The organism is Nocardia sp. NPDC004278, from assembly GCF_053602975.1.
In genome coordinates this window covers 57672-113332 of record NZ_JBSGEQ010000015.1, presented here as the reverse complement: position 1 = coordinate 113332, position 55661 = coordinate 57672, and the positions used below count along the sequence as shown (strand labels likewise).

Sequence of the window (55661 nt, the reverse complement as noted above, 5' to 3'; positions counted from 1 at the left end):
TACTCGGGCGAAGCAGCCGCTGCCGCACCAAGTCGGCGTACCTGCTCGGCGCCGCCGGTTACGATCCGGAGGCGATCGTCGCGTCCGGGGGGATCGCCTCCCACCTGGGCGAACGCTACGGCACCGAGGCCCGTTTCGTCACCGACATTCTTGCCGAGGACCCCGGCCTCGGCCGCCCGATTGTCGACGGCCTCCCCTATCTGGAGGCCGAGGTCGTCTACGCGGCACGGCATGAGCTGGCCCGCAGCGTCGACGACATCCTCTCGCGTCGGACGCGGGCGCGGATCATGGCCCGCGATGCCTCGGCCGCCTCGGCTGAGCGGGTCGGCGAGCTGCTGATGAAGGAGCTCGACCTCCCACGCTCGGAGGTGGCCGACCAGGTCGCCCATTACCGACTGCAGACCGCACACGAACGCGCAATCCTGATGGGAGACAAGTAGACATGATCAGCAAGGAAGCACTGAAGCGCGGATACAACCGGGGCAATTACACGGTGGGCGCACCTTCCCAGCCGCACTTCGCGCAGCATGTTGGCCCGGTCGACGGGGAACCCTGCTTCGCCGATGACCCGGTGTCGGTTCCACCGACCGTCATCGAGGCCCTTACCGCAGTCGCCGACCGAGTCGATACCGAGCCGGCGGCGGTGCGGGAGGGCACCCGGGACTGGTGGGCCGGCACAATGATCGCCGAGACCGGCGGCCGCCCAGCCACACCGCCGGCGGTAATAGCGCATGTGTCGAGCGCCGAACAGGTGCAGCGGGTGATCCGGATAGCCGCTGCCGCAACGATTCCCGTGACGGTCTCGGCCGGCCGCAGCAATGTCACCGGCGCGGCCCTGCCCGTCCGCGGCGGCATTGTATTGGATGTGTGCGGACTGAACCGGTTCCTCGGCTTCGACGAGCAAAGTCAGATCGTCGAGGTCGAGCCCGGCATGTTCGGCGATCTCTTCGAGGAGAAGATCCAATCCGAATACGGGATGACGATGGGGCACTGGCCCTCCTCGTACGCGATCAGCACCGTCGGCGGATGGGTGGCCTGTCGCGGCGCCGGCCAGCTCTCGACCCGGTACGGGAAGATCGAGGACATGGTCTACGGGCTCGACGTGGTCCTGCCGAACGGGGAGCTCGTCAGCGTCGGCGACAGCGCCCGTGCCGCGGTCGGTCCAGACCTGTTGCAGCTGTTCATCGGCTCTGAGGGAACCCTCGGTGTGATCACCAAGATCCGACTCAAGGTGCACCGGCTGCCGGACTACGCGTTGGCGCACGCCTACGGTTTCCAGAGTTTTGCCGAGGGGCTCGAGGCCTGTCGCCAGATCGTCCAGCAGGGCGCAACCCCGGCCGCGCTGCGCCTTTACGACACCCTCGAGAGCGGGGTGCAGTTCGGCCTGCCCGACACCAATGTGCTGCTGATCGCTGACGAGGGTAGCCGGGAGCTGGTCGACGCCACAATGCAGATCAGCCGTAGGGTATGCGCCGAGACCGGGACCGAACTCGACGGAGACGCGATCTACGAGCGTTGGCTCGACACCAGGTATCTGACCGGCAAGAGCGCCGAGGGCTTCACCCACAGCGCCGGGTTCGTCGCCGACACCCTGGAGATGATCGGCAAGTGGAAGGACCTGCCGGCGATCTACGACGAGGTCGTCGCCGCGATTGCCGCCGTGCCCGGCACGCTGGCCGGCTCGGCGCACCAGTCCCACGCCTACGTCGACGGCGCGTGCCTGTATTTCTCGCTGCGCGGCAGCGTAGAGGTCGCGGATCGAGCTGCCTGGTACCGGTCTGCATGGGATGCGGCCAACGAGGTGATCCTCCGGCATGGAGCCACGCTCAGTCATCACCACGGCGTCGGACTGCTGCGCTCGCCGTACCTGGAGCGGTCGCTGGGCGCCGGGTTCGAGGTGCTCCGGGCGGTCAAGTCCGCGCTCGACCCCGAGAATTTGCTCAACCCGGGCAAACTGGGTCTCTAGGTACCGTCAGTTGAGCCGAATGGTTCGCAGGAAAGGATGTCGAAGCCGATGCCCCCACTACCCGGCGAACTCGACCTGTGGCTGACCCGGAACCCGGTGATCGCCGCGGTGTTCGGCGCCGAGTCGGTCCCGGCGTTCCTGCGGTCCGAATGCCGGGTGAACATCCTCGCGCACGTGGCTCTGCACGAGTTGGCGGGCCTGGTCCGGGCGCTATCGGAGGCTGGTCGGTTCACCTTCGTCAATGCCGATGCCTGCTCCGGGCTCGGGCAGGACCGCGGTGCTGTGGAGTACCTGCAGTCGATCGGTGCGCCCGGCGTCGTCAGTACCAAGGGCGCGCTGATCCAGCGCACGACGGCAGCGGGGATGGTGACCATGCAGAAGGTCTTCGTCACGGATCGGTCCAACCTGCCGCGCGCTATCAACTCCGTGCGGCAGAACCGACCGCACCTGGTGCAGGCGATGCCCTGGCCGGTGCTCTCCCATCTCAGGCCGCCGGAGATCGAAGGACTCAGCCCGTTCGTCGCCGCCGGGTTCGTGCGCAGCACCGCCGATGTGTCGACTGCGCTGCGCGAGGGTGCGCGCGCCGTCTCGACCAGTGCAGAGTCGTTGTGGGATGCGGCGGGCCGCTGATGCTGACGCCGGGCGGCGCGGCCGGCCCGGCACAACCATCACATTTCATCAAGGAGCAGCATGACCGCGAAGTACTTCCAGGTGATCGCGCATTACCGGGCGCGGCCGGAGTCCGTCGACGCCGTGATCCAGCACTTGCACGAGCTGGCCGCAGCCACCCGCAACGAGGCGGCCAACCTCTCCTACGAATTCTTCCAAGAGGTAGACGACCCCGCACACATCGTGATCCTCGAGCGGTACACCGACGCCGCCGGATTCGCGGCGCATCGCGACCAGGAGCATTTCCAGCGCATCGGGCTGGGACAGATCATCCCCCGGCTCGACAGCCGCACCGTCGACACCTTCGTAAGCGCAGAGCCGTAAGCGGGCTGGACCTACGGCCGCCGGGGTGCACGTCGGGCTTCCCTATCTGCCGCAATGGTATTGGGAACAGATCGAGTCCCGGGACCGATCTCGCTGTGGAACTGCGCCGTCGGGGCAAAAGACCAGATCGCCGATCCGGTGGAGGCGGAAGTCCTCGGCTCGATGTTCCTCGGCGCCGTCGGCTTCCTCGCGGAGGTGGCCGACGGCGCGTCCGAGTTTGTCCCAGTCATCGAGGCGGTGGCGACCCACGGGCGGCCGGGATGCTCGCCGCGCTCACCGCAGGCGGGAGGCGGAGGAGTGGAGCTCAGTCGAGCCAACCGTGCTGATCGGCGAAGGCGGTGAGACGGTCGCGGATGGTGAGGATCTCACCGGCGGTGAGGGCGGGGCTCGCATCCAGTAGCAGTTCGGTGATCAGGCGTTTGTGTTCGGTGGCGGTGAGCTGGCTGGATCCGGATCTGTCTTTCTTGTGCCGAGTAGCGGGTGGGATCGGCTGGCCCCCGACCACGGCGAGATTGATCGCCTTGGGCCCACGATCGCCCTCGGTCACATCGAATTCGAACACCCGCCCCTGGCGCAGCTCGTCCTCGTCCAGTCCGATGTCGTTCACGTGTACGAACACATCCGGGCCACCATCATCGGGCCGAATGAACCCGAATCCCCGCGAACTGTCGAACGACACCAATTTCCCGATGGACACCAACACCCGCTCCTCGCGCCGTCTCTACCCGGCCACTTTAACGCGCATTATCCTCGTCGTTGGATGAAAGCGCTTTTTGTAACGAGTTGAATACAGTGAGGCCCTGACCCACCATTCCGTTGACCAATTCGCCGACACCGTCCGGTCCGTTCAGCACCGTCAAGTTGGCGTTTGCCAGCCCGTTGGATGCCTGCTTGACGATTTCGGGCAGCTGCTCGATCAACAACTGGTCCAAGGCAATCCGGTTGTTGGAGGCCGCCGCCTCGGCCTGGATCCGGGTCCGGGCCGCCTCGGCCTCGGCCAGGATGCGCACCCGTTCCGCTTCGGCCAGTGCGGGTTTCACGACTTCGGCCTGCAGTTGCTGCTCGCGCAGTTCGGCTTCCTTGCGGGCCTGTTCGGCCTGTGCGGTGAGCACTTCTTGCAACGCCATGGCCTCGGCGAGCGGCCCGGCCTGCGCCGCTTCGGCATTGGCCTTGTCGATATCCTGCTGGTACTGGGCCCGCAGAATGGCGGTCTCGCGCTGATATTCGGCCTGTCGGCGCAGCGATTCCTGTTCGGCCTCTGCGGCGTGCTGCGCGGCCTGCGATTGCGCGATCTGCGCATCGCGCTGCACCGCCGCGTTGTGCGGTGCGGCGAGTGCGGTGATGTACCCGAGATTGCCGTCATCGATGGACTGGATTTGGAACGAATCAACCCATAGGCCGATATTGCTCATCTCCACCTTGGAGGCGACCAGCACCTCATCGGCCAGCCGTTGGCGCTCGCGGATGATCTCCTCGACCGTCATCGAGCCGACGATCGAGCGCAGATGTCCGGAGAAGATGCGTCCGGTCAACACCGACATCTCCCGCTCCTGTTCGGACAGGAAGCGTTGGGCCGCATTGACAATCGACTGGGTGTCATTGGCCACCTTGAACGCGATCACCGCGCGCACCTCGAGCTGGATGGCCTGTTTGGTGACGCACCGCTCCTTGATCTCGGCCTCGAACATCGCCAGCGACAGATAGCTCACCTTGCGGAAGAACGGCATCACCCATTTGCCGCGCCCGATGACCACGCCGAATGGCGCGTTGTCCTTGCTCGTGCCGCCGCTGACCAGCATTGCCTCGTCAGGATCCGGAACGTGATAACCCAGCACTGCGCCTCCCAGTTTCGTACTTCGTAGATCGCGGTCGCGATGTCACATTTGCTCGGTCTGCACGGGCTCCAGCGGAATCCAGGGCACCACATCGACGATGCGGCCTGGATGTACCGCGATGATCAGGACAGATTCCCCTGCCGAGATGGGCTCGGCCGCCCGCGCGATATATATCTCCGTGCCCCCACGAATCGCAACCAATACTTCGCCGAGCATTCCGGTGTCCCGGATCGGCGAGATGAGCCTACCCGTCAAACCTTGCACGGGGTCGGTCATCGCGGTGAACTCCTCGCACTCGGTGCCAGAGTTGTCAGCGTACGCGCGATCGGGGATTCCTCTGGTTACGAGAGGGACTCGGCGATGATGCGCCCGACCGATTTCTTGGTCAGATAGTGCGCGGCATCGTGCGGACTCGCACCATTGTCGAGTTCGGGATGTGTTGTCGGCACCACGTCGCGACCGGGAGCGGGTGGAAAATACGGTGCGAGGTCCAGATGCGCCGCGACGATATCGTCGCGATCGGCCAAATTCTCCCAGCGGGTGAGCGCGGCGGGGACGGTGGGCGGCTGCGGTCGCAATAGCGGATAGATGATGGACTGCAGCGCTAGTGGCGAACCGAGGGTGATCAGCGCGACGGGCTGCTGGGTGCGATGCAGCGCCTCGTAGGCGACGACCGAACCGAGCGAATGCCCGATGACCAGTCGGGTCTGCGGACCGATCAGATCGAGTACCTGCCGCTGCGCGTGCTCGCGCACCGCCTCTTCGGACAGATATCGGCTGACCTGGGCCAACGACCGATTGACGAATTTGGCCGCCATGCCGAAACCGAAGGGCGCGAACCACTTCAGCTTGGTCAGCGCATTCGCCGCGGGCCTGGCCTTGCGGCCGATGCCCTGCGCACCCTCGGCGCCGAGCGCCGAATTGTCCAGGTAGCGCTGCGCTTCGAGCCGATCACGCTGATCGGCCGCCTGCCCGGCCGCCGTCGCCAACCAGGCCTCGGCGATCCGCTCGGTGAGTTCGCCGTCCGCATCGCCGACCGGCCCGCTACCGCCTTGTGCGCCGGGAGCCAGAAAAGCATTGCCGTAGAACGCCATTCGAACCTCGAGTGCGCCCGGCCGCGATGCCCGCCACAGCTGGTCCGCCAGTTCGCCGTATCCGGCCGTGCGGACACCCGCTGCCAGCGCCGGAAGCCACTGCGCCTCCAAGAGATCCGCGCCATACTGCTCTTGTGCGATCCCGTGCACCAACACTATCGCTGCCATCTTCGCGCCCCCGTGTCGCTCGCCACGATGTGGTGTTCGGGTACTTTCCTACCACGCGCCGCCGAACCTTTCGAGTGACCGGACGCAATGACCCATACCGCCTCCCACCACATCTGACACCGAGTGCACTGCTGCACACACCCGCGCGAGTCCAAAACGAGGGTCGAGGAACATCTTTGAGAAATCCGGCGCTGGCGATCTACCGCACATAGTGGAGCACTATGTGCGGTGCGGCTGCTGCTCGCCGGGCTCGGCAGCATGCTCGACCGCGCCCCACTCGGCAACACCGGACGCACCGCCGTCGGCATCACGACCCGCATGCCGACTCCCGAGGATCTGGCCCGCATCCTGGCAGCGGGGCGAGAGGAGGCCAGCCGTTCGCCGAGTCGCCGTCAATAGATGCTGCGGTAGGCGGCGATGGTCGCCACGCAGTGGTCGATCACCTGTTCCCGTGTGGCGCGCAGCGAGCCGTTCAACCAGGCCGAGAACATGCCCGCATTACCGCTGGCCATGGTGAGGGCGGCCAATCTGCGCCGCACCGGATCCTCGATATGGGCGAAGAGATGATCCTGCATGAGCCGGGTGAAGACCGGCATTACCGCGATGGTGGTCTGGCCGAGGCCGGTGCTCGAGTACAGCTCGACCAGGAACAGCCGCGACTTGCGCGGATCGGCGAGCACCTTGTCGACCAGGATCTCGGACAGTTCTCGGTCGCGGGAGGGATCTGCGGCCGCGAACGCGGTCATCGGCTCCAGGAATTCGTCGGCGACCTGGCGATAGAGCACGTCCAGCAGTTCGTCGCGGCTGGCGAAGCTCTCGTAGAAGTACCGGTCGGTAAGATTGGCGCGCCGACATACCGCGCGCATGGTGACCCCGCTCGCACCGGATTCGCCGATCAGATCGAGCGCGGCCTCGAGCAGTGCGGCGCGGCGGGTCTCCCTGCGCTCGGTGAGCGTGGTTCCACCCCAGATCCGGGGACCGGTATCGTCGTCTGATTCCTGGCCTGTCTGCACCCGCCCACATTAATGCCTGACCGTCATGACCGGGTTCAGCCGCCGCGTTCCAGGGCGAATCCGGCATCGCGCCATGCGACGATGCCGCCGCCGAGACTGCTGGCGTCGAATCCGGCCTGCCGGGCGATCGCCGCGAAGCGCAGCGATAGTTCGCCGACCGGACAGACGAAGACCAGCGGCCGCGAGCGGGGGAACGGTATGCCGTGGGCGAACATATCGTCGAGTTGATCGTCGCGGATATTGATCGCGCCCGGCACATGGCCGATGCGGTAGGCCATCGCGCCACGCGTATCCACGATGGTGGGACGGTCGGTCCGATCCAGTTCGGCCAGCTCGTGTGGGGTCAGGGCCGGGGTGGCGGCGAGGTCGGCGGCGCTGGGTGCGTGGCGGCGGTCGGCGCGGCCGAACAGTTCCGGTCTGCGCTTCTTGAGGTAGGACAGATACGGTTCCAGCCGATCGCAGACGATGAATACCGCGACCACCGGCTCTCGCGCCGAAATGGCTTGCTCAGCAAGGGTTTCCAGGGCGGCTGCATAGCTCGCGCCACTGGTTGGACCGGCGAGGATGCCGTGGCCGGTGGCGAGTGCGAGGGTGGCGTCCACCGCGCGGGCCGAGTCGATGGTGACGATGCGGTCGTAGAAGTCGGGCTGGAACAGCCCGACATCCCACATTTCGCTCTCCGACCGGATGCCGGGTATGAAGTCCGAGCGATCGGAAACGACTGCGATGGTGCGCAGTTCGGGATTGTGCTTGCGTAGGTAGGTGGCCGCGCCACGGGTGGAGCCGGTGGTGCCGAGTCCGCCGATGAGATAATCGACCCGGGTGATGCCATCGGCGGCGAGGTCCTCGTGGATCTCGCGGCCGGTGCCGTGGTGATGTGCCTCGATATTCTTCTCGTTGGTGTACTGCGAGGGGTGATAGTAGGCGTCCGGATCCCTGGCCATGGTCGCCTCGATCGCCGAGTACACGTCATTGGGCGTGGTCGGATCCGGACATTCGGACAGGCCGGGCAGTTCCACGATCTCGGTGCCGAACAGCTGCAGGAGATCGCGCACCTCGGCGACCTTGATCCGGTTGGTCACCGCGCGCAGGCCGATGCCGTGTACCGCGCCGAGTATCCGCAGTGCCTTGGCGGTATTGCCGCTGGACGCCTCGATGAGTGTCTGTCCGCTCGCGCGGATCTCATCGAGATCGTCGCGGATCATCCCCCAGGCCACCCGGTCCTTGACCGAGCCGAAGGGATTGTGCGACTCCAGTTTTGCGTACAGCTCGACATTGTCGAGTCCGTGCACGGCCGGATCCAGGCGCAGCAGCGGCGTATTGCCGATCAAATCGGTGATGTGGTCATAGCGCATTACGGCGCTCCGGAGGGTCGGCGCGGCAGCGGTGGACGGCGCGGACCGCGCGGGGGAGTGCGGCGCGGCGGTGGTAGGCCGACCGGGATGAGCGGTTCGTAGTCGGCATCCCGGTACACCTGGAAACTGCCGGAGCGGTGTACGACAGCGAGTTTCGCGGGCAGCGGATGCATCGAGGCCGATGCCGCGGACAGATCCATGTGGTAGGCGGCGGTATTCGGAAACACCACCAGATCGCCTTGGCGCGGGCACTCGGGCAGCCACACCTTGTGGTTGGTGATCAGATCGCGCTCCAGACAGAGGCGTCCGGCGAAATACACACCGACAGGGCCGGATTCGGGTGCGGGGCGCAGCGCGGGCATGGTATCGGCGGCACTGCGCAATGGTGTCACACCATCGTCCGCCACGGTGCCGTCACGACCGGGTGCGGCCGGACCGGGTGCACTGCTCGGCATATGCGCGATGCTCGGCAGGACCAGCGGATCGATCATGACCTCCTGATCGGCCGGGGTCACCTGATCGCGGCTGAGATCGAGGTTGACCAGCACCGTGCCGTCGGCGAGTTCCTTGACGAACTCCACCCGCGCCACCGTCACCCCGGCATGGTCCACCAGTGCCTTACCCGGCTCCAGCCAGATATCGAGCATATTGTCCCCGGCCACCTGGGCGACGGTGCGGCCGCCGTGCCGCTCCAACGGCGCGCCGAGCAGATCATCGAGCATCCGCGTCGCGGGTACCGTGTTCGCGTACTTGTGGAAGACCGGAATCCCGTGCACCACACCGTCATCGACGTGATAGCCGAAGGTATTGTTCGACCAGCTCATCGGTTCCCCACGGCCGAGCAGCGATTCGCGCAGCGCGCGCACATACTCGTCGAACCGATCCGCGTCGGCGGTGAACACCTGCCGGAAGCCGCCGCCGATATTCAATACCGAGGGGGCGAGCCCATGCTCGTATGCGCGTTCGACCAGGGCCAGGCAGGCGTCGATGGCACGGACACGTTCCGCGGGCTCGCCGGAATCGATATGAAAGGCGAAGCCCAGGAACGCGATTCGTCGGCGGTTGGCCGACAGTAGATCGAATGCGCGATCCATATGCGCCAGCGGCACACCGAATCGGCTCAGCGATGATTCGTCGAAGCCGGAAACCCGCAGCAGCACGGGAACTCGCGCGCGGTCACCGGCCAACTCGGTGATTCGGCGCAGCTCCCATAGGTTGTCGACATTGATGGTGACCCCGCAATCGATCAGATCACGCAGGAACGCTTCACCCTTCGGCCCGGTCACCTCGATGCGCATCGGCCCGAATCCGGCGCCGATGGCGCTGGTGAGTTCGTGCGGGGAGGCGACGTCGATCGCGATGCCAGCGTGTTCGGCGGTGCGCACGAAGGCGCGGGACTGATTCACCTTGTGCGCGTAGCAGATTCGATAGCGTGCACCCCTGCGGTCGAGTACGGCGCGCAACCGTTTCAGGTTCTCCGCATAGACCTGCGGAAATACCAGGTGGATCGGGGATCCGAAGCGAATCAGCGTCTCTTCGACGGCCTCGCGGGTATCGAGAAAGGCGCGCACCAGCGGATGGATCTTCGCGGGTAGCGCCGGTAGCGGTGCCGTCATACCGCGGTTTCCGTGGGCTGTGACCGCGACGAATCCAACGCGGCATGCGCCGGCTTCTCGGCCACCGGGTTGTAGCCGCCGTCGCGGATCGATTCGAACGCGCGGGCGCGATTGCGCGGACTTCGGAATTCGGCGACCACCCGCTTACTGGGCAGATCGATCTCGAGCACCTTGACGCCCATCGTCTCCAGCACACCGGTGATGGTGCGGACGCAGTGCTGGCAGCTCATATCCGGGACATAGAAGATCTGATCCTCGGCGGTCACGGGCGCATCGGCGGTGCGTTCGTCGAGATCGGCGCTCACCTCGGTGATCCGGATCCGATCGACGAGCTGTGTGAAGATCGCGACGAATTGGTCGACCACGACCGGAAGCAGGGTGTAGTGCCCGCCACCGAGATGGTGGGGCATGGCGGCCAGACACGCGGGCCGGGTATTCGGTGGCAGCAGCGCGTACTGCCGGGAAATCAGATCGAGGTCGTCGTGGTACTTGGCGATGGCCGCCGACACGCTCAGTCCCTCCACCCGGGTGGCGCGCCGCATGACGGTGTGCGCATCCTCGATGGTGGCGTCCTTCATCGCGCGCAGCGTGGCCACGGTGTCGGCGGTGTAGCGCACGGTGCCGTCGGGCTGGGCCGCCAGGGTCACCGGAATCATCCCGCGCCGGTAGGTGGAGGCCTGCAACTCCCAATACCAGCGCGTGGCGACCGCTGCAAAAATGCCGGAATCGTGTATGCCCCTGGCGAATTCGCTCGCACTGCGATACGGCGTCTGACGGGCGAGCAGTGCGTGCTGTGCCAGCGCGCGCCCGGCGGCCTCGATGCCCACCCGCAGGATCTCGATCGGATCGTGATCGGTGGTGGTGCCGTCGAGCACCGCGTGTTCGCGCGGGCCGAGGCGGTCGACGCGTTGTGCCAGTGCGGAATTCGCGGCCACGGCATGCCACAGCAGCAGGACCGCTTCGCGCATTGCGATCGGTACCAGCGGGCCGAGGCCGTCGGCACGGAAATGCCCGGTATTGGGGATGCCGTCGCTATCGGTCCAGGCGATGCGGTGTGTCGCACTGGTGACCTGATGCGGCTGACATGGGCGCATGAAGTTCTGCAGGTACAGCCGCTGTGAGTAAGTCAGGTGGCTATTGGGCTCGGGACGCAGTGCGGCGCAGGTGTATTCGATATGTCGATCGGAAGGAATCGAGATGGGGGTAGTGAACAACCCTGGTTCGGTGAGTCCCGCCAGCACCCGGGACGCGGCTCGCCTGTCATAGCGCGGAGTGTCGTCCATTTTCACATGACCTCCTCGGCAATCGTCGTGACGCATGTCGTGAAGCGGTCGATCTCGTCGAGGGTGTTGTAGATGTGCGTGCTGACTCGGACCGAGTCCGTGCTGTCGGCGTCAACCCCGGGCGTGCAGTGTAGGCCGGTGCGAACCAGAAAACCCAACTCGCTCAACACGAATCCGAGATCGGTCGCGGAAATGCCCGCGAGTGTGAAGGACACGATGCCATAGCCGATCGCGCACGGTGCGTGCGCGGGCCCCGGCAGGAATTCCAGCCCCGGCACTGGACGGAGATTGTCGATCAGCCGCAATGTCAGTGCGCGATTGTGCGCGGCGATGACGCCGACATCCAGCGACTCCAGCACCTCCAATGCGCTACCGAGGGCCAGGATACCCGGAATGTTCTGCGTACCGCCCTCGAGCAGTTCCGGCATTCCGGCCGAGGCCAATCCGGTGTCGGTGAGGTCGACCCCGGAATTGCCGCCCGGTAGGAACGGCAATAGCCGATCGTGAACTCTGCGGTGGCAGTACAGGATTCCGGTACCCGGCGCACCGAACATCTTGTGCGCCGCGAAGACCGCGAAGTCCGCGCCGAGCTCGGCGACGTTCACCGGCAGATGCCCGCCGCTCTGACTGCAGTCGAAGCACAGCAGGATTTCGGGGTCGATCAGACCGCGCAGTTCCTCCAGTGTGGTGAGCCCGCCGAAGACATGGTGCAGATGGCTGGTGGTGATCAGCCGAGTGCGCGGGGTGATCTTGGCCAGGATGTCGGCGGTATCGGCTTCGCCCAGTTCGGTCACCCGATAGGGGACCAGTTCGATGCGACGCCCGAAGCGGGCGAGCACCTGCCGCAGATGGTGCCACGGGTGGACGTTCGAGGCGTGATCGCGTGGGTTGTAGAGGATTTCGTCGCCGTCATCGAGTTCGGCCAGGCCCCAGGACAGCGCGACCGCATTGAGTGCGGCGGTCGCGCCGCCGGTGAAAACCACCTCATCGGGCGTCGCCGCACCGAGGAAGGCCGCCGTGTGGTCTCGGACGCGGGCCAGGCGGGTGGTCAGGTTGGTGGCCCACGGGTAGGTACCGCGACCGGCATTGGCCGTGCGAGAGGTGTGGTAGCGGTGGATGGTCTCGATGACCGGCAGCGGCTTCTGTGTGGTGGCCGCGCTGTCGAGATAGACCTCGGTGGATTCGGCCAGTGCCGGAAAGAGTCCGCGCACGGCGGCGGTAGTGGGAGGCAGTGGCGCCGATATCGGTGGGATGGAGACCGCTCGGGCGGTGGATGGTCGGGTTAGGTCCGTCCCGGACGCAGGTGACCGCAACGTGCCACTCCCTTCCGAGAACCGCGCTGGACGCCACCAACGATACGCACTTTCGATGATGACTTCGAACGTTGCTCGTAGCCAACGCCTTTCGGAAGTCGCAGGTACGCACGGCCCTTCAGTATTGTCCCTGCACGTACTCCACCAGATGCTGGCGTTCGGTGGCCAGTTCGGAGATCGCGCTCTTGACGACATCGCCGATGCTGACGATGCCGACGAGACGGCCGTCGTGGACCACCGGCAGATGCCGGACGCGGTGCTCGGTCATGGTGCTGCGCAATCCGTCGACCAGATCGTCGGGCACGCAGGTGCGCACATCGACGGTCATGATTTCCGAAACCGGGGTGTCGAGCAGAGCGGCGCCACGCGCGTGCAAGCTGCGCACCACATCGCGCTCGGAGACAATGCCGGTGATCCGGCTGCCGTCCGGCGATACCACCACCGCCCCGATATTGTGTTCGGCGAGCGTGCCGAGCAGGGTTCGCACGGTGGTCTCGGGCGCGACGGTGGCTACGTCGCTGCCCTTCCTGCGCAAGATCTCCGCTATTTGCATAATCCACCATCCAGATGTCGTGGCACCTATCAGGATGACTCGTTCATGACCTCGTGACCAGCACGAATCCGCATCAGGCGGGGATTACAGCCGCCGGGCCACGCTCCGGTCGAGATCACGGGCCAGCAGGGCGATGGCCGCCTGGGAGATCCCGGCGGAGGTGGCCAGGTCGACGGAGGTCAGCTGGGCGATGCGGCGCAGCCGGTAATCGACGGTATTCGGGTGCACATACAGCTGGCGCGCGGTGAGCTGGCGGTTCATATCGTTACCGAGGTATGCGCGCATAGTGTCGAAGAGTTCGGGATGGGCGTCGAGCGGGTCCAGAATGGTGGCGATGCGCCGAGTGGCGGGGCCGCCACGGGTGAGTTGGTACTCCACGGCCAGGTCGGTCATCTGATACAGGCCCGGATTGCGTCCGCCGACCCGCACCAGATTGAGTAGCTCATGGGCCTGGTCCGCGGCCTCCGGGATCTCATCGGTCTGGCCGGTAACCACGGTGGCGGTGAGCGGAACCTCGGCGGATTCGGCCAGTCGATCCAGTGTTTCGGCGGTCAGGATCGTCGCGTCGGCCTCGACCGGGACGAGGAGCGTGCCGCCCCTGGTGCTCAGCAGGGCGAGTACGCGGGAATCGAAGGCGACGGCCAGTTCCGATTGCAGCCTGCGCAGCTTCCTGCGGGCGGCGACCTGGCTGTCGACCCGTGGATCGCGTTCGTCGGGATGTTCGGGAATCGATAGCGCCACCACTTGATACGCGTCGGCGATCGGGATACCCGCCTGGCGGGCGAGCGCGGAACTGCCGCGCCCACTCAACAGTGCCGAGGCCAGGGTCTGGGTCGCGGTCTGGTGCTCCCTGGCGACCAGATGCTGTTCCTCGACATAGGCATCCGAGACCGCCACGGTGATCGCCTCGAGCAGTTCGAGCATGAGGTCGGTGGCGACGAGCAGTTCCGCGATATCGTCGGCCTTGGCGCGCGCGGTAACCAGCCCGAATGCGATCCGCAGTCCCTCGTGATAGGCGCGCAAAATGGTGCCGAGCGGCACCGCCTCACGGGCCCACTGCGCCGCCGCCTCGCGCACCTCCCCGAGCTGCTCGTTGCCGGGAACCATGCGCTTGTCGAACATTTCGGCGGCCAGCGCCAGACAGCTGCGGGTCAGCTTGGTGACGTCGCCGCGCAACTGCTCGCCGGGCAGCGTGCGACACGGTGCCATGCAGGTCGCGAAGTACCCGACCATCCGCGAGGCAACACGGTCGGTATTCATCAGGGGAATCGAGGCGGGCTGCCCGCCGATCTCTAGGACGGGGTCCGCATCTTCGACGGACAGATCCAGCGCGGAGAAGGTCATAGGCGTCGCTCCAGTGCCACATCGGGCGTGATAGATCTGCGCCCGAATCGTTGCATCACTATACGAAAAGGTTATGAACCCGGGAAGGATATGCGAGATCTCTTGTGGGCCCGCGTAGTTGTGCATTGCTCATAAGCGGAGCATGTGCCGTGGTGGGAAGCTCCAGCACCGCACCGAGTCGCTGAAATCCCGTGACCAGCCGTCTTAACGTTTGCCCATGGCTCGGTGTTTGCGAACGGTTCGCCTGCGCCGCTGTGCCCAGTGTCGGGTAGCCATGGAAGGTGCGAACAATGACACGACGTAACCATCGGAGATTGCGACGTAAGGCGCTGTCGTGCGCGGTGATCGGGAGCGCCGCGCTCCTCGCGGTCGGGTTCGGCCCCGGCCCCGCTGGCGCCGATCCGGATATCGCGCCGACCGAACAGGCCCTCGCCGATTTCATCAGTGCGGCGCCCGGCGCATCGGCGGGTGGGCGTACCCCGGTGGCTTTCGCTGGCACCGGCAGCAGCTCGGGTTCGGCGGGGAGTCGGGCGTCGGTTCCGGTGAGCGCGGGGCCGGAGGTCGCGGTCTATCTCGCTGCATTCGGCTATGGGGTCCTGCATCCGGATGCCTCGCCGCCGGGTGCGAACGACTGGAGCTGCCGTCCCACACAACAACATCCGCGTCCGGTGGTGCTGGCGCACGGCACCTGGCTCAACGCCTATGACAGCTTCGCGTACCTGACGCCACAGCTGGTGCGTGCGGGCTTCTGTGTCTTCGCACTGAACTATGGACAGGCGAATCTGCTCGAGGGCGGCGGGTTCGGTGCGATCCTGCCCGGGCGCAATGGCGTTGGCTACATGGAGGATTCAGCAAAGCAGCTCGGTGAATTCATCGATCGGGTGCGGGCCGCGACCGGGGTCGACCAGGTCGATATCGTCGCGCACTCCCAGGGCGGCCCCGTGGCCGATCAGTATCTGAAATTCGAAGGGGGAGTCGGCAAGGTGGCACGGATGGTCACCTTCGGCTCCACCCACCATGGCACCACCCTGCTCGGAATGGCCACCCTGGGACGGGCGATCAATAATTTGGGTGTCGATATCCTGGGGTTCAACGAGCTGTTCGTCGGCCACGCGAATATCGAGCAGGCGATCGGGTCACCGTTCTACGCCAAGCTGAATCACGCGGGGGATACCGTGCCCGGTGTCGAGTACACGGTTGTCGGCTCGCAGCACGACGAGGTCACCAATCCCTATGAGCTGACCTTCCTGACGGCGGGCCCCGACGCCGCGGTGCACAACATCACGCTGCAGGACGGCTGTGCGCAGGACATGTCGGATCATCTGACGATGATGTACTCGCCGCGCGCGGCATCCATTGCCCTGCGAGCGCTCGATCCGGATGCGCATCCGGATCTGGTGTGCACGTTCAACCCCTGGTTCATCGGCGGGGGCGGCGGATTGTAGGGCGGGCCCGCGAAATCTAAGCGGCGCCTTGGTGGTTGTGCAGAGCCAGCTCGTCTATCACTGCGCCGCTACGGATTTCGCGTTCGATCGCTCTGGCGGCGTAGTGCTTGCCGCTCGCGCGTAGCTCGGCGATGCGCCGTTGCAGCGCTTCGGTGCCATAGGCGGCGGCGACATCGGCGATCCCGAGTCGACCGGCAGCGTGTGGTGGATTCATGCGAACACCCCTGTGCCTCTGACGCCGGGAGGTCCCGGTGGCGACTACGGCACGGGCTCCCGGGTGCGAAACTCCCTTGTCGCGCACGAGTTTAGAGTCATGTGTTGTGCAGATGCAAGTGCATCTGCACGAACATCGCTGTGGGTGAAGCGATTTGGGGCTGGCCGTTTGCGGAGCTGCGGGCGCCGAAGGCTATTCGTCGTCGAGCCCGGCCGAGAGGTAGGCGGCGGCGGCCAGCCACTGGCGGCATTGCGGTCCGTGGACCTCGTGCAGATGCAGGATCTCGCGGGCCTGTCGATAGGTGAGGCCGCGCGGTTCGACCGCACAATCGAGTGGCGCGTAATCGGGCGCCGAGCACTGCCGCAGGGTGTCGATCCCACCGCCGGAGATCGTAGCCCCGCGGGGAGTTCGGAATGGCGTACTCATCTCGACCGCCCCTCGCGTCTGCTGGTGGGGAGGTTGAATGTGGTGACGCTGGCGCGAACTCCCTGCGTACCTCCCCGATGCTGGCTCCGAGTTTAGGCCGTCAGCACTTGCAGATGCAAGTACATTTGTACGAACGACCGACAGAAATGTGAACGGCGGTCGACGGCTGGATGGCCGACGACCGCCGTTGTCCCACTTGTGCTTCAGGGCTTGCGGGCGACCGCGCCATAGGCCGAGATCGGCCGGATCTCGCCGACCTCGGTGGCGTCGGCGCGCCACTGGGTGATGGAGGCGAATCCGGGCTCCACCAGTTCCAAACCGTCGAATACGGCACGGATTTCGGCCTGGGGGCGGGGAACATAGGGAACGCCGCCGGTGCCGGTGTAGTTCTCACACAGCGTGACGTAGTCCTTGCTGTCATCGGTGCCGTCCCACATGACCAGGAAACTGCCCGACGGTACCGCGGCGAGCACGGTGTGCACGATGCGCAGCAGGTCCTCGTAGGTCTTGGCGTGACCGAGCACGCCCATGAACATCACCGCGATCGGCTCATTGAAATTGAGCACGTTCCTGGCGTCGGAGACGATCAGCTCCGGATCGTGGAAGTCGGCGTCGACGTAGGTGGTTACGCCCTCCGGGGTGGTGCTGGTGAGCAGCGCCCGCGCGGTGGCCAGCACCAGCGGATCGTTATCGACGTAAACGACTTTCGATTCCGGCGCGACGCTCTGGGCGACCTCATGAGTGTTCTGCATGGTCGGCAGCCCGGTGCCGATATCGAGGAACTGACGGATGCCCTGTTCGCTCGCCAGGTAGCGGACCGCGCGAATGAGGAACTGGCGCGACTGCACCGCCATGGTGGTGATGTCGGGATCCACCTCGATGCCCGCGTCACCGGCGATCCGATCGATTTCGTAGTAGTCCTTGCCGCCCATCCAGTAGTTCCAGATGCGCGCGGAATGCGGGATGTCGGTTCGGATGAGCGGATTGTGAACTTCGGGCATGGGGTGGACTCCTCGGCGAGCGGATAAGCGTTGACCGGATTGCTCCGGCGGGCGGGTGTCGCGCATGGCTGGCACATCCGATGTGCACTGCGACAGTACAAGATTCGTGTCTGCTCGACCGGGTGGTTCGAGTGGTTCGCCGACGGGGGTCCGCGTCGGTGCCACGCGGAATCCATTACGTACCAAGGAGTCCCTGCCATCCGCGTGGTGTGGCACGGGGGGTAGACGAATGGCGCTCCGCTGAATGGCGCATACGGCACTCGCGTAACCCGCCGAACAGTGGTCACGTAGCGGACCGGCAGGTCTGAATTCTGTGATCCCGCCACCGGGAGGGCCGTGCTATCTTGCAGATGTAGGTGCAAATGCAAGAACGTTTGAGCGCACATCTGTAAGGCCGCTCGAGCGCACATCTCACACTGGAAGTAGCCCGAGGAGTGGGGAAGATGTTGGACACCGGTTCACGCAAGATCACGAGCGCTTGGCGCAAGAGCTCCTTCAGCGGTCCGTCCGGCGGTAATTGCGTCGAGGTAGCGGAGGCATCCGATGGTTCTATCGCCGTTCGCAATTCACGCGACCCGGAAGGTGGCATCCTGTTCTATACCCGACCGGAGATCGACGCATTCGTGCGCGGCGCGAAGGCCGGGGAGTTCGACGACCTGACTAGCTGAGCGGTAACATTGGCGATCGGTGCGGTGTGTTTCTAAACGTGGTGTTTGTGACACACTGTGGTCAAACCCGAGTATCGGAGATGACTTCATGATCGCAGAACCCGATGACGACGGTCGTGTGCAATCGGTTGTAGTGGAACGTGGTCCGACCGTATTGCGGATCGCGCTGGGCGGGCAGTTGCGTGACCTCCGGGTGAAGAAGGGCATCACCCGAGAGGCCGCAGGTGACGCCATCCGCGGATCACACGCCAAAATCAGTCGTCTCGAGTTGGGCCGCACCGGTTTCAAGGAACGCGATATCCGCGACCTGCTGACCCTGTACGGCGTGTCCGACCCCGAGGAACGCGAGCGATTCCTCGATCTGGCCAGGCAGGCGAACGAGCCAGGCTGGTGGCATCGCTACAGCGATCTGCTGCCGTCCTGGTTCGGCACCTACCTGGGCCTGGAGCAGGCGGCCACCAAGATTCGTACCTATGAGGCGCATCTGGTGCCCGGACTCTTGCAGACGCCCGAATATGCCAGGGCGGTAATGTCACTCGGGTACGAGGACGCCGATATGGATCGGCGGGTCCAGGTCCGCATCAAGCGGCAAGAGGTGCTGCGACGCGCCGATCCGCCGACGGTCTGGGCGATCATCGATGAGGCCGCGCTGCATCGGCCGGTCGGTGGTTCGCGGGTGCACCGCGAGCAGATGGAGCACCTCATCGAGCTCGCGCAATTGCCGAATGTCACCGTGCAGGTGTTGCCGTATTCGGCGGGCGAGCATGCCGCTGCGGGAAGTTCGTTCAGTATCTTGCGTTTCGCCGAATCCGAGCTGCCCGATATCGTCTACCTCGAACACCTGACCAGCGCGCTGTACCTGGATCGACGGCAGGATCTCGCGCTGTACCTCTCGGTCATGGACCGCTTGAGCGTCCAGGCCGAGTCGCCCGGTGAGTCGCTGAAAATCCTCGCCGAGTACGCCAAGAAGGCTTGACCGCCCTTGCGGCAGTGGTGATTCGGAACGAACCCTCGCCTACCGACCCGACTGGCTCGGGTCGGTAGCGCGGGTAGGGTTCGCTGCTGCAAACGCGTCCGCGGCCGCGAGATCGAAATCGCCATGATCACTGCCGAGTCCCTGGGCTACCAGTGCGGCGACCGCATTGCCGAGGACCGCGGCATCCCGCAATGAGCGGCTCAAAGCGACGGCCCGGATGAATCCGGCGGAGAAGGCGTCGCCGCAACCGGTGGTGTCGACGACATCGATGGCGAAGGCGGGAATGTCCTGATGCCCGTCGGGATCGACGAGCAGGGTCCCCTCGGCGCCCCGAGTGATCGCGAGAACCGTTGCGCCCGCGTCCTGCAGCGCCGCCGCGCCCGCCCGGAGATCGGTACTGCCGGTGAAGCCGAGTACCTGTTCGTCATTCGGTAGCAGGTAGTCGGTGTAGGGGAGTGCGGCGGCAATGGCTTCGAGGCTGCCGAGTGCACCGGGCGCGATGAGATCGACCGACGTGGTCACGCCGTTCTCCTTGGCGTACTGCAGGATTCGCGCGGCATTGGTCGCGCCGATCAGCTCCGGACCGCCCAGGTGCAGATGGTCGGTGGCGGCCAGGGCGTCCCAGTCGACGTCGTCGAGGGTGAACAACGGGTTGGCGCCGAGCAGATGCAGACTCGGACGTGCGCCGTCAGGCCGGATCGGCAGCACCGACGAGGAGGTGCGCTGACTTTCCTTGCGCACCAACAGTTCCGTGTCGATACCCGCCTTGGCGAGCAGTGCGAGCAGGATATCGCCGGAGGCGTCCGTGCCGATCGCACCCGCGGTCCGCACGCTCGCGCCGAGTTTGGCCAATGTCAGCGCGGTACCTGCGGCCGTGCCCGCCGCAGTGATGCGAATATCCTCGACCAGTGCGGTCTGCTGTCCCTCCGGTATGGCCGCGACGGGGCGCACGAGAATGTCCAAAACCTGTGCGCCCAAGGCGATTACCTTCATTCGTTATCCTTTTTCAGTGGCTTGCGGGTGCCGTATCCGGTGCGAAGTGCTATCTCGACGATCGCGGCCTGCTGCTGCTCGGAGAGCTCGCGCGGCTTGCCGATCGCCATGGCGTCCAGATACAGCGCACAGGCCCACTCCAGCAGCAGCGCGGATTCGACCGCCTGGTCCAGCGATCCGCCGAGGGTGACCGCGCCGTGATTGGCCATCAATGCGGATTGCTTGCCCCGCAACGCCTCTCGCACCGCATCGGCGAGTTCCGGGGTGCCGAAGGGGTGAAATGGCGCGACTCGCGTCGAACCGCCGAGCAGCAGCTGCTGGTAGTGGATGACCGGCAGTTCGTCCAGCACACAGGCGATGGCGGTGGCCTTCGGCGCATGTGTGTGCACGATCGCTTGCGTCGGATAGGTGCGATAAATGTCGAGGTGCAAACCCAATTCGGAGGTCGGCGCATAGCGACCCGCAACCACGGTGCCCGTCAGGTCGACCACAGTCACATCGTCGATGGTTGCCCGGGCGAGTACAGCGCCGGTCGCGGTAATGGCGACCAGATCGTCGAAGCGCAGGCTCACATTGCCCGCGGTGCCGATCAGCAGTCCGTGCTCGGCCAGGCGCAGACAGGCCGCGGTGACCTGGGCGCGTTCGTTTGGCGCAATGGTGGTCATCCGGATACCCTACCGAAACCTGAATTGGATTCACATTATCTCGGAGGTGACAGTGCCGGTCCGGGCACTACCCGAAGCGGGCTTGCGCCGTGTACCGATTCAGGCGCGCAGCCGGGAGCGACTGGCCCGCGTGCTGGAGGTGGCCGATCGACTGATCGCCACCGAGGGCGTCGGGGCGTTGACAATGATCAGAGTGGCTGCGGAGGCACGGATTTCGGTCGGATCGCTGTATCAGTACCTGCCGGATCGCGAGGCCGTGATCGAAACCCTCGCCGCGGTGTATCTCGAGCAGTTGGAGGCCAAGGCGGCGCTGCTGCTCGAGATCGCGCGCCGCGAACGGTGGGACGATCCGATCGGCGTCCTGGTGGACGCGTTCGCACAGGTGTACCGGGACGAGCCCGGCTTCCGTGCGCTGTGGTTCGGCAAGGACTTCAACGAGGCGGCACGGGCCGCAGATCGTGAGCACAAACGCCGAATGGCGGTGACACTGCGCGAGGTTATGCTCGCGCAGGGCGCCGTTGCCGATACCGAGGGACTCGATATCGCGTGCCGCGCCGCACATCTGATGGGCGATGCGGTCATGCAAGAAGCATTCCGATGCGATCCCGATGGTGACCCGAATCTGTTGCGAGAGGCGAAGATTGCGCTGCGGGCCTATGCTTCGCAGTGGGCATCGCCACCCGAACTCTGACGTAATTCGATTGGGCCGCTAGAACTTCGGATGCCGTGGGGTCACTGCTTGATGAAGCTGGAGGCGATGCGCCAGAAGGTGGCGGGCTGCAGGGCCTCGAGATCCCAGTCGTCGGCCATCGCATGCGCGGTGGTGACGATCCGGTCGATATCGAAATCGTGTCGAGTGGCCGCACCGGTGGACTCGACGGCATCAATGACGAAAGCGACTGCGGTTTCGCGCGAGTATGCGGCACTGCGCTGTCCGCTTCGGGTCGACGGTGTGCTCATAGTTGTTATACCGTTCGCTGGCTGGTCGGCCAGTGCGGCTTCGGCGATTCCGAGCCGGCCGCCGGGAAGTAGTTGGTCCATTAGAACGCCCCTGACGTCTGGCGGCAGCAAACCCCTGGCGACATTGGCCCTTGGTTCACCCACGCGGCCTCCCCTGGTTGTCCCCTTGTAATGCCTTGCGGGACTGAGTTTAGGTCGGTGTGCCTTTCAGATGCAAGCACATCTGCACGATCGATTGTGCATTCGCAGTTGGGTTTTCGCATCTGCTAATCATCCGCGAACCGAAGCGGACGGTGGCGAATTTCGCGCGATCATTTCGCATTGATCACCACATCGGTGCTGTAGTGCACCTGAGTGCCAGGCTCCACATATCGCTCCACCGCGCAGCGCCAGGCCAGGAAATGTTCGGTGAAACGGTGCGCTTCGGCCGCCTCCTCATCGATATAGACCTGGTAGAGGAAAAACCGGTGTGGATCGACACGGTCAGCGCATACATCGAATCGCAGGCAACCGGGTTCCTCACGCACGGATGCGGTGGCACTGCGGTTCACTGCGGCGAGGAATTCACCACGAGATCCGGGTCGAAGCTTCAGGGAAGTGATGCGGCTGAACACGGTAATGTTCTCCAATCCAGCGGCGAAAAATGTCAATCGGTAACTGCGGCACCGCCTTCGGCGACCGACTGGCTACCGGTCGCGGAGATCGCTGACGACACCGGTGTGTCGCCCGCGATGAGCTCCAGCGTGGCGTGCGCGGTCCGCGGCGCGTGCAGAATCTCGGCGAGTACGGCGGCGACATCGGCGCGTGCGATGCTGCCGTAGGGCAGCGGCGGCGGGCCCAGCGTGACGCGATCGGTCGCCGCCGTATCGAGCAGGCGGCCCGGCCGCAGAATCGTCCAATCCAGATCGCGGGCGCGCAGATCGTCCTCCGCCTGGGTCTTGGCGTCGATGTAGGCGGCCCAGACCTCATCGGTGCCGGGCGCGGGCGGCTGTCCGGCGCCCATGCTGGAGATCTGCACGAACCGGCGGATACCGGCCGCTTCGGCGGCATCGGCCAACAGGACCGAACCGCCCTTGTCCACCGTGTATTTGCGGGCGACACCGCTGCCGGCGCCCGCACCGGCCGCGAAAACCACAGCGTCGGAATCCTTTACGACGGCGGCAAGTTCGGAGACGGTGCTGTGCTCGAGATCGAAGACGACCGGTCGGGCGCCGGTGGCGGCGACCTCGGCCGCGTGCTCGGGATTGCGGATCAGGCTGTCGACCTCGTCGCCGCGCCCGGTGAGGAGTTCACCGAGCAGCAGTGCGATCTTGCCGTGTCCGCCCGCGATGACAACGCGCATGGCTGGTTCCTTTCTCATCGTTCGGGTCCACCGGGATTACACGAGGCCTGGACGGTGGCCTGATAGCCCACCGCCGGACGCCAGGGTTCCAGATTCCAGCTCTCCTTGTTCGGCTGCACCATGCGGGCCCAGACCCAATGGCAGACGAACTGATCGCGCATGCCGGGAGTATCGGCGTCGGGGGCCAGCGTGAGCACCTCCTGCCATGCCCGTTCCTCGGTATCGGGGAAGGTTTCGTGCCGCCCGGCCTGGGTCGGGAAGACCAGCAGGCGTGGTCCGTCCACGCCCTCGGTCCAGGTGGTGTGGTCGATGAGCGGCATATCGGCGTAGGGATCTACACTCGGCACTGCGGCGAGGGTAGTGGTCGTCGCCGCCGCGGTGGTGACCGTTGTCGGTGTGGCCGCTGCGCTGACCGGCGGTGATTCATCGGAACCACATGCGCCAAGGGTGCTGGCGAGCGTGCCGCAGCACAGCAGCACGGCGACCGATCGCACCGCTGGCATCCGATCGGCCTTGCGCTGGGTCACTGTCGGTCCTTCCGCATGGTGGTATGCCAACCGAGCGTAGTCATAGCGCGGCGGCGCAACAGTCGTACCGGGATCGGGGCCATCGATTGTGGTGTCTTGTCGGCGGTGGCGGGGCTGGCGATAGTCGGTCGATGGTGCGGGCTCGCAGGGTGGTCGGTGCGGCATTGGTCGCGATGACGGTGGCTTCGGCCGGATCCGCGATGGCGCAGGGGCGCGACACTCCCGGCGTGGTCACCGAGACCGCGGAGTTATCCGGCGCGCTGTGGGTGCGTGGTGCGGCACTGGCGCAGCGGATCACGTATTGGTCACGCGGGCCGCGCGGACCGATGCAGAGCACCGCCGCGATCTATCTGCCGCCCGGTCCACCGCCCCCGGGCGGCTGGCCGATCGTGGCCTATGCGCACGGCAGCGTCGGCATTGCCGACCAGTGCGCGTTCACGCTGCGGCCGCGCGAGTTCTATCTGGCGACGGTCTATCCGGCACTGCTGGCCGCCGGATTCGCCGTGGTGATCTCCGACTACGTCGGACTCGGCACGCCCGGCACACATCCGTACCTGGACGGGCCCTCGCAGGCGCACAGCGTGATCGACGGCGTGCGGGCGGCGCGCGCGGTGACACCGGCACTCGGCGCCCGCTGGGCGGTCTTCGGGCAGTCGCAGGGCGGCCAGACCGCGCTGTTCACCGCGGCGCTCGCACCCGCCGACGCACCGGAGTTGGCCTTGCGCGGCGCGGTGGCCACCGGCGCACCGTCGAATCTGGAGTACGGGCTGACCGCGGCCGGGCCGTGGGTGCCGCGGCTGCCATTGCGCAAGACCACCACGTATTTCGGGCTGTTCCTGGCCGGATTGCGCGCTACCGCACCGGAACTCGATATCGACAGCTATCTGACGCCGATCGGCGAGCAGGTGCTGCGGATCGTGGAGTCCGAATGTGTCGACGACGCCGATGCGCTGGTGCGCGATATCGCGATCGGACAGATGCTGAGCAGGCAGTTGGCGGGGCCGGCATTGGAATCGGCGGTGCGCTCGATGCTGCGGATTCCGACCGAGGGGCAGACCGTGCCCCTGTTCGTCGGTCAGGGGCTGACCGATCTGGAGGTCCCGGCTCCATTGAGTCTCGAGCTGATCGCCGATCTGCGATCCTCCGGTGCCGATCTCCAGGTCGGCGTCTATCCGGGTGATCATCTGAGCGCGGCGGCCGAGGCGCTACCGGACGCACTCGCCTTCCTGCACCGTGTGCTGGCGTAATACCTTCAGTGCCACAGTGATCGGCACGGCAGGCGGCGCAATCCCGGTCGTACCTTGCCGTCCACCGTCACGGTCAGGCCGTCGTGCAGTGCTGCCGAAGTGAATTCCCAGGCCTCGGCCCGGGTGGCCGCGTACTCCAGGATGAGCGCGTCCTCGGGCGTCGGACCGTCGAAGTAGACGGTGATCCGCCGCGTCGGCGATTCCTGGATATTCGTCGAATACACCGGATTTCGCGCACCGGAGTCCTGCTCGGTCGCGCGCTGTCCAGTCGAGTTCTGCGCAGTGCCGTCCATGCCACCGTCTCCTTCGGACCCGACCCGTCGTGTTGATAGCACTGACGGTAAGTTGCCGACCATGGTGTGGACTATGTTCTCGAAGATCGGCTGGACATGTCACAGACACGACACCTAGTTATGGGAGACAGTCACGAATGCGACTGCACATCGATCACAACGCACACCCCCGGAACTTGTGACTTACCAATAGGATTGGCGCGGCCTCTGCCCTTCCCGGCCGTGGCCGTCGAGGATATTCGCAACGTTGGACCCACTCTGGAGGCACGCGTCGATGAGACAGGCCCTACGTAGACCGTTGCGCGCGTTCACCGCGCTGGCGACCGGTCTGCTGATGGTGATCGCGGTGGCCGGGACCGCCCACACCACACCCCTGTATCCCACCCCGGATCCCGACCCCTTCTATACGACGCCGCCGGATCTGGCCGATAAGAAGCCCGGTGACGTGCTCGCGACGCGGGTGATGCCGCCGCTGGCGATCTTCCCGGACACCACCGTGACCGTGGTGCGGTTCCGGTCCACCAGCTCCGAGGGGCAGCCGATCGCGGCAACCACCACGGTGCTCACCCCGAAAACGCATGCCGCCGACGGACCCCTGCTCTCCTACCAGCACATCATCAACGGCCTCGGGGCCGAGTGTTCGGTATCGCGGGTGCTCTACACCGGCGATCCGAACCTCATCGTCCGGGAGGCGCCGGGCTGGAATGTGCTGCTCTCCCGCGGCTGGAGCGTCGCGCTGCCGGACCATCTCGGTCCGAATTTCGCCTATGGTGCAGCCAAATTGGGCGGCATGATCACCCTCGACGGTATCCGGGCGGTGAAACAGGTCAACGAATTGCAGGTGCGCAAGAGTCCGGTCGCCATGGTCGGCTACTCCGGCGGCGGCATGGCCACCGCATGGGCGGCCGCGCTGGCGCCGAAGTACGCGCCGGAACTGGATATCGCCGGAGCCGCGATGGGCGGTGTGCCAATGAATCTGGTGACGATGCTGGAGACCCTCGGCCTGAACTCGCATCCGGTCTTCGGGCTCGCCTTGGCGGCCGGACTCGGCCTGGAACGGGAGTATCCGGACCGCTTCCCGATCAGCGATCAACTCAACGACCGCGGCCTGGCCGCACGTGCTCAGATCGCCAATAGCTGCACCAACGACATTCTGGCCGCAGGCGCGGGCCGCGGTGCCCTGGACTTCGCGAAGTCCACTTCGATGATCAGCGATGCCACCGCACGCGCGGTGGTGGAGGAGAACAGCCTCGAGCTCTACGACGGTGTGCCGAAAACGCCCGTCTTCGAATGGCACTCGCCGATCGATGGACTCATTCCGGTCGATGCGGTGGTGCATACCGATAAGCGCTGGTGCGCGGCCGGTGCCCGGGTGCAGTCCGAACAGATTCCGGTCCCCGATCATCTGACCGCCGCGGTGCTCGGTATCCCCGCTGCGCTGACATGGCTTGATGCGCGATTCCGAGGGGAGGCGGCACCGAGCAACTGTTGATGCACATATGAATTGGTGCTCCGGCGGACGGCCGGATCACCACGGAGCCGGATCTGTCTTGCTGGACAAGCGGATTCGGCTCGGATTGTTGCGATTCGGAGACGTGTCACACACAACTCGGGCACAGTGGGGTCTCCGGCCGAATATGGTCGGTTAGCCTGACGGTCTGGTCTCGGGGCCAGGGGCTTTCGGCGTCGGAGGCACCCATATAGCCGGGTGCCAGGGAACCCGACGTTGCACCCTGGGACGTGTGTCAATGAGTTGTTTGCGTGTCATCCTCTTCGCGCTATTGCTGGTGTGTTCGACTGCGACAGGGGAAGCAGCTGCCGAACCACCGGCCGTACCCGGACTGCCCACCCTTCCGGAACTGCCCGCGCTGCCGATCCCGGCGGATGCCGGTCAGATCCTGCCCGATCTGCAGCAGTGGATCGATGCCATCATCCCGCCACCGCCGATCGCCGCGGCACCGCTGCCTTCCGGGCCGATGCTGGAGGCCACGGCGGTCTCCCCGGCGCTGGCGGCATTGCGTCAGGCCGCGCTGCCCAGCGCCATCGGCGATCCGATCTTCGACGCCTGGCCAGTGGATCTGGACAGCTTCGCCGCGGGGCAGGTGGTGGAGGTCCGCGATATCAGCGCGACGGCCGCACCGCTGGTGCTGGTGCCGATCCGGCAGGCGCTGCTGCTGAAGTACCGCACGTCCGATTCGCGTGGCGCGTCATCCTATGCAACAGCGACTTTGATCATTCCGGCCACCAACTGGTCCGGTCCCGGTACCAGACCGGTCGTGGTGAACAATCTGCCGATCGACGGCCTCGGCCGGGACTGCACGCCCGGCTACACCCTGGCCCACGGCTGGTCGCGCAATACCAACATGACCGACTTCATCCCGCCGACGACGCAATTGGCGGCACTGCGCGGGTACGCCGTGCTGATCCCGGATCATGAGGGGCCCTGGATGGCCTATGCCGAGCCCTATGTCGCCGGACACGCCGTGCTGGACGCCATTCGGGCGGTGCGCGAACTGCGCCCGGACGAATTCGGCGACAGTCGCTTCGCCATGACCGGATACTCCGGCGGCGCCATCGCCACACACGGGGCGGTGAAGCTGATCGATAGCTACGCGCCGGAATTATCCGAATCGATCGTCGGCGCGGCGCTGGGTGGCGTGCCCGCCGATTACGAGATTCTCGCCCGCAGTATGAACGGCAACCTGGCTTCCGGGGTCTTCATGGCGGCGACCTTCGGTGTGGGCCGCGAACGCCCGGAGATCCTGGCCCGGATGAACAATCTGGCGCGGTGGGCCGCCACCTCACCGCTCAAAGACCTGTGTGGGAGCGGCTTCGGCGCGGTCGGTGTGCTCATGCTGCCCGTCGATATCGCCGCGAACATTCCCGATCCATTGCACTCCGAGGTCGCCGCGGATATCTATGCGGTGACGCGGATGGCGGGCATCAAGTCGGCTACACCGCTCTATATCTACAACGGTGAACAGGAATTCTGGATCCCCGCCGAGGGCGCCCGCAACCTGTACCTGGAACAGTGCGGCCTTGGCGTGGCTGCGGTGTACCGCAGTGTGCTCGGTGAGCACATCATCGCAGGTGGTGTCGGGTATCCGGAGGCCATGCTCTGGCTGGACGAGCGTCTGCGGGGTCAGCCGGCGCCCAATGAATGCGGAGCCAACGGTCAAAACTAAGGATCCGCTGGCGAAGGGTTGCCCCGCGTTACACCGGCCGCCGTGTCAGCGATTTATCACACATGATGGTTTTGACCGGATCCGAACAGGCAAGTGCGTTGGTGGGGCGCCACTACCGAATGGTCGATCACTATGAGGTCGGCCGCGAAAAAATTCGGGAATTCGCCCGCTCGGTGCGGGATTTTCACCCCGCGCATTGGAACGAGGCCGCGGCGTGGGACCTCGGCTACGACGCGTTGATCGCGCCGCCGACCTTCTCCGCGATCGTGTGGCTGCTGCTCCAGCGCAAGATGTTCGATTCGGTGTTGACCGGTTACGACATCAGCCAGATGCTGCATACTGAGCAAAGCATCAGGGTGCACCGGCCGCTCATGTCCGGTGACCGCCTGCGCTGCGACTCCTATCTGGAATCGTTCCGGCAGTTCGGCGATATGGACTTCCTTGTCATCAGGACTGTCCTCACCAACCAGCACCGGGAACTGCTGCAGACCGCGCACGCCACCGTGGTCGCGCAGACCGGCACCCAGATGGCAACAGAGCTGGTGACGGCGGTCGACGGTGTCATCATGACCGGTCAGGCGCTGACCGAGCGGAATGCGCCAGGGCACTCGCAGTCGCAGGCGGTGGAGGGCGGCATGATCGAATGCTTCGACGAGGAGCCGTCCGGGTTTGCGGTGGACGAGACGCAGGTTCGGGTGCCGTGCACGATGCCGGAATTCGACGAGCTCACCGTCGGCGCCGAACTGCCTGCCCGAGTCGTCCCGCTCTCGCGCGGTGATCTGGTGAATTACGCTGGGGTATCGGGTGATTCGAATCCGATTCACTACAGCGACCGCGTCGCGGACGCGGCAGGGCTGCCCGATGTGGTATCGCACGGCTTGCTCACCATGGGCCTCGGCGCCAGCTATCTGACGGACTGGCTCGGCGATCCGGCCGCGATCATCGACTACGGGGTGCGATTCTCCGGCTTCGCACCGGTATCGGCCACGCACAATAGCGAGATCGAGTTCCGCGGGCGGATCAAGGCGCTGGATCCGGTGCGGCGGGCGGCGACCATCGCGCTGGCCGCGACCTGCGATGGGCGCAAGCTGTTCGGGCGGGCCATGGCCGAGGTGCTGCTGCGCTGAGTGTCGCCGGATGTACTTGCCGATGTGCGAATGTTTGTGGAAATGGGGCATTTTGGTTCTAGAGAGTCATGGCGAATTCATGGCAGACTCGCATCATGCGTGCTTCGGAAGTGCGATATTCATTCTCCGGTAACAACCCAGCCACCGACGGCGGACCCACCGTCCTGCGGATGATGCTCGGCAGTCGGATGCGACGGCTGCGCGAGGCCTGTGACATCTCCCGCGAGGACGCGGGGGAGGCGATCCGCGGTTCACATTCCAAGATCAGCCGACTCGAATTGGGCCGCACCGGATTCCGGGAACGCGATCTGGTCGATCTGCTCACGCTGTACGGGGTCACCGATCCCGTCGAGCGCGAGGAGTTCAAGGAGCTCGCGCGCCAGGCGAATGCCTCCGGCTGGTGGCATCGCGATAGCGACTGGCTGCCCAAGTGGTTCGACACCTATCTCGGACTCGAACAGGCCGCCAAGCTGATTCGCTGCTACGAGCCGAGAGCGGTGCCGGAGCTGTTGCAGACCGCCGACTATGCGCGGGCTTTGCTTGCACTCGCACATCCGGCGGAATCGGCCGAGGGGATCGAGCGGCGGGTCGTGCTGCGCATGCGACGTCAGGAGATCCTGCGCCGCCCGAACCCGCCGCAGCTGTGGCTGATCGTCGAAGAGGCAGCGTTGCGTCGGCCCATCGGCGGGTCCACGGTGTGGCGGGATCAACTGGAACAGGTGCTGCGCATCGCGGAGGAGCCGCATATCACCGTGCAGGTGCTGCCCGACCACGTCGGTGGACCGGCACTGGCCGACGGCGCGTTCACCATGCTGCGCTTCACCGAAGCCGATCTGCCCGACATCGTCTACCTACAGCAATTGACCAGCGCGCTCTATCTGGACAAGGCCGCTGACCTGGACGCCTACCGCGCGGTGGTGAACCAGCTGTCGGTCCATGCCGCGCCCCCGGAATACACCCCGGGACTCCTGCGCGCGCTGTGCGAACGACATCCGGCGACGCTCGACCACCCGGCCCACCCGCACTGAGGCACGAAAGCTGCAAGCGCGCCAACTGAACTCGGTAATGTATCGATAATGACCGACGATGTTGCGCCACCATATCGGCTCGACCGGGAGATCGATCAGAGTAAGCCGAGTATCGCTCGGGTCTACGACTATCTGCTCGGTGGGAAGGACAACTACCTCGTCGACCAAGAGGTCGGTGATCACTTCAAACTGAACCTTCCCGGTTCGGTGGCGATCGCCTTCACCAGCAGGCAGGCGCTGATCCGTGGCGTCCGGGATATGGCCGTCGCGGGCATGCGGCAGTTCATCGACTTCGGCAGCGGCCTGCCGACCGTGGACAATGTGCATCAGGTCGCCCAGCGGCACGCACCCGACGCGCGCGTGGTCTATGTCGACAGTGATCCGATCGTGCTCGCGCACGGCCGTGCCCTGCTGGCCACCGATGCGAACACCACGGTGATCCAGGCCGACGCACGTGACCCGAAGTCGATCCGCGATCACCCCGAGGTCGCCCGGCTGATCGATTTCGCACAGCCCGTCGCCGTTATCTTCAGCTCGATCCTGCACCACCTCAACGATGATGAGGAACCGGCGGAGGTCATGCGGTTCTGGAACGACCAGATTCCTTCCGGCAGTTACGTTTTCATCACGCACTTCCGATCCGGCCACAATCCGGAGACCACCGCTGCCGAGCAGAAGTTGCAGAGCACCTTCGGTCGCGGCCGCTGGCGCGATACCGAGGAGATCCGCGAACTCTTCGGCGATCTCGAGATCCTCGAGCCCGATATCGTCCCCTCGGCCCGGTGGCGCCCGGACGCGCCTGCCGCTGGCGGCACATCGGTCGGCGCCGTCGACCGCAAACTGACGGTCTGGGAGGAGCTCATCGTCACCGGGCTGGCCCGCAAACCCTGATTCGGATCACACGGAACTAATGTCCCGTTGGGACAATAGCGCGTAGACTACCGATATGAGTATCGACGACGGGGTCGACCTCGACGGCCGCAGGCTGCGCACGCTTCGCAGTCGTGCGGCGATGTCACGTGCCGCATTCGACCTGCTCAACGAGCGGGGACTGGATTCGGTGGCGGTCGAGGACATCGCGGAGCGGGCCGGGGTCACCCGGCGGACCTTCAGCCGTCATTTCTCCTCCATCGAGGAGGCGGTACTCGGTGAAATCGATCAGGACGTGCATCTGTTCAACGAGGCCCTGTGCCGCCGCCCGCTCGGTGAGCCGCCGTTGGTCGCCTACCACAATGCGCTGCACGACTGGCTGTCCGCCGAATACGCCGGGCCGAAGGCGGCCGGGTTGGCCCGACGCTGGGCGCTGTTCCAGCGCTTCGAGGACGAGCCGACGCTGGCCGCTGGCTATCAGCGCATCCGACTCGACGGCCAGCGCGAATCGGTGCGGATCATCGCGGCCCGGCTCGGTGTCGATCCCGCGGTGGACCGGCGGCCCGAGGTGGCCGTCGCGGCCGGGTCCGGCCTGCTCGTCGCCGCCCTGCAGGTCTGGGGCGCGGGCTCGGACACCAACGGATTGCCCGACCTCATCGACACATTCTTCGACACCCTTCACGGGCTGACGGCCGACTTCCAGAGCGAGGTGTCATCGTCATGACCGCAGCAGCCGGATCACCGAGTGTTGTCCGCCGCACCTGCCGCCGCGTCGGGTTGGACCGAAATCCGATGCGCCGCCGCGAGGACCGCGTGCAGTTGGCGGTCGCGGCAGCTCTGACGGTGGTGTTCCTGATCATCGCTCCGGTGCTGTCGATGGCGGTCGGCGGGCGGATCTACCAGACCGAAGACCGTCTCGCGAAGGCGCAGGCGGCGCAGTTGCACCCGGTCGAGGCGACCGTGGTCGAGGTCGGCAAGGCGCCGCTGTACGCGCCGATCACCCCGGCCCGGGTGCAGTGGAAGGATGCACTCGGGGTCGCGCACACCAGCGACTACCAGGCCACCGGAGTGGTGAAAACCGGTGCCACCGTGAAGATCTGGCTGGACAGCTCGGGGAAGGTCACCGAGCCGCCATCGAGCACACGGGCATTGAGCAAGGCGCTGCTGATCACCACGGGGCTGGTCTTCGCGATCGGAATCTGCTTCGGCGGCGGCTACGCTCTGCTGCGCCGTGGCCTCGATCGTCGCCGAGCCCGGCTCTGGGAGGCCGAATGGGTCACGGTGGAACGGACCTGGGGCAATCACGGCAGGCGTCCGGATCAGGCCTAGTCGCGTGTCTCCCCGTTCGTCCATCGTAGTTACGGGAATCGCTTCGCGATCGCCGTCGTGATCGCGTCCGGTGCGTGTTCCTGAATGAAATGCCGCGCGTGTGGCAGCTCGACTACATCGAGATCGGTGAAGGCGGCACGCATTCGCGGGATACCGGCGTTCGGACGGAACACCATGTCCCGCATTCCCCACAGCAACAGGGTCGGCTTGTCGCCGAGCAGGACGGGCACGTCTCGGGCAAGTCGGTCCAGCAGCGGGCGCGCGGCACGAATTTCTTTGGGCGAGTCCGCGCCGGGCTTCTGCAGTGGGCTGCACCGCGCGGTAGTGGTCGGCCTCGGCTGCGGTGAGCGTGCGCCCCAGCTCTGCGAGCAGGACGCGCTCAACGAGGAAATTCTGTTCGAGTATCCGCCGCTGCATCGGACTGCTGCTCATGATCATGCTGAACGCCCGATTAGCCATCGCTTCGATCGGCCAGAACACGGTATTGCCCAGCACGATCCCCCGCACCCGGTCCGCGCGCGCGGTGACCGCGCCCAGACCGATGGGGCCGCCCCAATCGTGTCCCATCAGAACGAAGCCGTCGAGCTGCAGGTGATCGATCAGCTCGCCGAGGACCGCGGTGTGTTCGGCGATGGTGTAGCCGAAACCCGCAGGACGTTCGGACAATCCGAAACCCAGGTAGTCGACGGCGACACACCGGTACCGGTCGCGCAGGTTCTTCACGATGTGGCGGTAGAGGAAACTCCACGCCGGAGCGCCATGACAGAACAGGATCGGTGGTCCGGCCCCCTCGTCGATGTAATGAACTCGGCCAACGGACGAGTCGAACCAGCGCGACTCGAAAGGATACAGATTCCCGTCGGGAACGAAGTCGATCAGCATTATCCCCTCCCTCCGATGCCAGACTACGTGTGTGGTGCACCCGAGCGCGCGGCAGCCTCCACCGAAATGGTCGTCTGTGGACCGGAGCCCGGCGTGCTGCCGCATGGTCGAGGTACTCAATGGGGACACACCCAGGTTGACTCGCACGAATGCGGCGTGCCCACCCAGAGTGGATAGGGACACAGTGCGTGGGCACGCCGCGTGCCGGGCCGCCGTGCGGCGAACACGGGCCGGGCATGGATGACGTTAGGGCACAGTCGTGTTGGGCCGCTCAGCGAGCGGCCCAACATCGGAGATCGCACGACCGGTGCCCGTTCATGTTGTGATGCAACACAAAACGGGCGAGATCCTAGACCGGGAAGAGGCTGTGCTTGCGTGGGTTGTGCTTCTTGACCGAACCCTTCTCGCGCAGCAGGCGCAGCGCCTTGCGGATCTCCAGGCGGGTCTGGGACGGCTCGATGACGGCGTCGATATAGCCGCGTTCGGCCGCGGTCCACGGGGTGGCCACGGTGGCGTTGTAGAAGTCGATCATCTGCTGGCGCACCGTGGCACGCTGGTCGGCCGGGGTCGCCTCGAGCTGTCTGCGACCGATGATGCCCACCATGCTCTCCGCGCCCATTACCGCGATCTGAGCGGTCGGCCAGGCCAGGGCGAGGTCGGCGCCGAGCGGCTTGCAGCCCATTACGGCGTAGCCGCCGCCGTAGGCCTTGCGCGTCACGATCGACACGATCGGCACCGTGGCCTCGATCACCGAGCGGAAGAATCGGCCACCGCGCTTGATCACGCCGTTGCGTTCCTCCTCGAGCCCGGGCAGCACGCCGGGGGTGTCGACGACGAAGATGACCGGCAGGCCGAAGGCGTCGCACAGGCGGATGAAATACGCCGCCTTGTCCGAGCACAGTCCGTCCAGCGCGCCGCCGAGCACCTGCGGCTGATTGGCGACCACACCGACGCTGCGGCCGTCGACCCGGGCGAAGCCGGTGATCAGATTCTGGGCGGTACCCGCGCTGATCTCGTGGAAGTCGCCGTCGTCGAAGATGCGCAGCAGCACCTCGTGCATGTCGTAGCCGGACCGGGCCGAATCCGGGATGATCGAGTTCAGTTCCAGATCGTGGCTGGTGAGTTCCGGCTCCAGGCCCGGATTCACCACCGGAGCCTGCTCGAGGCAGCTCGACGGCAGGTAGCTCAGATAGGTGCGAACCCAGTCGAAGGCCGCCTGCTCATCGGCGGCGACGTGGTGCACCGTGCCATTGGCCTGCAGGGCGGCGGCGCCGCCGAGATCGTCGGCGCTGACCACCTCGCCGGTGACGCCCTTGATGACCTCCGGACCGGTGACGAACATATAGGACTTCTCGGTCGCGACCAGCACATCCATATTGACTGGGCCGTACACCGAACCGGCCGCGCATTTGCCGAGCATGACCGCGACCATCGGCACGAAACCGGACAGATCCTCCTGGCGTCGGCACATCAGCGCGTACCAGGCCAGCGAGGTCACCGCCTCTTGGATGCGGGCGCCGCCGGAATCGTTGATCGAGACCACCGGGCAGGCGTTCTCCTGCGCGAACTCCATTGCGGCGGCGACCTTTCGGCCGAACATCTCGCCGACCGAACCGCCGTGCACCGTCTGATCGTGGGCGATGACGACGACCGGCCTGCCGTCGATATAGCCGCGGCCGGTGACCACGCCGTCGCCGTACATGCCGTCGGTGCTGCCGGGCTGGCGCATCAGCGCGCCCATTTCCACGAAGGAGCCCTTGTCGAGCAGCATTCGCACGCGCTCGCGGGCGCTGGGTATGCCCTTCTTCTTGCGCTTCGCGATGCCGGTCTCGCCTGCGGGCTCCTCGGCGAGCTCCAGGACGTCGCGGAGTTCCTCCAGCTTTTCTCGCGTACCGCTCATATGGGGTTAGGCCATCCTTCGAACTCGTCGCCAGTTGCACCGCCCGGGTTCACCGAACTGAGCAAGGCGGTCGATGCTATCGGGCATATGACCCGTAGCACAGGGATCCACTTTAGTCATGGGAGAGCTCACAGGTTCGGTCGGTGTGCCCTGGTTTGAATCACCGGTGCCCGGGTAGTGCGCGCTGCCATGCCGATGCCGTCGGTAGATCGCCGCCGGGCGTTACAGCGGTGGTCGCGGGGCGCCACCCGTGCGCCAGCGGACCGGCGGTGCGCGGATCCCGCTGTCGCAATCTGATCATCCGGATGATCGGAATATTGCAACCGAGAATCCGCCCGCTGCTTGTGATTTCACCCAAGGCGGTCGGTACCAAGTGATGACTTTCCCAATTATCGGGCCGGATATGCGATTTCGGTGGGAACCCGGCTAGCCTTTCATAGTCATGGTGGGCAAACAGGCTGGTTCGGGCCCCAAGACCTTGGAAGCAAAACTGGTCGAGCATTTGACTTTTCAGGCTCGGTGCGCACGTCGCGAAGATCTCGGTACTATCACGCGCGCCTGTTTGGTGGAGGCTGCGCGGATGCTGGAGCCGCGGTTGATTCCGGTGGCACAGCCAGCGGCGATTGCCGGATCAGCTGCGCGCTGGGCGCGTGAGGGGATAGCGCTGGAAACCGTGCTCGACGCGTATCACGACGGGGTCCGCATCGGTTTGGAATTCCTGACCGAGCAGGCCGCAGGGGAAGACGCCGATGCGGTGGCGGCGGCGGCCGGGCTGATCGTGCGGGTGCTGGAAACCGTGACGACGGCGACGCTGACGGCCTACCTCGATGAACATCGCCAGGTCGCGCGCGAGCAGCAGACCGCGGCGCAGATGCTGGTATCGGCGCTGCTCAGCGGGCACGGTGTCGCGCATCTGGCGCGCCGGGCCGGAATCAGTGTGGCCGCGTCGTACCAGGTCGTGGCCCTCGCGATTCCCGCGCATCCGGATGAGCGAAGACCCGGTATGGGCGCGCCGTCAGCGGCGCGCAGGAAGCTGCGCCGCGTTCAGGCGGCGCTGGCGCCGCCGCTCGGTTCCCGGGCACTGTCGCTGCTGTCCGATGAGGGCGGCACGGTCCTGATTCCGATCGACGAGGTCTCGGCCATGACCTCGCTCGCACTCACCCCCGAGGTGCTCGAGCTGATCGGCGAGGCCGCCGAGGTTCCGCTGACCGCGGTGGTGACCTCTGGCGATGCCAGCCGGATTCCCGAACTGGCCGGGCTGGTCCAGGAGTTGCTCGCCCGACTGCAGGCCGATGGCCGACCGCCGGGGCTCTACCGACTGGCCGATCTGCCCGATTATGACGGGCTCCAGCAGGCCCGCCGGCCGGTCGTCACCTCGCCCAATGATCACCGAATCACTCGTTCGGCCTGACCGAGCGCCCTTGATCTGCGGTTCCGGGGTGTGAACGAAGGAGTACGTGTGCCGACCACGCTGACCGATCTCGATACTCTGCGCGAACTCGAGCCCGTCGCCGAACAGCATCTGCGCAAGGTCAAGGCCTGGCATCCGCAGGATTATGTGCCGTGGGACGACTGTCGGAACTTCGCGGCCATGGGCGGTGTCGATTGGGAGCCGGGACAATCCGAGCTGTCCGAGGTCGCCCGCACCGCGATGGTCACCAACTTGCTCACCGAGGACAATCTGCCCTCCTATCACCGAGAGATCTCGGAGTCGTTGTCCTTGGACGAGGTCTGGGGCACCTGGGTGGGGTGCTGGACCGCGGCCGAGAATCGTCATGCGATTGTCATGTGCGATTATCCGGTGGTCACTCGCGCGGTCGACCCGGTGACCCTGGAGCAGGCCAGAATGGCGCATATGACGACGGGTGTCGCGAAACCTGTGAAGGGACAGCAGTTCCTGCGATCTGGCGCATATGTGACGCAACAGGAACTGGCGACCAGGTTAAGTCACAGAAATACCGGCGCGGCCTGTAATGAGCCCATCGCCGAGCGTATGCTGCAACGAATTGCCGCCGACGAAAAGCTGTAGATGATCTTCTCTCGCAACCTCAGTGCCGCCGCCCTCGACCTGACGCCGAACCAGACCCTGCGCGCGTTCACCGATATCGTCACCCGGTTCCAGATGCCCGGACTCACCCAGCCGAACTCCCGGCGAAATGCTGTGGTACTGGCCGAATACGGCATCTGCGATCTGCGCCAGCATCTCGACGGTGTGCTGCGCCCGGTGCTGCGCGCCTGGAATGTCTTCGAGCGCACCGACCTATCCGACGACGGCGAACGCGCCCGCGATGAAATCGCGGCCTACTTCGACGAGTTAGCGCTCAGGGCAACGTGTTTCGAGGAGCAGCGGGACCGCGCCGCAGCCGGGCAGGCCGAGCGAGCCACCGTCGCGCCATGAGTCTTCGAGCACCGATCACCGCGGCGGCGATGGCCCTCATCGCCGTGGTGGGGGCTGCGCCCGCGCTCGCGGATCCACCCGTAGCACCGCCGCCGGTGGATCCTGCCATGACCCGGACCGGTACCATCGCTATCGAGACTGTCGGCCCACGCCACGAACGCTTTTCGATCGCCTCGGCCGCCATGCGCCGGGTCATTACGGTGGATGTGCTGCGCGGCAGCGGTTCCGGGCCGCATCCGCTGTTGTATCTGCTGGACGGCGTTGACGGCGAGCAGATCTCGGGGTGGCTCAGCAAAGGTCGAGCGGCGGAGTACTTCGCCGATAAGCCCGTCGATGTGGTCTTGACCAGCGGCGGCACCGGGAGCATGTACAGCGACTGGATGCGTCGCGACGCGAATCTCGGACTCAATCGGTGGGAAACGTTTCTTACCGCGGAACTGCCGCCGATCGTCGAGTCGTATCTGAGAACCGATGGGCGGCGCGCGATTGCGGGCGTATCGATGGGCGCGCAGGCGGCCATGATGCTGGCCCAGCGGTATCCGGGTCGATACCGCGCGGTCGCGGGGATGAGCGGATGCTATTCCACCGCGGACGAACTCGGCCGCGCCGTCACCACCATCACGGTCGCCTCGCGCGGCGGTAATGTCGAAAACCTTTGGGGCCCGGCCGATTCGCCGGAGTGGGGTGCGCACGACAGCGTGCTCGGGGCGGCCGATCTGCGGGATACGTCGATCTATCTCTCCGCGGCGACCGGCCTGCCGACCGACGCCGATCTCGTCGCCGTATCGCATGCGCCGAACCTCGTCGAAGCCCTGCGGACGGCGGGTGGGGGACTCGCGCTCGAGGCCGGTGCGCGGCTGTGCACCGAACGCTTCGCCGCTCGGCTCGCCGAGCTGAAGATTCCCGCCACCGTCGACTACGCCCCAGCGGGCATGCACACCTGGCCCGATTTCGAGGCGCAACTCCCGCGTGCCTGGCGCGCGCTCGCCCCGGCGCTCGGGCTGCCCGAGCCGCACTGATCCGCGCGACCCGGTGCCGAGCAGATCGTCGTGACCTGGTGCCGGGCTCTACCGTCGCTCGCTGATGCAAACCCAAGGGCGCCTGACGATTCGGCAGGTGCTGAAGGTGCAGGACTGAGGATTCACAGCACGATGGGGTCGCCGTAGCTGGCGCCGCTGGCGTCCACCGCCGCCGATTCGGCGGTGACCCTGGCGTACGCGCGGATGGTCAGCGCGCCACCGCAGCCGGATACCTGGATGTGGAAGTCTCGGCTGACCATGGTGCCGAGGGTGTCCGGTTGGAGTTTCTTGGTGCCGACCGCGATATCGGCGATTTTGCCCGGGGACATGGTCAGGTCGGCACCGAGCCCGCCGCTGAGGTCGGGGATGACATTGATATCGATGCTCGGCGTCAGCGAACCTGGCGAGATGTCGAGTCCGAGGTCCAGATTGGCATCGGCCTGGAGTTTGGTTTGGAGCTCGGCCTTGGGGTCGAGGTCCACCGCGCATGCTACGTAGTACCCGGATGTCAGTGTGCCGGAATCGGAACCCGAGATCCGGCCGTAGAAGTCGGTGTCCAGCAACACTTCCCGGTTGGTCGGCATGCCGTTCAGTGCGGTGAGTGGATGGGCATCGATGTCGCGCTGGCCGACGGTGAATTGCATCGTGCCGGAAACGGAGTAGGTCTTCTCATGGGCGGCCGCGGCGTGCGCGAACGGGGCGGTGGTGACCGCGCAGCCCGCCATCGTCAGGGCGGCGATCAGAACACACTTCCGGTACATCGTTCTCCATGCTCTCGGTGGCCGTACCCGGGCGCGCGGACGGCGATGGCTGCATTCCCGGGCAGGATTCGGCGGCCCAGGACTGAGCCGTAGCGAGCGTGTCCGCTGAACCTCAGAGCGAGCTGGGACGCGGCTGGGAACTACCCGAATGCGCTGGCGCGGTAGGGGTTCGCGCCAGCGGGTCCGCGCCGGCGCCACCGGCACCGCCGCGCGCCTGGCCTCCGCTATCGGCGCAACTGCGCTCGGCTGGCAAATGCCGTCATCGCGGTATCTTCCCGTTGAACTTCTTTCAGCGAATCGGGCCGGAACACCATTAGATCCATGGTCTCCGATTTATTTGACCAGTTTCGTTCAATGCGCTCGATCGGCTCCGATAAGACGCTTGACCAGTTTATCGTTTTCCTAGAAGGATGGATTTCCGATTTGTGTGTTCACTTCGCGCACATCCAGCTTTTGATAGCACGGCTACGCTTGGCGCCCCCGCTGCCGGCGGTGGCGGTAATACTTGCGGGATGCGGAGCACCGGATCGAACTTCCGATCCCGTGCCGCGGTTTGTGTGGAGGCATTCGGCCATGAATTCGAGCGGGCGGCGCCTGCCTCGTCGAGGCATATCAGGGCTAGCATGAAGAAATAGGGCCGCCGGTTCGAAAGTGCTGCCAACCAGCCAGTGGAGGTTCCCTCATGCCCATATCACCCACCGTGGACACCTGCCTACGCAAAGCAGGTGTCGAGTTCGACGTCGTGCGGCATCCGCACAGCCACAGCAGCACCGAGACAGCCGCAACCGCGGCTATCCCCGGCGACCGACTCGCCAAGACGATCCTGCTCGAAGACGAGCAAGGCTACGTCGGTGCCGTGCTGCCTTCCACTCATCACTTGCGGTTGTCAGAACTGTGGGACCACACCGGACGGCGTCTATCGCTGGCCAACGAGTCCGACATCCGCGCAGTCTTCAAAGACTGTGAACTCGGCGCCATCCCTCCGGTCTGCACTGCCTACGGCATGAAGACACTGATGGATGAAAGCCTGAGCACACAACCCGACATCTACTTCGAGGCTGGTGACCACGAGACGCTCATCCACATGCGTACCGAGCAGTTCATGCGCTTGATGGAACAGGCAGAAACGGGACACTTCAGCTAGACGAGTAAGTCCGAAGCCCGGTCGTGGTAGGAGATCAGCGACCGGGTCGCTGGTGCGCGTCGCGACTTCCTCGAAGCTGCGTCCGGCGTGGTCCCTGGCCTTTGAGGGTGTCGTTGACCGACTCGATCAGCTGCCGCACCTTCTTCGGCAGCGCCTCACCGAACGGGCTTTCTCATCCTTGCGCGACTCGGTAGCGCATGTGGCGGCAGAACACGAGAGGGCAAGCTCGACAACACGTTTCGCCGAAATTGCCGGATCACCTGGTGATGTTGCTGATGCAATTGCCTTCCGAACCGTAATCCACCGTGAAGACCGCAGGCTGGTTGACACCGGCAGAATTCGTCACCGGTACGGTCACCTCGCGAGTGGGCGCCTGGGGATCGCGGCTCTCCAGCGTCCGCGAACTCATCTCGCCCTCGAGAAAGCCGGTGCTGCCGGAGAGCATGTCCGGATTGTTGTCCAGGGCTGACCCGGCGCAGGCCAGACGGTATTTGCTCTCGATATCGTCCTGATTCACCGGCTTTCCGATGACTCGGGACAGATAGCGGCGGACAACGTACCGGGCATCACCATCAGTGAAAGTGTCACGCGCTCCGGTTGCGTACACCCTCGGACACGCGTACCCGGACGCGATTTCGCTGCGCCGCAAACTCACCGTCCGCACCGGTCCCTTCCAGAGCACTGCCCATTGTCCGTCGGCGCCGGGCTGCGCGAGCGCGGCCAGAATACCGTCCTTATCCGCGTACATGGCTCGGGCATTGGACGGTTCAATCGTCCAGCAGTTACCAACCAGACGGTCCATATCACCGCCCACCAGATCGTTCGCCCAGGGCTGCACCGCGCTGGCAGCCTTCGGATTGCCGGATACCTCACCGATCGGCACAGTCGCCGGCGCCTGCCCCGATGCCGGGTGCTGCGATTCGCCCGATGTCGCGTCCTGATGCGATATCGGCTGCTTCGCGGAACTGTTTGTTTGCGCATTGTCAGAGCCACACGCGGTCACTACCGCACACGCAGTAGCCGCGGCCAGCACACATACAGCTCGCATCGTGATCTTGATCATGACAGAACACTAAGTTCGCGAATCGCCAGGCAGAAGCCAGACCTTTTCGGGGCAGTGGCCACGAAAAGCTATGGGCCGTCTCGCGAAAACATGTCAAGGGCGTGAGCCCTCGGCGACAGGACTCATCGGTCGTGGGCCGATCCCGTACCTGTGCCACCGGCCACCCCGACGCGATCCCGCTACGCGATGATCGAGCCAACTCGCGAGCAGATGAAACTGGCACGGCACTTGCGAAACACGCGTTTCGTAGGACATCGGAACAACATCCGCGTCATGATGGCTGTGGTGAAACCGAGTCGGGGGTGAGGTGGTGGAGCTGCCTGAGATGGCTGGGCGTCTGTTTTCGGCCGAGGAAGCCGGCCGGCTCTGGGTGCCATGGACGCCCGCCGAAGTCGCGGAACGAATGTCGGGTGTCGCGGTTCCGTGGTACGTGGCGGGCGGGTGGGCGCTCGAGCTGTTCAGCGAAGGTGCCGCTCGTGCACACCACGACCTCGAAATCGGGGTCCCAGAGGGCAGATTCGGCGAGATCGTCGACGCGTTCCCGGGCTTCGAGTGGGATGTGATCGCGGACGGCCGAATCCTGTCGTTTCCGGCGGACGCGGAGAAGCAGCATCAGACGTGGCTACGCGAACCCGCGACCGGGCGCTATCACCTCGACGTATTCAGGGAACCGCAGGTCGGCGATCGATGGGCGTGCCGCCGCGACCCGGCGATCACCCTGCCCTATGCAGAACTGATTCGCCACACCCGCGAGGGCATTCCCTACGCGATTCCGGAGGTCGTGCTCCTGTTCAAGGCAAAAGCGCCGCGCGACAAGGACGAAGCCGACTTCCGGCATGTACTATCCGCTTTGGACCGATCGCAGAGGTCGCGACTGTCCGAGTGGTTGTCGCGGGTCCACCCCGGTCACCTCTGGCTCGAAGAAATCTGATCCCATCTACTGGGAGTTCGCGAGCTGTTAGTAGTGGAAGTCGCCGCGAGTTGCCGCGCGGTGAAGGTCGACCACTCGGCTGCGGTGAAGATCAGCGCGGGGTCGGATGGGTTCTTGGAATCGCGAACGCCGACCAGGTTGTTCGGGAGAAATGCGACCTCGACGCAGTTTCTGGAGCCAGCTCTACGGCTGCTCTTGAACCACTTCCACTGCGATTGTTCGTTCATCACGACGCGTAATTCCCGCTTCCCTCCAGGATCGATTGCGCCCAGCACACCACGATGCGATCCGAAATGGACCAGCACGGTGGATTTTCATGCAATCGGTGCATTATCCCAGGAAGAATTGCATCCGAAGGTGATTTCGCAGCCCGGTGCGCAACCTCGCCTGATTCGGGGCGTCCGAGACTGCCGCTAACTCGGGAGCGAGGTGGTTAGGTTGCAGACAGTGTCGCGGAGCAGCTTTGGCGCGGTATCGAGCGGAATGTCGTACCAGAGGTCGAGTTCCAGGCGGTTGCCCGCGCCGATGGTGACCTCGGTCGGTTGGCGTTTGATCGCCATGGCGTCATTGCTGACCGGATGGGCGGCGTCGGCCGCGTCGGACAACTGATAGTCGGTTGTCTCGGTGGTGTGAAATGTGTTGTCGGTATTGGTGATCGCCACCCGAATGCGCACGAATTGGCCTTTCGGCAGCCATTCGGCATGGGTGCCGAAGAGGTAGCCGCGGCCGGGGTCGACGATCAGGGCTTCGACGGTGAGCTTGGCGCAATCCGTTGGCGTGCGGACGTATTCGGTAGGCGTGACCGGCGGTGGAGTCGACGCCGGTGTCGGTCCCGAGGCGCATGCCGCAAGAAGGAGTAGAAGCGGAAGGAACCAGCGCACCAACTCAGGCTAATGCTCATCCGGCCCGAGTGATTCGTGACAGCGAAAAGTGCTCCCCCCCAACGGCGTGTCCCCGCCGCACCCAATGACCCACGAAACTTACTGGCACTCAGGTGCCCAGCACTCGAGACCAGCATCCGGCCCAGTCCTGGACCGGTGATCACCATGCGCTGGTGCAGGTAAACGTCGAGAGCACATATGCATCAGCGCATTCTCGGTGGGTTGTGGGCGCTGTTTGGTGGTGTTGAGGATGGAGTATCGCGGTGCGGCGCACGGGTGCGGAGCCTGGTACTCGGTTGCCGGTGGGACGTATTTGGGCGATGTGACCGGACCCATGGCCAATACCATCCCGACCGGTCCACGCGCGCACTTTGCCCGCGCCTTGGCCACCTCCATTCATCGCGCGGCCCCCATGGATCGGGGCGGGGCGGCCAGCTGGGTGGAGGAGGGATCTTCGGCTCCGGGCGCGAGGTGTGGTTGAGCGATGTGGGCGCCGGGGAGACCGTCAGTGCCCGAACGAAGCTCATCAATATCGGTGCCAAGCCATCGGTGTATCGGAACTCCGCCGCGCTGAGCGATTTGCGCTGGCTGATCGGCTTCGTCGTCTTCGGAATCCGGCTCTGATACTCGATTTCAGTGTCTATGTGAGATTGAAGCAGCGTGCTGTTCGGCAGGATTATCCGGATTAGGTTCGGGGACCGGAGATTTCGAGTTCGCGGATGCCGGGGTGCGTGGCCGGGTCGGTGGCCGTGAGTTCGAGGCGGACGTAACGGGCCGAGATCGGGCTGGGCAGGGTCCCTGTTGTCGGATCCACGGTCACCGGAGTCCAGGCGTGTTCGTCTGCGGATACGGTGAAAGTGGTTGCGGTGCGGGCGGGTTCGGTCCAGTGCGGAACGATTCGATCGATGCGGGTGTCTTTCCCCAGGTCGACGGTGAGCGCACCCTGCGGTCCGTCGGGTGCCCAGCCGGTGGCAGTGCTGCCGTCGACTGCTGCGGCGGCGTATTTGCCGGGCTCGTCGGAGGTGGTCATGACCGGCTTGCAGCGGGCGAGATTGGCGGTCGGGGTCAGGTCCGGGCGTCGGGTGGTGAAGGTGGCGTCGTCGGTGAGCAGGCGAGTTTCGGACTCCGCGCGGACCTGCATCGGTTGACCGTGTGTCAGCGTCAATTTTGTCTCGTCGGGTCCGATGGTGGCATCGAAAGTCCGCCCCTGCCAGTGGATTCCACGGATCGTGAGGCCCTGGTTCAGCTCGGGTGGAAGCGTGGGGGCGATGCGGATGCCGTCGATGTCGAAGCGCAGCCCGAGCAGTCCATTGGTGAAGGTTTGCAGGAAACCGCCCGCTGCGGTGACGAAGGTGAAGGCAGGTGCGCCCGCGAGCGGGTCCTTGGCTCCGACCTTCTCGCCGCGCGCCTCGGCGAACTGTCCGAAGGGTGTGCGCACGAAGGGACGTGCGGCGCGCTCGAGGTAGGTGTCGGCCGCACAGCCGGGGACGCCGATCTTCGCGGCGTCGATGGCGTGCACCGAATCGGTCATGGCCGGACCGTCGGGATCTGTTCGCTGCGAATAGTATTCGAGCACATGGGCCGCGACATCCGGCGGCATCGGCCAGTCCAGGGGATAGATCAGCAGGACGGTGTCGGCCTGTTTGATGGGCGCGCCGGTGTACCCGTCGAATTGGGCGAAGAGCCCTTGCGAGCTGTCGAACGGCATGCGTAGGCGGTCGGCGATCGTGGTCCACTCCGGCGGGTGCCGTTCGCCGAGAATCTGGGCGGCCCGTGCGGCATTACGCAGGGCGAGCGCGGCGACCGCATTGGTGTAGACCGCGTCGTTCACGCCGTTGCTGTATTCATCGGGGCCCGCGACATTGCGGATGGAGTAGCTGCCATCGTCATTGCGAGTGACCCGCGAAGCCCAGAATTCGGCGACCTCGCGCATGATCGGCCAGCCGCGGGTGCGCAGGTAGTTGGTATCGCCGGTGGCGGTGAAGTACTGCCAGGCCGCCAGGGATATATCACCCTGCAAATGGATTTGGGTCAGGCAGTGTGGCGGATCCCAGCTGTGGCATTCGTCGAGATCGCCGCGACTCGCGCTGGTCCACGGGTAGAACGCGCCGCGATAGCCGAGCCGCTGAGCGTTGGCTCGGGCGGCGGGCAAGGTCCGATAGCGGTACTCCACAATGGATTTCGCCAAGTGCGGCGAAAGTTGCAATAGCACTGGGAACATCCAGATGTCGGCGTCCCAGAACACCGCGCCCGCATAGTTGTCGCTGCTGAGCCCGACGGGTGAAATGCTGTTGTCCTGTCGGGAATTCGTATTCGAGTACAGCGAGTAGAGCGCGCCGCGCACCCAGGTCTGCACCTCCGGCTGACCGGGCACCTCGATATCACCGCGCCAACGCTCCCGCCACGCCGCGGACGTATCGGCGAGCAGTTCCGCCCATCCGGACCGAACGGCTCGCTGTGCGGCCTCGTATGCCGAAGCGGCCGGATCGGTTGCGGTGCGGGCGGTGTCGATGCCGATGAACTTCGTCACCTGGTACGTGTCGCCGTCTCGCACCGGAAAACGGACATCTTGGCGCGCACTGAGGTCGCGTGGCGGGGGCGTCGGCTCGATCCCCGACGACTGGATGCCCTGTCCGGGCCGCAGCACCGAGACGATATCGCCGCTGATATCGGTCCCATCGGTACGGAAGCCGACCTCGATGGCATCGTCATCGCGGGCACCGGCACCGGTGCGGCTCAGCCGCCGAGCCCCCGCACCATCGATGAGATCGGAGACCACCAGCTCGCCCGACCAATGCGGAACGATGGTGAGATGGATCGCGCCGACGTGCTGATCGGCCCGATCGGTGAGCACGTCGTAGACCAGATCGGTGGCCTTACCGTCGGGCGCGGTCCAGGTCAGGCGGGTGTGGACCAGTCCACATCGCAGCAGCAGCGTCTGTTCGAAGTTGGTGATCTGGGTCGGGGGAGTGGCGGGTGAATAGGTCTGATCGCCGACGCCGACCAGCAGCCCGGACCAGTTCGGAATGGCCGCGGCGACCTCGCGGTTATCGGCGACGCCCGGTGTGTGCGCGTAGAGACCCGCGACGAAAGCGCCGTCGTATGCGGGCGTGTACAGCGGCCAGCCGGTCATTTCATCGGTCGCGGCGTAGCCCATACCCTGTGGAGGAACGCGCAAGCCGAGATAGCCGTTGCCCACGAACGGGTGCGCGTCGATCGGCGCGTCCACCTGCGTATTCGATAGTGCCCATGCCGGTAACGATGCGACGGGATCACCTGGACACGCATCGCTCGACGCCTGATCGGTATGGCGCAGCGCGACGATCACCACCGTTGCCACCACCGCCAGAATGACCGCGAGCGCGATGCCCATCAGCGTGGTGCGACGGCTTGCTCGTTGGAAAGACTTGACGATCCCCGACATTCGCGCCTCCATGGCGTGCGCCGACATTCGTGCCGAGCCGCGATACGCGCCGACTACCGCGGGACCGACCACCGGATTTCGCAGTTGCGGGACCCATTCTCGCATCCAGGGTGTGTTGTCCAGCTCACCGCGCGGCGGAATGCGCCCGAACCGGGCGTGTTGACACAGATATGACTACGGGATTCGGTGCGGTGCGGTTTTCGATTCTGGATCGTTCGCGTGTTCGACGCGGGCAAAGCCATCCGGAGGCGCTGCGGGAGACCGTCGAATTCGCGCGGCTGGCCGAGGAATGGGGCTATCACCGGTTCTGGGTGTCCGAACACCACAGCGTGCCCGGGGTCGCGGGTTCGGCCCCGACGGTGCTCGCGGCGGCGGTCGCGGCGGCGACATCCCGGATCAGGATCGGGACCGGCGGGGTAATGCTGCCGAACCATCAGCCGCTGGTGGTCGCCGAACAGTTCGGGGTCTTGGAATCGCTGTATCCGGGGCGGGTCGATATGGGGCTCGGGCGCTCGGTCGGCTTCACCGATGGGGTGCGGCGCGCGCTCGGGCACGACAAGACCGACGCCGATGATTTCGATCGCCAGCTCACCGATGTGCTCGAGTATTTCGCGCGCGGTCGGTCGGGTGTGCATGCGTGGCCCGCGCAGGGGCTGCATGTGCCCGCATTCCTGCTGGCCACCGGATCGGGTGCGGAGCGAGCGGCACGGTTCGGGCTGCCGCTCGTGATCGCCTCGATCGCGGGGGTGGACCGCATGGTCGAGGCGATCGGGCGGTATCGAGCGGAATTCCGTCCGACGCCATGGGGCGCGCAGCCGTATGTCGTCGTCTCCGGGGCGGTGGTGATCGCCGATACGACCGAGCAGGCCCATCGACTATTGCTGCCGGAGGCATGGTCGGCCGCATATGCGCGCACCCGGGGCGAATTCCCGGTGCTCATCCCGCCCGCGGAAATCGAGTCGACACCGATGACCGAGCGGGAACGCCGGATCTTCGACGACGCGCTGCGCGACCACATCCACGGCACCGAGGACGAGGTCGCCGACGCGTTGGAGGCGTTGATAGCGCGCACCGGCGCGGACGAGATCCTGGTGCACACCAGCACCTACGATCGGGCCGCGCGGCTGGACTCCCATCGCCGACTCGCGCGGCTCACCGGGCTGCTCGATATCGCTCAATCCGTCACGGGGAAGCGGACTTCCGCGGCGGCATAGCCGAAAAGCCTACGACCGTGCGATTTTGCGTCCAGCGCGATGGTCGCGGTGTGCCGGTACGGGTCGAGTGAGGTTACCCGGCCGCGGAATTCGATTGCGGGGGCGAGCAACGCCTGTACATATCCGGCGTGCAGCCGACTGATCAGCTCGGGCCGCATGGTGCCGTCGGGCAGCAGCCCGTAGCCGAGCCCAACGATCGCGGCTTCCGGACCAGCGAAGCCGAGCGCCGGTGTGCGACCGGCGGGTTCGCCGGTCAGCAGCCCGAACAATGCTCCTTGCGGCTGCGCGGCCGAGCCCGTGTTATCCGCCCTGGCGGGCGGGGTGTGCAACAGCGTCGCCGCGCCGAGCAGTACCCCTGCCGTGATCCCCGCGATGCCGCGGTCGAGGCGGACGGTGGATTCGATCCGGTCGAACATGGCAGCTCCAGTTGTTGGCCATCGGGTGGCCGCCGACGGTGGGAAACGTGGAACCATGGTCATCCTGTTGCCGCGAATCCCTTGTGATCAGTTGGTGATCTGGAGAATTCACTGAATGCGATCGTTCGAATTGTGCCTTTGCCGTTCGGGCGAAATTCTGAGGCTGTGTCGTATCCCTAACGGGGACAATGCCGTTTGGTGAGCTTTCCAGTTACCCCTGCGACCCATCGGTTTCGCCGCTGCACCGTTTTAGCGTTTGGCCCAGTTTCAGCGCCGTCGACTCGCCACTTCTGGGCGCCCCGTCCTCGGTGCTGTCACTCGAACGCTGACGTTCTGCAGGAAGGCAAATCATGAAACGAAGTGGCTGCGGCCGGTCGGTCAGCGCCGCGGTAATGATGGGCGTCTCGGTGCTCGCCATGAGCATGACCGGCGTCGCGGCCAATGCGAATCCGGATCCGGCGCCGACCGAGCAGGCGCTGGCCGACTACATCGCCGCAGGCCGCAAGGCCGCGCCGGTCGCCGGTTCGGGCAGCGCGGGCAATTCCGGATCGGCGTGCACCTCCGGATCCGGCGCCGGATCGGGTAACGGCTCCGGTAACTGTTACGGCGGATCCGGCAGCAGTTCCGGATCGTCAGGCGGAAATGCCAGTGACACAAAGGGTTACGGCCCGCCGATGACATCGTGGCTGGCCGCATTCGGCTACGGCCTGCTGAATCCGGATATCGCGCCGCCGGGCACCAACGACTGGAACTGCAAGCCGACCGCCGAACATCCGCGTCCGGTGATCGCACTGCACGGCACCTGGATGAACGCCTACAACGGGTTCGCCTATATGGGCCAGCCGATGAAGGATGCGGGCTTCTGCGTCTTCACCTTCAACTACGGTCGGTCGAATCTGTTGGAGGGCGGCGGCCTCGGTTCGGTGCTGCCCGGTGTGATGGGCACCGGGTACATCCAGGATTCGGCGAAACAGGTCGCGGCCTTCGTCGATCGGGTACTGGCCGCGACCGGTGCGTCCGAGGTGGATATCGTCGCGCACTCCCAGGGTGGCTCGATGGCCAACTGGTACACCAAGTTCGAAGGCGGCGCGGCTAAGGTGAAGAATCTGGTCACCTTCGGCGCGACGCACCACGGCACCAGCCTCGACGGCATCGGTGCACTGGGACGGGCCATCAATAACTTCGGCATCGACATTCTCGGCTTCATCGAGATCTTCGTCGGTCACGCTGGCATCCAGCAGACCATCGGCTCGGATTTCGTGAACCGGCTGAACGCGAACGGCGACACGATTCCCGGGGTTGATTACACGGTTGTCGGCACCCGCTACGACGAGGTCAGCAATCCTTACGATCTGACCTTCCTGAAGGCCGGTCCCGGTGTGACCGTCCACAACATCACCCTGCAGGACGGTTGCGAACAGGATCTCTCCGACCACCTGACGATCATGTACTCACCGCGCGCCCTGTCGATCGCCCTGCACGCATTGGACCCGGTCGGGCATCCGAATCTGGAGTGCACCTTCAATCCGTGGCTGCTCGGCGGTGGGGGCCGACTGTGATATCCGGCTGGCGTTGCACCATGCCGAACAGGACGAAACCCTGACTCCCCGGGCCTGTTCGGCGCGTGCGCCGACCGCCGTGCGACCCGTACCGGTGCAGCGGACTCCTACCCCGCCGCTGCTTCCCGGTCCGTGACGGCGCGTGGCGATATGCCCACCGAGTCGATCCCGCACTATCGGCTCGGTGGGCATTGTCATGTCCGGACCAGCGCGGGACACCAGAACCCCGGTGACCGCTCAGCCGTAGACGAGGTCCTTATAGGCTTGGAGGATTCCGCGGATCGACGGCGTCACGAGCAATTCGCCATCCAACGGCGCCCATTCGTAGCCAGCGTGTGCGCTGAGCAGAATGGGACCGGTGGCTGCCACGTCCACGGCGAAATGCAGGCGCCGGACCGGTTTTCCGGCCGGGGACAGGTAGTCGAAGTCGCCGATGTGGTGGGCGATTCCGGTGACGGTCAAACCGGTCTCCTCGCGGACTCCGCGAATCACCGCCGCGGCAACCGACTCGCCCGGTTCCACGGTGGCACCCGGAAGCTTGCGGGTGAGCGGGATCGGCCCCGTGCTGCGGGCCTCCAAAAGCAGTACTTCCCCGCCCCGGTCGACGATCGCACCGACTCGCAGCCCGAAACCGTCACGTTCGCCGCGCGGAAGCGCCTCGTCGAATATCGATACCGACATCGGTGGACTCACCAACCTTTGTTCGGGGCGGATGCGCCGCATCAACGTAGAGCAACCCCATCAATGTTATCGCGACATAACCGCCACATGACAGCCGGTACCAGAAGTGCTCTCGTGCAGTAGATATCGCTCGATATCGACGGCTGTGAAGTCCCGGTCCTGCCGCACTGACCGAGGATAGATCGACCTCGGCGACAGGGGCCAACGGCGAGCGCAGCAGCGGCGATTCATCGACACCGGAACGGGAGCGCCGATCGGTGGGGAGGGGAGTAGCGCGGTGACGACGTCGGTCCCCTCGATGCCGCCGACGTGGTAGACGTCACCAGCGCGTAGCCGACAGAGCGGGCGGTCTTTGGGCGTGAAGCGTTGCGCGCGAACATGATGCGACCAGCGCGATGGCTCCGGTATTGTCTTGCACCCGAGATCGAACCCGGATCACGCTGGCCACGGACCTGCACTTGTGCCGCCATGAGCGAGGATTCGGTGGCGGGCCACTGTTCGGTTTGCCGCTGTTGTGCGAGGACGGACCTACGGCGAATTCCGGTCCTGGGATGACATGGGCGTGCGCTGGTAAAGAATTTGTCGGCGGCATGTCGATCTATGACGTTCCCCGTTCGACTCAGGGATGAGAGGGTCCGAGCGGGACCTGGATACTCGAGGAGACATAACCCATGAAGTACATGTTGATCTGGCGCGCCACCGACGAGGCCTACGCGGGGATGGCGAGTATCGACTTCGACAAGATGCTCGAGACCGTCGGTCGGTACAACGAGGAGATGATCCGGGCGGGCGTGCTGGTCGCTGCCGAGGGCCTCGACGATGCGGGCGATGGCGTGGTCGTCGACTATTCCGCCGAGACGCCCGTGGTGACCGACGGCCCGTACGGCGAGACCAAGGAGCTGTTCGGCGGGTTCTACATTCTCAACGTGGCATCGAAGGAGGAAGCCGTGGAGTGGGCAAAGCGGTCGCCGATCACCGGTTCCGGCTTCAAGACCGAGATCCGCCGGGTCACCACGATCGATGAGTTCCCGCAGGACAACGAGTGGGTCCAAAAGGAGCGGGCGTGGCGGGAAGCGACCGGTCAGCTCTGACCGAATCCAATGGCGATGGCTGATCACACCGGCCGTGCGGCCGTCGCCGCCATCTGGCGGATCGAGTCGGCGCGGATCGTCGGTGCACTCGCGCGGTACACCGGCGATTTCGCGCTGGCCGAGGACCTCGCCCAGGAGGCGCTGGCCGAGGCCCTGGTGACCTGGCCACGTGACGGCGCGCCCCGCAACCCGGCGGGGTGGCTGCTCACCGTCGGCCGGCGTCGCGCCATCGACGCATTCCGTCGGCGCTCCGCCCTCGACGAGAGATATGCCGTCCTGGCCCGTGATCTGGACGAGGGCGGTGTGGTCTCCGGGAGCGAACCCACCCGCGCGGCCGCGGACATGCTCTGGGATCCGGACCGGATCGATGACGACGTGCTCGCGCTGATGTTCATCTCCTGCCATCCCGTGCTGTCCCGGGAGGCGAGGCTGGCGCTCACCCTACGGGTGGTCGGCGGTCTGACGAGCGATGAGATCGCCAAGGCGTTCCTGGTGCCGACCGCCACCGTGCAGGCCCGGATCACCCGCGCGAAGAAGACTCTGGCGGCGGCCCGGGTGCCCTTCGAGGTGCCGTCGGTCCAAGAGCGGACCGAGCGCCTCGGCTCGGTGCTCAATGTGATCTATCTGATCTTCACCGAAGGTTCCTCGGCTAGCTCCGGTGACGAGCTGATCCGATTCGATATCGCGGGCGAGGCCCAGCGTCTCGCGCGGGTGCTGGCCCGGCTGATGCCGAGCGAGCCCGAGGTCTACGGTCTGCTCGCGCTGCTCGAACTGACCGCGGCGCGCTTCCCGGCCCGCACCGGACCGGACGGCGAGCCGGTGTTATTGGAACAGCAGGACCGCCGCCGCTGGGACCGCGCCGCGATCCGCCGGGGGCGGGCCGCCCTGGCCCGCGCGGAGCAGGTCGGCCGTGGCCTCGCGGCCTACGGCTTGCAGGCGGCGATTGCCGAATGCCATGCCGTCGCAGCCAGCGTCGAGGCGACGAACTGGGAGCGGATCGTGCTCATTTACGAGGCGCTGGGCAGACTGGCTCCGTCGCCGGTGGTCGACCTCAATCGGGCGGTGGCGGTCTCCATGGCACAGGGACCGGCGGCAGCGCTGCCGATCGTGGACAGGTTGGTGGTGGCCGAGGCGCTGTCGAATTCGCATCTGCTGCCGAGCGTTCGCGGTGAGCTGCTCACCCGCCTGGGACGCACCGATGAGGCGCGCACCGAATTGGAGCGGGCGGCACAGCTGTGCGGCAACGAGCGCGAGCGGGCGGTGTTGCGGCGCAAGCTCGCTGAGCTCGGCTGACGATTGGGCGGTAGCGTCCCTGCTTCGTACTCGAGCCGCACCGAGGACCTGAAATGGTCGCAGCTCAAAGTGTTGCTCCGTTGCGCTTCGGGCGCTCTTTGGGGACGAGCAGCGACAGCAGAGCGATGACCAGCCCGCCGCCGACCAGATACAGGCCCCAGCTGCCGCTGAGCAGATCGCGGTAGTCGCTGCGCAACTGTTGGTCGAACGGCTCGTCCAACCGCCACGCGAGCACGCCGAGTGCGGCCAGGCCGACGACGACGCCGAGCCAGCCGATCAGGCGGGAGCCGAACAGTGCGGCGAGCAACACCGCGACGGCGACGCCGACCACGACAACGGCCAGCGACGTCTGGAACGGAACCGACTGAGCACCGATCTGGTCCATGGAACGCCCGGAGCCGAAACCCGCACGCAGATCTTCGAGCCGAACGTCTCGGGCCCCGATCGTGCCGATGAGCGGACCGAACGCGCCGACGGCCACGGCGACAGCGCACACGAGCAGCAAAAGGTGGACAAAAGTTCGCATACTTCCACGGTATTGCGGTCCGGCTGTTCGCGTGAGCCCACCGGCGCACCCCGAGCTCATCGACGCAATTTTTCACAAGATCGCCCAGCATGCCGAACCATCCGGTCCGCGCGATCCAGTTGCGCCTGTTGGCGATTCGGGCGGCGGTCCGCGTCGTCGTGATCGGCGCGTTGGGTGTGGCCGGGCTGGTCACAGGGATCGTGCCAGGCTGTCCTCGCGCCCATGTTTCTCGTCCGAATGCCCGAGCGATCGGCCGGGGACTCGTAGGATCAGATGATGACGTTCCTCCGAGAATCCGAGGAACCTCCCGACCTCAGCAAGATCGAGAAGCGGGCACCGTCGGTCGCCCAGATGCTGGTCGACCGGGTAGCCGCGACTCCGGACGCGGAGGCGTTCCGATATCCCGACGGCGAGGGCTGGACCAGCGTGTCCTGGCGGCAGGTCGGTGACCGGGTCAACATCCTCGCCGCCGGGTTGATAGCGCTGGGAGTCGAGGCTCAGGACCGGATCGCGCTCGTGTCGTCCACACGGTATGAATGGGTGCTCGTCGATTTCGCCGTGATGTGCGCTGGCGCGGCCACCACCACCGTTTACCCCACCACCAATGCCACCGGCGTCACGTTCATCGTCGCCAACTCGGGCAGCCGTGTCGTCGTTGCCGAGAATCAGACCCAGGTCGACAAACTGATCGAGCACCGCGCAGAACTGCCCGACGTACAGCAGGTGGTGATCATCGACGGCGAGGGCAACGGAGATTGGGTGATCACTCTCGATGACCTCGAAGAGCGCGGACGGAAATCGCTTGCCGAATCGCCCGATGCGGTGGTCGCCCGCATCCGCGGGATTCGTCCCGAGCACCTGGGCAGCATCATGTACACCTCCGGCACGACCGGCACTCCGAAGGGGGTTCGATTACCGCATTCCGCATGGACCTACAGCGCCGCCGCGATCGATGCCCTGAATGTTCTCAGCCCGGATGACCTGAACTTCTTGTGGCTGCCGCTGTCCCACGCATTCGGCAAGGTGATGTTGGCGCTGTCACCGCTGATCGGCTTTCCCACGGCAATCGACGGCCGGGTGGACAGGATCGTGGACAACCTTGCGATTTTGCACCCCACCATCGTGGGGGCCGCCCCGCGCATTTTCGAGAAGGCGCACGCGCGCATCGAGGGCATGGTGGCTGAAGAAGGCGGGATCAAGAAGAAGATCTTCGACTGGGCGATCGGGGTGGGCCTTAAAGTCTCGCGTGCCACACAGGCCGGTGCGAAGCCGCCGCTGCTCGTTTCCTTGGAGCACAAGATGGCGGACCGGCTGGTGCTGTCCACCATCCGTGAACGCTTCGGCGGGCGGCTGCGGTACTTCGTTTCGGCATCGGCGCCCTTGGACCGCGATGTCGCGCAGTGGTTCGACGCGATCGGCATCACCGTGCTCGAGGGCTACGGCCTGACCGAGACCGCCGCCGCCTCGTTCATCAACCGCCCAGGCGCATACCGGTTCGGTACCGTCGGTAAACCGTTCCCCGGCACCGAGGTCAAGATCGCCGAGGACGGCGAGATCCTCCTCAAAAGCCCGGGCGTGATGAGCGGCTATCACGACCGCCCCGACGCCACCGCCGAGGCTTTCGACGCGGAAGGCTGGTTCTGCACCGG

The 55661-nt window shown here is 65.5% G+C and carries 57 protein-coding genes and 3 pseudogenes (2 of these 60 cut by a window edge); 28 read left to right on the top strand and 32 right to left on the bottom strand.

All coding sequences use genetic code 11. The annotated features are described in order from the left end of the window. The 4 genes in view from ACWEO2_RS23345 to ACWEO2_RS23330 are tightly spaced (at most 60 nt apart) and all read left to right on the top strand, a layout consistent with a single transcriptional unit that may run on beyond the window. Positions 1-440, top strand: the end of a protein-coding gene (locus tag ACWEO2_RS23345) for an FAD-dependent oxidoreductase (RefSeq protein WP_452407241.1). Its footprint begins 1222 nt before the window's first position; the window shows 440 of its 1662 coding nt (coding positions 1223-1662); its start codon lies beyond the left edge, outside the window; the stop codon is at positions 438-440. Positions 441-442: 2 nt separating this feature from the next. Further along, on the top strand, positions 443-1966 hold the full coding sequence (locus tag ACWEO2_RS23340) for an FAD-binding oxidoreductase (protein WP_452407240.1): 1524 nt from the start codon (positions 443-445) through the stop codon (positions 1964-1966). Positions 1967-2014: 48 nt separating this feature from the next. Next, positions 2015-2596: a glycerol-3-phosphate responsive antiterminator gene (locus tag ACWEO2_RS23335; RefSeq protein ID WP_452407239.1), complete on the top strand. Its 582-nt coding sequence runs from the start codon at positions 2015-2017 to the stop codon at positions 2594-2596. Positions 2597-2656: 60 nt separating this feature from the next. Then, entirely contained in the window at positions 2657-2959 is a 303-nt protein-coding gene (locus ACWEO2_RS23330; RefSeq protein ID WP_452407238.1) for a putative quinol monooxygenase, read from the top strand. Positions 2960-3263: 304 nt separating this feature from the next. On the opposite strand, the gene ACWEO2_RS23325 is transcribed toward ACWEO2_RS23330, so the two are convergent. The 4 genes from ACWEO2_RS23325 to ACWEO2_RS23310 form a co-directional block, all read right to left on the bottom strand. Then, entirely contained in the window at positions 3264-3662 is a 399-nt protein-coding gene (locus tag ACWEO2_RS23325; protein WP_354956941.1) for a cold-shock protein, read from the bottom strand. A 31-nt stretch (positions 3663-3693) separates the two neighbouring features. Beyond that, a complete protein-coding gene (locus ACWEO2_RS23320; protein ID WP_354956942.1) occupies positions 3694-4794 on the bottom strand; it encodes an SPFH domain-containing protein in 1101 nt (366 codons plus the stop codon). 42 nt (positions 4795-4836) lie between these two features. After that, positions 4837-5070, bottom strand: coding sequence for a hypothetical protein (locus ACWEO2_RS23315; protein ID WP_452407237.1), 234 nt, complete (start codon positions 5068-5070; stop codon positions 4837-4839). Between the two features lie 65 nt (positions 5071-5135). Continuing rightward, on the bottom strand, positions 5136-6056 hold the full coding sequence (locus tag ACWEO2_RS23310; protein WP_452407236.1) for a hypothetical protein: 921 nt from the start codon (positions 6054-6056) through the stop codon (positions 5136-5138). A 228-nt stretch (positions 6057-6284) separates the two neighbouring features. Between ACWEO2_RS23310 and ACWEO2_RS23305 the strand changes: the two genes are divergently transcribed. Further along, entirely contained in the window at positions 6285-6455 is a 171-nt protein-coding gene (locus tag ACWEO2_RS23305) for a DUF3703 domain-containing protein (RefSeq protein WP_452407235.1), read from the top strand. Here the strand turns inward: ACWEO2_RS23305 and ACWEO2_RS23300 are convergent. From ACWEO2_RS23300 to ACWEO2_RS23270, 7 genes are all read right to left on the bottom strand, one after another. Continuing rightward, positions 6449-7069, bottom strand: a complete 621-nt coding sequence (locus ACWEO2_RS23300) for a TetR/AcrR family transcriptional regulator (protein WP_452407234.1) — start codon at positions 7067-7069, stop codon at positions 6449-6451. The two genes, ACWEO2_RS23305 and ACWEO2_RS23300, sit on opposite strands and share 7 nt — an antisense overlap. 35 nt (positions 7070-7104) lie before the next feature. Continuing rightward, positions 7105-8424: a pyridoxal-phosphate dependent enzyme gene (locus ACWEO2_RS23295; protein WP_452407233.1), complete on the bottom strand. Its 1320-nt coding sequence runs from the start codon at positions 8422-8424 to the stop codon at positions 7105-7107. Beyond that, the gene (locus ACWEO2_RS23290) at positions 8424-10040 is read right to left on the bottom strand and encodes a decarboxylase (protein WP_452407232.1); all 1617 of its coding nucleotides are present in this window, start codon (positions 10038-10040) and stop codon (positions 8424-8426) included. The genes ACWEO2_RS23295 and ACWEO2_RS23290 overlap by 1 nt, the downstream gene beginning before the upstream one ends. Further along, positions 10037-11323: a heavy-metal-associated domain-containing protein gene (locus ACWEO2_RS23285; protein ID WP_452407231.1), complete on the bottom strand. Its 1287-nt coding sequence runs from the start codon at positions 11321-11323 to the stop codon at positions 10037-10039. Before ACWEO2_RS23285 ends, ACWEO2_RS23290 begins: the two co-directional genes overlap by 4 nt. Before the next feature lie 2 nt (positions 11324-11325). After that, positions 11326-12534, bottom strand: a complete 1209-nt coding sequence (locus ACWEO2_RS23280) for an aminotransferase class V-fold PLP-dependent enzyme (protein WP_452407230.1) — start codon at positions 12532-12534, stop codon at positions 11326-11328. Positions 12535-12754: 220 nt separating this feature from the next. Then, positions 12755-13189 (bottom strand): CBS domain-containing protein, encoded by a 435-nt coding sequence (locus tag ACWEO2_RS23275; RefSeq protein WP_452407229.1) that lies wholly within the window; start codon positions 13187-13189, stop codon positions 12755-12757. 84 nt (positions 13190-13273) lie between these two features. Next, on the bottom strand, positions 13274-14533 hold the full coding sequence (locus tag ACWEO2_RS23270) for a PucR family transcriptional regulator (RefSeq protein ID WP_452407228.1): 1260 nt from the start codon (positions 14531-14533) through the stop codon (positions 13274-13276). Positions 14534-14823: 290 nt separating this feature from the next. On the opposite strand from ACWEO2_RS23270, the gene ACWEO2_RS23265 reads away from it, so the two are divergent. Continuing rightward, positions 14824-15978, top strand: coding sequence for an esterase/lipase family protein (locus ACWEO2_RS23265; protein WP_452407227.1), 1155 nt, complete (start codon positions 14824-14826; stop codon positions 15976-15978). A 16-nt stretch (positions 15979-15994) separates the two neighbouring features. Here the strand turns inward: ACWEO2_RS23265 and ACWEO2_RS23260 are convergent, their stop codons facing one another. From ACWEO2_RS23260 to ACWEO2_RS23250, 3 genes are all read right to left on the bottom strand, one after another. Continuing rightward, positions 15995-16192: a hypothetical protein gene (locus tag ACWEO2_RS23260; RefSeq protein WP_452407226.1), complete on the bottom strand. Its 198-nt coding sequence runs from the start codon at positions 16190-16192 to the stop codon at positions 15995-15997. 192 nt (positions 16193-16384) lie between these two features. Next, positions 16385-16618 carry a hypothetical protein gene (locus tag ACWEO2_RS23255; protein ID WP_355186063.1) on the bottom strand — a complete coding sequence of 78 codons (234 nt, stop codon included), beginning with the start codon at positions 16616-16618 and terminating at the stop codon, positions 16385-16387. A gap of 203 nt (positions 16619-16821) precedes the next feature. Then, the gene (locus ACWEO2_RS23250; RefSeq protein WP_355186061.1) at positions 16822-17619 is read right to left on the bottom strand and encodes an SAM-dependent methyltransferase; all 798 of its coding nucleotides are present in this window, start codon (positions 17617-17619) and stop codon (positions 16822-16824) included. 443 nt (positions 17620-18062) lie between these two features. Here ACWEO2_RS23250 and ACWEO2_RS23245 point away from each other — a divergent pair, with 443 nt between their 5' ends. Both ACWEO2_RS23245 and ACWEO2_RS23240 read left to right on the top strand, forming a co-directional pair. Further along, the gene (locus ACWEO2_RS23245) at positions 18063-18287 is read left to right on the top strand and encodes a DUF397 domain-containing protein (RefSeq protein WP_354956962.1); all 225 of its coding nucleotides are present in this window, start codon (positions 18063-18065) and stop codon (positions 18285-18287) included. 88 nt (positions 18288-18375) lie between these two features. Continuing rightward, positions 18376-19263 carry a Scr1 family TA system antitoxin-like transcriptional regulator gene (locus ACWEO2_RS23240; RefSeq protein ID WP_433684534.1) on the top strand — a complete coding sequence of 296 codons (888 nt, stop codon included), beginning with the start codon at positions 18376-18378 and terminating at the stop codon, positions 19261-19263. Positions 19264-19302: 39 nt separating this feature from the next. On the opposite strand, the gene ACWEO2_RS23235 is transcribed toward ACWEO2_RS23240, so the two are convergent. Then, a complete protein-coding gene (locus tag ACWEO2_RS23235; RefSeq protein ID WP_452407225.1) occupies positions 19303-20256 on the bottom strand; it encodes a carbohydrate kinase family protein in 954 nt (317 codons plus the stop codon). Beyond that, on the bottom strand, positions 20253-20921 hold the full coding sequence (locus ACWEO2_RS23230; protein ID WP_452407224.1) for a class II aldolase/adducin family protein: 669 nt from the start codon (positions 20919-20921) through the stop codon (positions 20253-20255). The genes ACWEO2_RS23235 and ACWEO2_RS23230 overlap by 4 nt, the downstream gene beginning before the upstream one ends. Before the next feature lie 46 nt (positions 20922-20967). Between ACWEO2_RS23230 and ACWEO2_RS23225 the strand changes: the two genes are divergently transcribed. Then, positions 20968-21612, top strand: coding sequence for a TetR/AcrR family transcriptional regulator (locus ACWEO2_RS23225; protein ID WP_452407223.1), 645 nt, complete (start codon positions 20968-20970; stop codon positions 21610-21612). 41 nt (positions 21613-21653) lie between these two features. On the opposite strand, the gene ACWEO2_RS23220 is transcribed toward ACWEO2_RS23225, so the two are convergent. The 4 genes from ACWEO2_RS23220 to ACWEO2_RS23205 all read right to left on the bottom strand — a co-directional run bounded on the left by ACWEO2_RS23220 (position 21654) and on the right by ACWEO2_RS23205 (position 23750). Beyond that, the gene (locus tag ACWEO2_RS23220) at positions 21654-21881 is read right to left on the bottom strand and encodes a hypothetical protein (RefSeq protein ID WP_452407222.1); all 228 of its coding nucleotides are present in this window, start codon (positions 21879-21881) and stop codon (positions 21654-21656) included. Positions 21882-22192: 311 nt separating this feature from the next. Next, positions 22193-22495, bottom strand: coding sequence for a putative quinol monooxygenase (locus ACWEO2_RS23215; RefSeq protein WP_354956968.1), 303 nt, complete (start codon positions 22493-22495; stop codon positions 22193-22195). Between the two features lie 32 nt (positions 22496-22527). After that, positions 22528-23223, bottom strand: a complete 696-nt coding sequence (locus tag ACWEO2_RS23210) for an NAD(P)H-binding protein (protein WP_452407221.1) — start codon at positions 23221-23223, stop codon at positions 22528-22530. A 14-nt stretch (positions 23224-23237) separates the two neighbouring features. Continuing rightward, positions 23238-23750 (bottom strand): DUF2599 domain-containing protein, encoded by a 513-nt coding sequence (locus ACWEO2_RS23205; protein ID WP_452407220.1) that lies wholly within the window; start codon positions 23748-23750, stop codon positions 23238-23240. 131 nt (positions 23751-23881) lie between these two features. On the opposite strand from ACWEO2_RS23205, the gene ACWEO2_RS23200 reads away from it, so the two are divergent. Further along, the gene (locus ACWEO2_RS23200; RefSeq protein WP_452407219.1) at positions 23882-24997 is read left to right on the top strand and encodes a lipase family protein; all 1116 of its coding nucleotides are present in this window, start codon (positions 23882-23884) and stop codon (positions 24995-24997) included. Between the two features lie 5 nt (positions 24998-25002). Here the strand turns inward: ACWEO2_RS23200 and ACWEO2_RS23195 are convergent, their stop codons facing one another. Next, complete coding sequence (locus ACWEO2_RS23195; RefSeq protein WP_354956972.1) at positions 25003-25290, bottom strand: hypothetical protein; 288 nt, start codon at positions 25288-25290, stop codon at positions 25003-25005. Positions 25291-25564: 274 nt separating this feature from the next. Between ACWEO2_RS23195 and ACWEO2_RS23190 the strand changes: the two genes are divergently transcribed. The 7 genes from ACWEO2_RS23190 to ACWEO2_RS23160 all read left to right on the top strand — a co-directional run bounded on the left by ACWEO2_RS23190 (position 25565) and on the right by ACWEO2_RS23160 (position 32829). Continuing rightward, positions 25565-26782 (top strand): lipase family protein, encoded by a 1218-nt coding sequence (locus ACWEO2_RS23190; protein ID WP_452407218.1) that lies wholly within the window; start codon positions 25565-25567, stop codon positions 26780-26782. A gap of 256 nt (positions 26783-27038) precedes the next feature. Further along, positions 27039-28475: a lipase family protein gene (locus ACWEO2_RS23185; RefSeq protein WP_452407217.1), complete on the top strand. Its 1437-nt coding sequence runs from the start codon at positions 27039-27041 to the stop codon at positions 28473-28475. A 62-nt stretch (positions 28476-28537) separates the two neighbouring features. After that, on the top strand, positions 28538-29602 hold the full coding sequence (locus ACWEO2_RS23180; protein ID WP_452407216.1) for a fused (3R)-hydroxyacyl-ACP dehydratase subunits HadA/HadB: 1065 nt from the start codon (positions 28538-28540) through the stop codon (positions 29600-29602). 95 nt (positions 29603-29697) lie between these two features. Beyond that, positions 29698-30630: a helix-turn-helix domain-containing protein gene (locus ACWEO2_RS23175; protein WP_355186040.1), complete on the top strand. Its 933-nt coding sequence runs from the start codon at positions 29698-29700 to the stop codon at positions 30628-30630. A gap of 48 nt (positions 30631-30678) precedes the next feature. Continuing rightward, on the top strand, positions 30679-31521 hold the full coding sequence (locus ACWEO2_RS23170; RefSeq protein WP_452407215.1) for an SAM-dependent methyltransferase: 843 nt from the start codon (positions 30679-30681) through the stop codon (positions 31519-31521). A 55-nt stretch (positions 31522-31576) separates the two neighbouring features. Beyond that, on the top strand, positions 31577-32224 hold the full coding sequence (locus ACWEO2_RS23165) for a TetR/AcrR family transcriptional regulator (protein ID WP_354956977.1): 648 nt from the start codon (positions 31577-31579) through the stop codon (positions 32222-32224). Then, positions 32221-32829: an Rv1733c family protein gene (locus ACWEO2_RS23160; RefSeq protein WP_452407214.1), complete on the top strand. Its 609-nt coding sequence runs from the start codon at positions 32221-32223 to the stop codon at positions 32827-32829. The genes ACWEO2_RS23165 and ACWEO2_RS23160 overlap by 4 nt, the downstream gene beginning before the upstream one ends. Positions 32830-32858: 29 nt before the next feature. Here ACWEO2_RS23160 and ACWEO2_RS23155 read toward each other — a convergent pair. Continuing rightward, positions 32859-33711: pseudogene (locus tag ACWEO2_RS23155) on the bottom strand (haloalkane dehalogenase). A 349-nt stretch (positions 33712-34060) separates the two neighbouring features. Continuing rightward, a complete protein-coding gene (locus tag ACWEO2_RS23150; protein ID WP_355189878.1) occupies positions 34061-35611 on the bottom strand; it encodes an acyl-CoA carboxylase subunit beta in 1551 nt (516 codons plus the stop codon). 580 nt (positions 35612-36191) lie between these two features. Between ACWEO2_RS23150 and ACWEO2_RS23145 the strand changes: the two genes are divergently transcribed. From ACWEO2_RS23145 to ACWEO2_RS23135, 3 genes and pseudogenes are all read left to right on the top strand, one after another. After that, positions 36192-37022, top strand: a complete 831-nt coding sequence (locus tag ACWEO2_RS23145; protein WP_452407213.1) for a transcriptional regulator — start codon at positions 36192-36194, stop codon at positions 37020-37022. Between the two features lie 48 nt (positions 37023-37070). Beyond that, positions 37071-38009: pseudogene (locus tag ACWEO2_RS23140) on the top strand (acyl-ACP desaturase). Continuing rightward, positions 38006-39028, top strand: a complete 1023-nt coding sequence (locus tag ACWEO2_RS23135; protein WP_452407212.1) for an alpha/beta hydrolase — start codon at positions 38006-38008, stop codon at positions 39026-39028. Before ACWEO2_RS23140 ends, ACWEO2_RS23135 begins: the two are co-directional and overlap by 4 nt. 122 nt (positions 39029-39150) lie before the next feature. On the opposite strand, the gene ACWEO2_RS23130 is transcribed toward ACWEO2_RS23135, so the two are convergent. Further along, a complete protein-coding gene (locus ACWEO2_RS23130) occupies positions 39151-39789 on the bottom strand; it encodes an MspA family porin (protein WP_452407211.1) in 639 nt (212 codons plus the stop codon). 682 nt (positions 39790-40471) lie between these two features. On the opposite strand from ACWEO2_RS23130, the gene ACWEO2_RS23125 reads away from it, so the two are divergent. Further along, positions 40472-40933 carry an aminoacyl-tRNA deacylase gene (locus ACWEO2_RS23125; RefSeq protein WP_355189803.1) on the top strand — a complete coding sequence of 154 codons (462 nt, stop codon included), beginning with the start codon at positions 40472-40474 and terminating at the stop codon, positions 40931-40933. A gap of 39 nt (positions 40934-40972) precedes the next feature. Here the strand turns inward: ACWEO2_RS23125 and ACWEO2_RS23120 are convergent. Both ACWEO2_RS23120 and ACWEO2_RS23115 read right to left on the bottom strand, forming a co-directional pair. After that, positions 40973-41093 (bottom strand): annotated as a pseudogene (locus ACWEO2_RS23120) (IS982 family transposase); the annotation flags it as partial. A gap of 96 nt (positions 41094-41189) precedes the next feature. Beyond that, a complete protein-coding gene (locus ACWEO2_RS23115) occupies positions 41190-41816 on the bottom strand; it encodes a hypothetical protein (protein WP_355189802.1) in 627 nt (208 codons plus the stop codon). A 505-nt stretch (positions 41817-42321) separates the two neighbouring features. Here ACWEO2_RS23115 and ACWEO2_RS23110 point away from each other — a divergent pair. Beyond that, positions 42322-42927, top strand: coding sequence for a hypothetical protein (locus ACWEO2_RS23110; protein ID WP_452407210.1), 606 nt, complete (start codon positions 42322-42324; stop codon positions 42925-42927). On the opposite strand, the gene ACWEO2_RS23105 is transcribed toward ACWEO2_RS23110, so the two are convergent. Further along, entirely contained in the window at positions 42903-43154 is a 252-nt protein-coding gene (locus ACWEO2_RS23105; protein ID WP_452407316.1) for a DUF397 domain-containing protein, read from the bottom strand. The genes ACWEO2_RS23110 and ACWEO2_RS23105 overlap by 25 nt on opposite strands. Before the next feature lie 186 nt (positions 43155-43340). Beyond that, a complete protein-coding gene (locus ACWEO2_RS23100) occupies positions 43341-43808 on the bottom strand; it encodes a hypothetical protein (protein ID WP_452407209.1) in 468 nt (155 codons plus the stop codon). Positions 43809-44285: 477 nt separating this feature from the next. Between ACWEO2_RS23100 and ACWEO2_RS23095 the strand changes: the two genes are divergently transcribed. After that, positions 44286-44432, top strand: coding sequence for a hypothetical protein (locus tag ACWEO2_RS23095; RefSeq protein ID WP_452407208.1), 147 nt, complete (start codon positions 44286-44288; stop codon positions 44430-44432). 61 nt (positions 44433-44493) lie between these two features. Here the strand turns inward: ACWEO2_RS23095 and ACWEO2_RS23090 are convergent, their stop codons facing one another. Further along, entirely contained in the window at positions 44494-47337 is a 2844-nt protein-coding gene (locus tag ACWEO2_RS23090) for a discoidin domain-containing protein (protein ID WP_452407207.1), read from the bottom strand. A gap of 65 nt (positions 47338-47402) precedes the next feature. Here ACWEO2_RS23090 and ACWEO2_RS23085 point away from each other — a divergent pair, with 65 nt between their 5' ends. After that, the gene (locus ACWEO2_RS23085) at positions 47403-48446 is read left to right on the top strand and encodes an LLM class flavin-dependent oxidoreductase (RefSeq protein WP_452407206.1); all 1044 of its coding nucleotides are present in this window, start codon (positions 47403-47405) and stop codon (positions 48444-48446) included. On the opposite strand, the gene ACWEO2_RS23080 is transcribed toward ACWEO2_RS23085, so the two are convergent. Beyond that, positions 48407-48862 (bottom strand): hypothetical protein, encoded by a 456-nt coding sequence (locus ACWEO2_RS23080; RefSeq protein WP_452407205.1) that lies wholly within the window; start codon positions 48860-48862, stop codon positions 48407-48409. The genes ACWEO2_RS23085 and ACWEO2_RS23080 overlap by 40 nt on opposite strands. A gap of 350 nt (positions 48863-49212) precedes the next feature. Here ACWEO2_RS23080 and ACWEO2_RS23075 point away from each other — a divergent pair, with 350 nt between their 5' ends. Further along, a complete protein-coding gene (locus ACWEO2_RS23075; protein ID WP_452407204.1) occupies positions 49213-50421 on the top strand; it encodes an esterase/lipase family protein in 1209 nt (402 codons plus the stop codon). Positions 50422-50658: 237 nt separating this feature from the next. On the opposite strand, the gene ACWEO2_RS23070 is transcribed toward ACWEO2_RS23075, so the two are convergent. Beyond that, entirely contained in the window at positions 50659-51102 is a 444-nt protein-coding gene (locus ACWEO2_RS23070; RefSeq protein WP_354957625.1) for an NUDIX hydrolase, read from the bottom strand. Positions 51103-51773: 671 nt separating this feature from the next. Here ACWEO2_RS23070 and ACWEO2_RS23065 point away from each other — a divergent pair. Next, the gene (locus ACWEO2_RS23065; protein ID WP_354957626.1) at positions 51774-52193 is read left to right on the top strand and encodes a YciI family protein; all 420 of its coding nucleotides are present in this window, start codon (positions 51774-51776) and stop codon (positions 52191-52193) included. Between the two features lie 15 nt (positions 52194-52208). Then, a complete protein-coding gene (locus ACWEO2_RS23060) occupies positions 52209-53486 on the top strand; it encodes an RNA polymerase sigma factor (protein WP_452407203.1) in 1278 nt (425 codons plus the stop codon). A gap of 64 nt (positions 53487-53550) precedes the next feature. On the opposite strand, the gene ACWEO2_RS23055 is transcribed toward ACWEO2_RS23060, so the two are convergent. Next, the gene (locus tag ACWEO2_RS23055) at positions 53551-54012 is read right to left on the bottom strand and encodes a hypothetical protein (RefSeq protein WP_452407202.1); all 462 of its coding nucleotides are present in this window, start codon (positions 54010-54012) and stop codon (positions 53551-53553) included. 276 nt (positions 54013-54288) lie between these two features. Between ACWEO2_RS23055 and ACWEO2_RS23050 the strand changes: the two genes are divergently transcribed. Continuing rightward, positions 54289-55661, top strand: the 5' portion of a protein-coding gene (locus ACWEO2_RS23050) for an AMP-dependent synthetase/ligase (RefSeq protein ID WP_452407201.1). Its footprint extends 466 nt past the window's final position; only the first 1373 of its 1839 coding nucleotides appear in the window; the start codon lies at positions 54289-54291; its stop codon lies off the right edge, out of view.

What these genes read in the sequence shown, in the direction of transcription:
- ACWEO2_RS23340 (WP_452407240.1), top strand. Translation starts at nt 443, where the DNA reads ATGATCAGCAAGGAAGCACTGAAGCGCGGATACAACCGGGGCAATTAC.
- ACWEO2_RS23335 (WP_452407239.1), top strand. Translation starts at nt 2,015, where the DNA reads ATGCCCCCACTACCCGGCGAACTCGACCTGTGGCTGACCCGGAACCCG.
- ACWEO2_RS23330 (WP_452407238.1), top strand. Translation starts at nt 2,657, where the DNA reads ATGACCGCGAAGTACTTCCAGGTGATCGCGCATTACCGGGCGCGGCCG.
- ACWEO2_RS23315 (WP_452407237.1), bottom strand. Translation starts at nt 5,070, where the DNA reads ATGACCGACCCCGTGCAAGGTTTGACGGGTAGGCTCATCTCGCCGATC.
- ACWEO2_RS23310 (WP_452407236.1), bottom strand. Translation starts at nt 6,056, where the DNA reads ATGGCAGCGATAGTGTTGGTGCACGGGATCGCACAAGAGCAGTATGGC.
- ACWEO2_RS23295 (WP_452407233.1), bottom strand. Translation starts at nt 8,424, where the DNA reads ATGCGCTATGACCACATCACCGATTTGATCGGCAATACGCCGCTGCTG.
- ACWEO2_RS23290 (WP_452407232.1), bottom strand. Translation starts at nt 10,040, where the DNA reads ATGACGGCACCGCTACCGGCGCTACCCGCGAAGATCCATCCGCTGGTG.
- ACWEO2_RS23285 (WP_452407231.1), bottom strand. Translation starts at nt 11,323, where the DNA reads ATGGACGACACTCCGCGCTATGACAGGCGAGCCGCGTCCCGGGTGCTG.
- ACWEO2_RS23275 (WP_452407229.1), bottom strand. Translation starts at nt 13,189, where the DNA reads ATGCAAATAGCGGAGATCTTGCGCAGGAAGGGCAGCGACGTAGCCACC.
- ACWEO2_RS23270 (WP_452407228.1), bottom strand. Translation starts at nt 14,533, where the DNA reads ATGACCTTCTCCGCGCTGGATCTGTCCGTCGAAGATGCGGACCCCGTC.
- ACWEO2_RS23265 (WP_452407227.1), top strand. Translation starts at nt 14,824, where the DNA reads ATGACACGACGTAACCATCGGAGATTGCGACGTAAGGCGCTGTCGTGC.
- ACWEO2_RS23260 (WP_452407226.1), bottom strand. Translation starts at nt 16,192, where the DNA reads ATGAATCCACCACACGCTGCCGGTCGACTCGGGATCGCCGATGTCGCC.
- ACWEO2_RS23255 (WP_355186063.1), bottom strand. Translation starts at nt 16,618, where the DNA reads ATGAGTACGCCATTCCGAACTCCCCGCGGGGCTACGATCTCCGGCGGT.
- ACWEO2_RS23250 (WP_355186061.1), bottom strand. Translation starts at nt 17,619, where the DNA reads ATGCCCGAAGTTCACAATCCGCTCATCCGAACCGACATCCCGCATTCC.
- ACWEO2_RS23245 (WP_354956962.1), top strand. Translation starts at nt 18,063, where the DNA reads ATGTTGGACACCGGTTCACGCAAGATCACGAGCGCTTGGCGCAAGAGC.
- ACWEO2_RS23240 (WP_433684534.1), top strand. Translation starts at nt 18,376, where the DNA reads ATGATCGCAGAACCCGATGACGACGGTCGTGTGCAATCGGTTGTAGTG.
- ACWEO2_RS23235 (WP_452407225.1), bottom strand. Translation starts at nt 20,256, where the DNA reads ATGAAGGTAATCGCCTTGGGCGCACAGGTTTTGGACATTCTCGTGCGC.
- ACWEO2_RS23230 (WP_452407224.1), bottom strand. Translation starts at nt 20,921, where the DNA reads ATGACCACCATTGCGCCAAACGAACGCGCCCAGGTCACCGCGGCCTGT.
- ACWEO2_RS23220 (WP_452407222.1), bottom strand. Translation starts at nt 21,881, where the DNA reads ATGAGCACACCGTCGACCCGAAGCGGACAGCGCAGTGCCGCATACTCG.
- ACWEO2_RS23210 (WP_452407221.1), bottom strand. Translation starts at nt 23,223, where the DNA reads ATGCGCGTTGTCATCGCGGGCGGACACGGCAAGATCGCACTGCTGCTC.
- ACWEO2_RS23200 (WP_452407219.1), top strand. Translation starts at nt 23,882, where the DNA reads ATGGTGCGGGCTCGCAGGGTGGTCGGTGCGGCATTGGTCGCGATGACG.
- ACWEO2_RS23195 (WP_354956972.1), bottom strand. Translation starts at nt 25,290, where the DNA reads ATGGACGGCACTGCGCAGAACTCGACTGGACAGCGCGCGACCGAGCAG.
- ACWEO2_RS23190 (WP_452407218.1), top strand. Translation starts at nt 25,565, where the DNA reads ATGAGACAGGCCCTACGTAGACCGTTGCGCGCGTTCACCGCGCTGGCG.
- ACWEO2_RS23185 (WP_452407217.1), top strand. Translation starts at nt 27,039, where the DNA reads ATGAGTTGTTTGCGTGTCATCCTCTTCGCGCTATTGCTGGTGTGTTCG.
- ACWEO2_RS23180 (WP_452407216.1), top strand. Translation starts at nt 28,538, where the DNA reads ATGATGGTTTTGACCGGATCCGAACAGGCAAGTGCGTTGGTGGGGCGC.
- ACWEO2_RS23175 (WP_355186040.1), top strand. Translation starts at nt 29,698, where the DNA reads ATGCGTGCTTCGGAAGTGCGATATTCATTCTCCGGTAACAACCCAGCC.
- ACWEO2_RS23170 (WP_452407215.1), top strand. Translation starts at nt 30,679, where the DNA reads ATGACCGACGATGTTGCGCCACCATATCGGCTCGACCGGGAGATCGAT.
- ACWEO2_RS23165 (WP_354956977.1), top strand. Translation starts at nt 31,577, where the DNA reads ATGAGTATCGACGACGGGGTCGACCTCGACGGCCGCAGGCTGCGCACG.
- ACWEO2_RS23160 (WP_452407214.1), top strand. Translation starts at nt 32,221, where the DNA reads ATGACCGCAGCAGCCGGATCACCGAGTGTTGTCCGCCGCACCTGCCGC.
- ACWEO2_RS23150 (WP_355189878.1), bottom strand. Translation starts at nt 35,611, where the DNA reads ATGAGCGGTACGCGAGAAAAGCTGGAGGAACTCCGCGACGTCCTGGAG.
- ACWEO2_RS23145 (WP_452407213.1), top strand. Translation starts at nt 36,192, where the DNA reads ATGCTGGAGCCGCGGTTGATTCCGGTGGCACAGCCAGCGGCGATTGCC.
- ACWEO2_RS23135 (WP_452407212.1), top strand. Translation starts at nt 38,006, where the DNA reads ATGAGTCTTCGAGCACCGATCACCGCGGCGGCGATGGCCCTCATCGCC.
- ACWEO2_RS23130 (WP_452407211.1), bottom strand. Translation starts at nt 39,789, where the DNA reads ATGTACCGGAAGTGTGTTCTGATCGCCGCCCTGACGATGGCGGGCTGC.
- ACWEO2_RS23125 (WP_355189803.1), top strand. Translation starts at nt 40,472, where the DNA reads ATGCCCATATCACCCACCGTGGACACCTGCCTACGCAAAGCAGGTGTC.
- ACWEO2_RS23110 (WP_452407210.1), top strand. Translation starts at nt 42,322, where the DNA reads ATGGCTGGGCGTCTGTTTTCGGCCGAGGAAGCCGGCCGGCTCTGGGTG.
- ACWEO2_RS23105 (WP_452407316.1), bottom strand. Translation starts at nt 43,154, where the DNA reads ATGAACGAACAATCGCAGTGGAAGTGGTTCAAGAGCAGCCGTAGAGCT.
- ACWEO2_RS23090 (WP_452407207.1), bottom strand. Translation starts at nt 47,337, where the DNA reads ATGCGAGAATGGGTCCCGCAACTGCGAAATCCGGTGGTCGGTCCCGCG.
- ACWEO2_RS23085 (WP_452407206.1), top strand. Translation starts at nt 47,403, where the DNA reads ATGACTACGGGATTCGGTGCGGTGCGGTTTTCGATTCTGGATCGTTCG.
- ACWEO2_RS23080 (WP_452407205.1), bottom strand. Translation starts at nt 48,862, where the DNA reads ATGTTCGACCGGATCGAATCCACCGTCCGCCTCGACCGCGGCATCGCG.
- ACWEO2_RS23075 (WP_452407204.1), top strand. Translation starts at nt 49,213, where the DNA reads ATGAAACGAAGTGGCTGCGGCCGGTCGGTCAGCGCCGCGGTAATGATG.
- ACWEO2_RS23070 (WP_354957625.1), bottom strand. Translation starts at nt 51,102, where the DNA reads ATGTCGGTATCGATATTCGACGAGGCGCTTCCGCGCGGCGAACGTGAC.
- ACWEO2_RS23065 (WP_354957626.1), top strand. Translation starts at nt 51,774, where the DNA reads ATGAAGTACATGTTGATCTGGCGCGCCACCGACGAGGCCTACGCGGGG.
- ACWEO2_RS23060 (WP_452407203.1), top strand. Translation starts at nt 52,209, where the DNA reads ATGGCTGATCACACCGGCCGTGCGGCCGTCGCCGCCATCTGGCGGATC.
- ACWEO2_RS23055 (WP_452407202.1), bottom strand. Translation starts at nt 54,012, where the DNA reads ATGCGAACTTTTGTCCACCTTTTGCTGCTCGTGTGCGCTGTCGCCGTG.